Origin of the sequence: Bacillus sp. FSL K6-3459 (assembly GCF_038003305.1) — a bacterium.
GTDB classification, from domain to species: Bacteria; Bacillota; Bacilli; order Bacillales; family Bacillaceae; genus Bacillus; species Bacillus pumilus_O.
On record NZ_JBBOOW010000001.1, the window covers coordinates 1441789 to 1499459 of the forward strand.

55 protein-coding genes, 1 riboswitch and 1 other annotated feature (2 of these 57 only partly in view) are annotated in these 57671 nt (G+C 41.6%); all 55 genes read left to right on the plus strand.

Features of this window, described 5'->3' with window-relative positions:
* A protein-coding gene (locus MHI35_RS07175) for a 2-dehydropantoate 2-reductase (protein ID WP_335349117.1) crosses the window boundary here: on the plus strand, positions 1-466 show its 3' portion. The gene continues 434 nt to the left of window position 1, outside the view; only the last 466 of its 900 coding nucleotides appear in the window; the start codon falls outside the window, past its left edge; its stop codon occupies positions 464-466.
* Between the two features lie 64 nt (positions 467-530).
* Entirely contained in the window at positions 531-2150 is a 1620-nt protein-coding gene (bshC, locus tag MHI35_RS07180; RefSeq protein WP_335349118.1) for a bacillithiol biosynthesis cysteine-adding enzyme BshC, read from the plus strand.
* A 128-nt stretch (positions 2151-2278) separates the two neighbouring features.
* On the plus strand, positions 2279-2710 hold the full coding sequence (mraZ, locus tag MHI35_RS07185; protein ID WP_003211163.1) for a division/cell wall cluster transcriptional repressor MraZ: 432 nt from the start codon (positions 2279-2281) through the stop codon (positions 2708-2710).
* Positions 2711-2776: 66 nt separating this feature from the next.
* Positions 2777-3709 carry a 16S rRNA (cytosine(1402)-N(4))-methyltransferase RsmH gene (gene rsmH / locus MHI35_RS07190; RefSeq protein WP_144523467.1) on the plus strand — a complete coding sequence of 311 codons (933 nt, stop codon included), beginning with the start codon at positions 2777-2779 and terminating at the stop codon, positions 3707-3709.
* Positions 3710-3746: 37 nt separating this feature from the next.
* Complete coding sequence (gene ftsL, locus MHI35_RS07195) at positions 3747-4094, plus strand: cell division protein FtsL (RefSeq protein WP_012009864.1); 348 nt, start codon at positions 3747-3749, stop codon at positions 4092-4094.
* A 7-nt stretch (positions 4095-4101) separates the two neighbouring features.
* Entirely contained in the window at positions 4102-6252 is a 2151-nt protein-coding gene (locus MHI35_RS07200) for a penicillin-binding protein (RefSeq protein WP_211063923.1), read from the plus strand.
* 126 nt (positions 6253-6378) lie between these two features.
* Positions 6379-8301, plus strand: coding sequence for a stage V sporulation protein D (locus MHI35_RS07205; RefSeq protein WP_144523465.1), 1923 nt, complete (start codon positions 6379-6381; stop codon positions 8299-8301).
* Between the two features lie 209 nt (positions 8302-8510).
* Positions 8511-9986 carry a UDP-N-acetylmuramoyl-L-alanyl-D-glutamate--2,6-diaminopimelate ligase gene (locus MHI35_RS07210; protein ID WP_144523472.1) on the plus strand — a complete coding sequence of 492 codons (1476 nt, stop codon included), beginning with the start codon at positions 8511-8513 and terminating at the stop codon, positions 9984-9986.
* Positions 9987-10121: 135 nt separating this feature from the next.
* Positions 10122-11096: a phospho-N-acetylmuramoyl-pentapeptide-transferase gene (mraY, locus tag MHI35_RS07215; protein ID WP_144523464.1), complete on the plus strand. Its 975-nt coding sequence runs from the start codon at positions 10122-10124 to the stop codon at positions 11094-11096.
* 9 nt (positions 11097-11105) lie between these two features.
* The gene (murD, locus tag MHI35_RS07220) at positions 11106-12452 is read left to right on the plus strand and encodes a UDP-N-acetylmuramoyl-L-alanine--D-glutamate ligase (protein WP_392387445.1); all 1347 of its coding nucleotides are present in this window, start codon (positions 11106-11108) and stop codon (positions 12450-12452) included.
* Between the two features lie 59 nt (positions 12453-12511).
* Positions 12512-13612: a stage V sporulation protein E gene (gene spoVE / locus MHI35_RS07225; protein WP_003212197.1), complete on the plus strand. Its 1101-nt coding sequence runs from the start codon at positions 12512-12514 to the stop codon at positions 13610-13612.
* Positions 13613-13809: 197 nt separating this feature from the next.
* A complete protein-coding gene (gene murG, locus MHI35_RS07230; RefSeq protein ID WP_144523462.1) occupies positions 13810-14904 on the plus strand; it encodes an undecaprenyldiphospho-muramoylpentapeptide beta-N-acetylglucosaminyltransferase in 1095 nt (364 codons plus the stop codon).
* A 31-nt stretch (positions 14905-14935) separates the two neighbouring features.
* The gene (murB, locus tag MHI35_RS07235; protein ID WP_003212095.1) at positions 14936-15847 is read left to right on the plus strand and encodes a UDP-N-acetylmuramate dehydrogenase; all 912 of its coding nucleotides are present in this window, start codon (positions 14936-14938) and stop codon (positions 15845-15847) included.
* A gap of 127 nt (positions 15848-15974) precedes the next feature.
* A complete protein-coding gene (locus MHI35_RS07240) occupies positions 15975-16754 on the plus strand; it encodes a cell division protein FtsQ/DivIB (RefSeq protein ID WP_144523461.1) in 780 nt (259 codons plus the stop codon).
* Positions 16751-17440 carry a DUF881 domain-containing protein gene (locus tag MHI35_RS07245; protein WP_003211621.1) on the plus strand — a complete coding sequence of 230 codons (690 nt, stop codon included), beginning with the start codon at positions 16751-16753 and terminating at the stop codon, positions 17438-17440. The genes MHI35_RS07240 and MHI35_RS07245 overlap by 4 nt, the downstream gene beginning before the upstream one ends.
* 20 nt (positions 17441-17460) lie before the next feature.
* Complete coding sequence (locus MHI35_RS07250; RefSeq protein WP_211063874.1) at positions 17461-18186, plus strand: DUF881 domain-containing protein; 726 nt, start codon at positions 17461-17463, stop codon at positions 18184-18186.
* Positions 18186-18554 (plus strand): small basic family protein, encoded by a 369-nt coding sequence (locus MHI35_RS07255; protein ID WP_003210988.1) that lies wholly within the window; start codon positions 18186-18188, stop codon positions 18552-18554. The genes MHI35_RS07250 and MHI35_RS07255 overlap by 1 nt, the downstream gene beginning before the upstream one ends.
* A gap of 159 nt (positions 18555-18713) precedes the next feature.
* Positions 18714-20036, plus strand: coding sequence for a cell division protein FtsA (ftsA, locus tag MHI35_RS07260; protein ID WP_044141988.1), 1323 nt, complete (start codon positions 18714-18716; stop codon positions 20034-20036).
* A 33-nt stretch (positions 20037-20069) separates the two neighbouring features.
* Positions 20070-21215 (plus strand): cell division protein FtsZ, encoded by a 1146-nt coding sequence (gene ftsZ, locus MHI35_RS07265; RefSeq protein WP_335349119.1) that lies wholly within the window; start codon positions 20070-20072, stop codon positions 21213-21215.
* 291 nt (positions 21216-21506) lie between these two features.
* Positions 21507-24995 carry a S8 family serine peptidase gene (locus MHI35_RS07270; protein ID WP_335349120.1) on the plus strand — a complete coding sequence of 1163 codons (3489 nt, stop codon included), beginning with the start codon at positions 21507-21509 and terminating at the stop codon, positions 24993-24995.
* 238 nt (positions 24996-25233) lie between these two features.
* Positions 25234-26163 carry a sigma-E processing peptidase SpoIIGA gene (gene spoIIGA, locus MHI35_RS07275; RefSeq protein WP_151022464.1) on the plus strand — a complete coding sequence of 310 codons (930 nt, stop codon included), beginning with the start codon at positions 25234-25236 and terminating at the stop codon, positions 26161-26163.
* Between the two features lie 58 nt (positions 26164-26221).
* Positions 26222-26941, plus strand: a complete 720-nt coding sequence (gene sigE, locus MHI35_RS07280) for an RNA polymerase sporulation sigma factor SigE (protein WP_007499746.1) — start codon at positions 26222-26224, stop codon at positions 26939-26941.
* Between the two features lie 143 nt (positions 26942-27084).
* Positions 27085-27864: an RNA polymerase sporulation sigma factor SigG gene (gene sigG / locus MHI35_RS07285; RefSeq protein ID WP_003211879.1), complete on the plus strand. Its 780-nt coding sequence runs from the start codon at positions 27085-27087 to the stop codon at positions 27862-27864.
* Between the two features lie 151 nt (positions 27865-28015).
* On the plus strand, positions 28016-28954 hold the full coding sequence (locus MHI35_RS07290; protein WP_012009879.1) for a sugar-binding transcriptional regulator: 939 nt from the start codon (positions 28016-28018) through the stop codon (positions 28952-28954).
* A 244-nt stretch (positions 28955-29198) separates the two neighbouring features.
* Entirely contained in the window at positions 29199-30443 is a 1245-nt protein-coding gene (locus tag MHI35_RS07295) for an NAD(P)H-dependent oxidoreductase (protein WP_012009880.1), read from the plus strand.
* Positions 30444-30455: 12 nt separating this feature from the next.
* The gene (locus MHI35_RS07300; RefSeq protein WP_003212289.1) at positions 30456-30887 is read left to right on the plus strand and encodes a transcriptional regulator GutM; all 432 of its coding nucleotides are present in this window, start codon (positions 30456-30458) and stop codon (positions 30885-30887) included.
* Between the two features lie 18 nt (positions 30888-30905).
* Positions 30906-31436, plus strand: a complete 531-nt coding sequence (gene srlA, locus MHI35_RS07305; protein WP_003210918.1) for a PTS glucitol/sorbitol transporter subunit IIC — start codon at positions 30906-30908, stop codon at positions 31434-31436.
* Positions 31437-31449: 13 nt separating this feature from the next.
* On the plus strand, positions 31450-32460 hold the full coding sequence (gene srlE / locus MHI35_RS07310) for a PTS glucitol/sorbitol transporter subunit IIB (protein WP_012009881.1): 1011 nt from the start codon (positions 31450-31452) through the stop codon (positions 32458-32460).
* 26 nt (positions 32461-32486) lie between these two features.
* Positions 32487-32843 carry a PTS glucitol/sorbitol transporter subunit IIA gene (locus MHI35_RS07315; RefSeq protein WP_007499733.1) on the plus strand — a complete coding sequence of 119 codons (357 nt, stop codon included), beginning with the start codon at positions 32487-32489 and terminating at the stop codon, positions 32841-32843.
* 129 nt (positions 32844-32972) lie between these two features.
* Complete coding sequence (locus MHI35_RS07320; RefSeq protein WP_211063871.1) at positions 32973-33749, plus strand: ABC transporter ATP-binding protein; 777 nt, start codon at positions 32973-32975, stop codon at positions 33747-33749.
* Positions 33750-33828: 79 nt separating this feature from the next.
* Positions 33829-34065: a YlmC/YmxH family sporulation protein gene (locus MHI35_RS07325; protein WP_008344958.1), complete on the plus strand. Its 237-nt coding sequence runs from the start codon at positions 33829-33831 to the stop codon at positions 34063-34065.
* Positions 34066-34277: 212 nt separating this feature from the next.
* Positions 34278-35141, plus strand: coding sequence for a peptidoglycan editing factor PgeF (gene pgeF, locus MHI35_RS07330; protein ID WP_144521297.1), 864 nt, complete (start codon positions 34278-34280; stop codon positions 35139-35141).
* A 6-nt stretch (positions 35142-35147) separates the two neighbouring features.
* On the plus strand, positions 35148-35837 hold the full coding sequence (locus tag MHI35_RS07335) for a YggS family pyridoxal phosphate-dependent enzyme (protein ID WP_144455967.1): 690 nt from the start codon (positions 35148-35150) through the stop codon (positions 35835-35837).
* Between the two features lies 1 nt (position 35838).
* Complete coding sequence (sepF, locus tag MHI35_RS07340) at positions 35839-36297, plus strand: cell division protein SepF (protein ID WP_211063870.1); 459 nt, start codon at positions 35839-35841, stop codon at positions 36295-36297.
* A 6-nt stretch (positions 36298-36303) separates the two neighbouring features.
* Complete coding sequence (locus tag MHI35_RS07345; protein ID WP_012009885.1) at positions 36304-36585, plus strand: YggT family protein; 282 nt, start codon at positions 36304-36306, stop codon at positions 36583-36585.
* 53 nt (positions 36586-36638) lie between these two features.
* Positions 36639-37415, plus strand: a complete 777-nt coding sequence (locus MHI35_RS07350) for a YlmH family RNA-binding protein (protein WP_211063869.1) — start codon at positions 36639-36641, stop codon at positions 37413-37415.
* Between the two features lie 26 nt (positions 37416-37441).
* Positions 37442-37936, plus strand: coding sequence for a DivIVA domain-containing protein (locus MHI35_RS07355; protein WP_003211323.1), 495 nt, complete (start codon positions 37442-37444; stop codon positions 37934-37936).
* Between the two features lie 59 nt (positions 37937-37995).
* Positions 37996-38234: a binding site (T-box leader), on the plus strand.
* A 59-nt stretch (positions 38235-38293) separates the two neighbouring features.
* On the plus strand, positions 38294-41059 hold the full coding sequence (gene ileS, locus MHI35_RS07360) for an isoleucine--tRNA ligase (RefSeq protein ID WP_144521301.1): 2766 nt from the start codon (positions 38294-38296) through the stop codon (positions 41057-41059).
* Positions 41060-41219: 160 nt separating this feature from the next.
* Entirely contained in the window at positions 41220-41594 is a 375-nt protein-coding gene (locus MHI35_RS07365; RefSeq protein WP_144521303.1) for a TraR/DksA family transcriptional regulator, read from the plus strand.
* Between the two features lie 94 nt (positions 41595-41688).
* Positions 41689-42156 (plus strand): signal peptidase II, encoded by a 468-nt coding sequence (gene lspA / locus MHI35_RS07370; RefSeq protein ID WP_058014041.1) that lies wholly within the window; start codon positions 41689-41691, stop codon positions 42154-42156.
* The gene (locus MHI35_RS07375) at positions 42153-43067 is read left to right on the plus strand and encodes an RluA family pseudouridine synthase (protein WP_144521307.1); all 915 of its coding nucleotides are present in this window, start codon (positions 42153-42155) and stop codon (positions 43065-43067) included. Before lspA ends, MHI35_RS07375 begins: the two co-directional genes overlap by 4 nt.
* Before the next feature lie 170 nt (positions 43068-43237).
* Positions 43238-43780, plus strand: coding sequence for a bifunctional pyr operon transcriptional regulator/uracil phosphoribosyltransferase PyrR (gene pyrR / locus MHI35_RS07380; protein WP_012009892.1), 543 nt, complete (start codon positions 43238-43240; stop codon positions 43778-43780).
* A 154-nt stretch (positions 43781-43934) separates the two neighbouring features.
* Positions 43935-45263, plus strand: coding sequence for a solute carrier family 23 protein (locus MHI35_RS07385; protein ID WP_211063868.1), 1329 nt, complete (start codon positions 43935-43937; stop codon positions 45261-45263).
* Positions 45264-45392: 129 nt separating this feature from the next.
* A complete protein-coding gene (locus tag MHI35_RS07390) occupies positions 45393-46316 on the plus strand; it encodes an aspartate carbamoyltransferase catalytic subunit (RefSeq protein WP_211063867.1) in 924 nt (307 codons plus the stop codon).
* Complete coding sequence (locus MHI35_RS07395; protein ID WP_211063866.1) at positions 46300-47586, plus strand: dihydroorotase; 1287 nt, start codon at positions 46300-46302, stop codon at positions 47584-47586. The genes MHI35_RS07390 and MHI35_RS07395 overlap by 17 nt, the downstream gene beginning before the upstream one ends.
* Positions 47583-48677 carry a carbamoyl phosphate synthase small subunit gene (locus MHI35_RS07400; protein WP_144469887.1) on the plus strand — a complete coding sequence of 365 codons (1095 nt, stop codon included), beginning with the start codon at positions 47583-47585 and terminating at the stop codon, positions 48675-48677. Before MHI35_RS07395 ends, MHI35_RS07400 begins: the two co-directional genes overlap by 4 nt.
* Positions 48662-51877 (plus strand): carbamoyl-phosphate synthase (glutamine-hydrolyzing) large subunit, encoded by a 3216-nt coding sequence (gene carB, locus MHI35_RS07405; protein ID WP_211063865.1) that lies wholly within the window; start codon positions 48662-48664, stop codon positions 51875-51877. Before MHI35_RS07400 ends, carB begins: the two co-directional genes overlap by 16 nt.
* Positions 51874-52650, plus strand: coding sequence for a dihydroorotate dehydrogenase electron transfer subunit (locus MHI35_RS07410; RefSeq protein ID WP_211063864.1), 777 nt, complete (start codon positions 51874-51876; stop codon positions 52648-52650). Before carB ends, MHI35_RS07410 begins: the two co-directional genes overlap by 4 nt.
* Complete coding sequence (locus MHI35_RS07415; RefSeq protein WP_144521321.1) at positions 52644-53576, plus strand: dihydroorotate dehydrogenase; 933 nt, start codon at positions 52644-52646, stop codon at positions 53574-53576. Before MHI35_RS07410 ends, MHI35_RS07415 begins: the two co-directional genes overlap by 7 nt.
* Complete coding sequence (gene pyrF, locus MHI35_RS07420) at positions 53548-54252, plus strand: orotidine-5'-phosphate decarboxylase (RefSeq protein WP_211063862.1); 705 nt, start codon at positions 53548-53550, stop codon at positions 54250-54252. The genes MHI35_RS07415 and pyrF overlap by 29 nt, the downstream gene beginning before the upstream one ends.
* Before the next feature lie 7 nt (positions 54253-54259).
* Entirely contained in the window at positions 54260-54898 is a 639-nt protein-coding gene (gene pyrE / locus MHI35_RS07425; RefSeq protein ID WP_144521325.1) for an orotate phosphoribosyltransferase, read from the plus strand.
* Between the two features lie 139 nt (positions 54899-55037).
* Positions 55038-55140, plus strand: a riboswitch (SAM riboswitch).
* Between the two features lie 118 nt (positions 55141-55258).
* Entirely contained in the window at positions 55259-55339 is an 81-nt protein-coding gene (locus tag MHI35_RS07430; protein WP_249407424.1) for a DUF2292 domain-containing protein, read from the plus strand.
* A 45-nt stretch (positions 55340-55384) separates the two neighbouring features.
* Positions 55385-56086, plus strand: a complete 702-nt coding sequence (locus MHI35_RS07435; RefSeq protein ID WP_144521327.1) for a phosphoadenylyl-sulfate reductase — start codon at positions 55385-55387, stop codon at positions 56084-56086.
* 13 nt (positions 56087-56099) lie between these two features.
* A complete protein-coding gene (locus tag MHI35_RS07440; protein WP_144521329.1) occupies positions 56100-57164 on the plus strand; it encodes an inorganic phosphate transporter in 1065 nt (354 codons plus the stop codon).
* Between the two features lie 57 nt (positions 57165-57221).
* Positions 57222-57671, plus strand: partial view of a sulfate adenylyltransferase gene (gene sat / locus MHI35_RS07445; RefSeq protein ID WP_144521331.1) — the 5' end (the start) only. Its footprint extends 687 nt past the window's final position; only the first 450 of its 1137 coding nucleotides appear in the window; it begins with the start codon at positions 57222-57224; its stop codon lies beyond the right edge, outside the window.

A 57671-nucleotide genomic window follows, 5' to 3' on the forward strand; every position in this document is an offset into this window, starting at 1 on the left:
TCAGCATGAAGCAGCAGCTGATATAAAAAAAGCTTTGAATGAGACATCAGCCCATTTTCAGATGATCTATACGGATGAATGGAAAAAGGTGCTGGAGGAAAAACTGCTTGTCAATGTCTGTATTAATCCGCTCACGGCTTTACTGCATGTGAGAAACGGAGAATTAATCGAAAATCCCTCATATGAATACATGATGAAATGTGCATTTGAAGAAGCAGTTTCTATCTTGGGCTTACCTGAAAAAGAGCGGCTTTTGCCTTATGTCGTCTCTGTTTGCGAGAATACGGCAGAGAATCAATCATCTATGCTTCAAGATATAGTAAAAGGCCGCCAAACCGAAAGAAAAGCCATCCTTGGCTATCTTTTAAAAAAGGCTCAAGCGCAAGGTGTTACGGTGCCACATCTCACTTTCTTTGATCGAAGCTTGGAAGTATTGGAAAAAAAGCAAACAAAATCTTTTGAGTGAGCTCATTTACATGCTATACTTTTTCGGGAAACTAACTATTTATTGAAGAAAGGAAGTTCTAAACATGCAATTAACTGAACTTTCCATCCGAAGTCAGAATTTATTCATACGTGATTATATAGAAGAAAAAAAAGAGATGACGACTTTTTTTGATTATGATATACATTCTGAGCACACATGGAAAAAGAGATACGACGATCTCATGGAAATGAGCTTCCCGCGCGAGGCTTTAGCGGATTATATGAGTGCGTACCACACAAAGTTTGAATCGGCAGCGATGCGTCAGAACATTGAAAAGATCCGTGACAAGCGGAGTGTCATGGTGGTCGGAGGGCAGCAGGCTGGTCTATTAACAGGACCGCTTTATACCATACATAAAATCATATCCATCATTCAGTTTGCAAAAGAAAAAGAAACAGAGCTTGGCGTCCCAGTGATTCCGGTCTTTTGGGTAGCCGGTGAGGATCATGACTTAGATGAAATTAATTTTGTGTACACATCTGGCGAAAAAGGGCCAGTGAAACAAAAGCTGTCATTACATAACGTCAAAAAAGCGGCTGCGAAAAGAATCCCGCTTGATCAAGAAAAAACTGAGACATGGCTCCGTAATGTGTTTTCAACATATGAAGAATCTGCATACACCAATGATTTGCTTGAACAGCTTCTTCGATGTTTACGCAAATCACAAACGTTTACTGATTTCTTTGAATGGATTGTATGTGACCTCTTTGAAGAAGATGGACTGCTTTTATTTAATTCAGGTGACTTAGGTGTCAAACCACTCGAGCGTACGTTATTTAAGCACATTGTCGAGACAAATGATGAGGTTACTGCGCGTTTAAAAGAATCGCAGGCTGCTATGAAACGAGCAGGATATCAACCGATTATTGAAGCCGGTGACAATCAGGCGAATCTGTTTTACGAATATGATGAGGAACGCTTCCTAATTGAAAAAGAGAACGGCCAGTTTTTTATATCAGAAGTGGGGCTTACCTGGACAAAGGAAGAGCTTTTAAGTGAAGTTGAGGAGCATCCAGAACGATTTAGCAACAATGTGGTGACGCGTCCCTTGATGCAGGAAACCCTTCTCCCGACACTTGCTTTTATGGCAGGGCACGGTGAGGTTAACTATTGGGGAGAGCTGAAAGGAATCTTTGAGCATTTTCAATTAAAGATGGCGCCTGTTCTTCCGAGACTGCATGTGACCATTCTTGAAAGACACATCGACAAGAAACTGCCAGTTAGAGAACTGTCGGTAGAAGAAGTGCTGACAAATGGAGTAAAAGAAAAGAAAGACGCGCACTTTCAGCAAAGTCTTCCAGACAGCTTTGTTCAAGCGGTTGAGCATGCCAAACGTGAATTCGCTAATGCTCATGGCGTGATAAGACAAGAAGCACTGGAGATTGAACCAAACTTCGAGCAGCTACTAGATAAAAATGCCAAATTTATTGAAGACCAGCTTCAATTTGTGTATCAAAAGGTTGCGCAACGTGTGGAAGAGAAGGAAGGATATATCCTTCGAGACTTTGAACGAATCGAAAATAGTTTAAAACCACTAGATGCCCCACAAGAAAGAATTTGGAATATCATGTATTTTTTAAACAAATATGGTCCAGAATTCTTCAAAACGTTCAAAAATCTGCCATTTTCATTTCAAAACAAGCAACAAATTGTCAAACTTTGAAATAAAGTTTTAATGAACCCTGACTAGTTCAGGGTTTTTTTTTATGTAGAAACAGTGTAGAATAAGTTTTGTGGAGAGAAGTGGTGGATAGTGGAGAGTATGGGTGAGAAAGTGGGGCTCTGATTATCATGTTCATGGGTGAATACCAACATACGATTGATACAAAAGGGCGCATGATCATCCCTGCTAAATTTAGAGACGGTCTCGGAGAACAGTTTGTGCTGACGAGAGGGCTTGATCAATGTTTATTTGGCTACCCTATGAGTGAGTGGAAACTAATCGAAGAGAAACTCAAAGCACTACCGCTAACGAAAAAAGATGCACGTGCGTTTACCCGGTTCTTCTTCTCTGGCGCAGTCGAATGCGATCTGGACAAGCAGGGGCGTATTAACATCGCATCAAACCTACTCCAATATGCAAAACTCGAAAAAGAATGTGTGGTCATCGGCGTTTCAAATCGAATTGAGTTGTGGAGTAAGTCGATCTGGGAACAATATACAGAAGAGCAAGAAGATTCTTTTGCTGAAATTGCTGAAAACATGATTGGATTTGATATATAATAATCCCTTGTGCAGCAAGCTTTCTACACATTCATTTCTATTTGAAAAAGGTGGGACCATAACATCATGTTTCAACATGAGACAGTATTATTAAAAGAAACAGTTGACGGTTTAAACGTAAAAGAAGACGGTACATATGTGGACTGCACGCTAGGCGGAGCAGGTCATAGCTCATATTTACTATCTCAATTATCAGAAAAAGGTACATTGGTTGGTTTTGACCAAGACGATGCTGCACTGGATCATGCACGAGAGAAGCTCGCGGGTTCTAAAGCGAACATTCTTTTCATAAAAAGCAACTTCCGATATTTAAAAGAACGTCTGAATGAACAAGGTATTACAAGCGTAGACGGTGTGATTTTTGACCTTGGGGTATCATCTCCTCAGCTCGACACACCAGAGAGAGGCTTTAGTTATCACCATGATGCACCTCTTGACATGCGAATGGATCAATCAGCCGCATTGTCGGCAAAAACAGTGGTGAATGAATGGCCATTTGAAGATCTAGTTCGGATTTTCTACAAATATGGGGAAGAAAAGTTCAGCAAGCAAATCGCACGCAAAATTGAAGAAGCAAGAAAAAAAGCGCCAATTGAAACAACGGGTGAGCTTGTCGACATTATCAAAGAAGGAATTCCGGCACCTGCAAGACGAACTGGCGGACATCCAGCGAAAAGAGTGTTTCAAGCGATCCGAATTGCCGTAAATGATGAATTGAAAGTATTTGAAGAAGCACTAGAACAAGCAATCGAGTTACTCAATCCGAAGGGGAGAATTTCTGTCATTACATTCCATTCACTTGAAGACCGGATTTGTAAAAGTACATTTAGAGAAATGTCTTCTCTTCCAGAACTTCCGCACGGATTACCAGTGATTCCAGAAGGACTTGAACCAAAGCTGAAGCTGATCACGAGAAAACCGATCGTTGCATCAGAACAAGAGCTGGAACATAACAACCGTGCCCGTTCAGCGAAGCTCCGAATTGCAGAAAAAAAGTAAAACGACACCATAGATGATGATAAAAAGGAGGTTTCTTATGAGTAATTTGGCTTATCAAAGAGAAGTGAAGCAACATCAAACAGAGCAGCAAGGCCAATCAGTTGTCATTAAAAGAAGAGGTTCTATCACACTTGGTGAAAAAATCTTACTTGTCATGTTTGTCATGGCTCTTATGTGCAGCTCGATTCTCATCATTTCTAAAGCTTTTGCTGTCTATCACGCCAATATCGAAGTGCAGAAGCTAGAACAGCAAGTATCTTTAGAATCGAAGAAGATCACTGAGTTACAAAAGGAAAAAGACTTGCTGAGTGAACCAGAAAGAATCATCGAAGCTGCGAAAAAAGCAGGCTTAAGCATATCGAAAGATGTTAAGAAGGTCGATTAACATGGCGATGCCTAAAAAGAATAAAATGATGAACAGAGGCGCGGCAATTGCAAGTATTTGCTTCGCCCTGTTTTTCTTTATCATCCTAGCACGTTTTATCTATATTCAAATTACTGGAACGGTTGATGGACAAGTATTAGCTGCTAAGGCAAATGAACAATATCAATCGAAGAAAACACTTGAAGCCAAAAGAGGATCTATTTTAGACCGGAATGGAAATGTGATCGCTGAGGATACATCTGTGTATAAGCTCATTGCGGTTATGAGCAAGAAAATGACAGTGGACCCTAAGCATCCAATGCATGTCGTCGATAAAGAAAAGACGGCAAAAGAGCTTTCAAAAGTCATCGATATGAGTGAAAGCGAAATTTTAAAGCGTCTCAATACAAAAGACGCATTCCAAGTGGAGTTTGGTAAAGCGGGGAAGGATATTAGTTTTTCAACGAAGGAAAAAATTGAAAAGCTAAAGCTTCCAGGAGTTGCCTTTGAAAAAGACACGAAGCGCTATTATCCAAACGGCATGTTTGCTTCTAACCTCATCGGCTACGCCAGATTAAATGAGGCGACAAAGGACATGTCAGGTGCAATGGGACTTGAGAAGGCACTGAACAAATTTTTAAAAGAAAAAGACGGCTATGTGACATATAACAGTGACAGAAGCGGATGGGCCTTGCCGAATAGTAAAGAAGACATTGTCGCCCCGAAAGATGGGAAAAATGTCACGCTGACCATCGATCAGAAAATTCAAGCGTTTCTTGAAGAAAGTATGACGCAGGTTGCTAAAAAGTATAAGCCGAAGAAAATCATTGCTACAGTCGTTGATCCGAAAACTGGAAAGGTTCTCGCGATGGGGCAGCGACCAAGCTTTAATTTAAATGAACTAGACATTACCAATTATAACAATGATGTGATTTCATATGCGTTTGAACCAGGTTCGACGATGAAGATCTTTACCCTAGCAGCGGCGATCCAAGAAGGGGTCTACCAAGGCAATGACAAATACCAATCTGGTACTTATAAAGTAGGCGGCGGCCTTGTGCGAGACCATAACAACGGAAATGGCTGGGGGAAAATTGACTTTCATCAAGGGGTTCTTCGCTCATCAAACGTGGCCTTTGCAAAGCTAGCAAAAGAAAAACTAGGCTTCACACGCTACGAACAATATTTGCAGAAGTTCCATTTCTATGACAAAACGGGGATTGATTTACCGAACGAGGCGTCTAGCAAAATCAATTATAGATATGAATATGACAAAGCATCGACAGCTTATGGTCAAGCATCAGCTATCACACCGATTCAACAAATTGAAGCAGCCACAGCGATAGCAAACGGTGGAACAATGATGAAGCCATATGTCATTGACCATATTACAGACCCGAACACTAACAAAACGATTTTGCAGCACGAACCAACAGCAGCAGGCAAACCGATTTCATCTGATACAGCGAAGCAAGTCCGTGACATTTTAGGTGAGGTGGTTTCTTCGAAAATTGGAACAGGTCAGCCTTATCAAATCAAAGGCTTCGACGTGGCTGGGAAAACAGGAACGGGGCAAATTGGCGGTGCCGGCGGTTACCTCCAAGGACGAAACGATTATGTCTTTTCATTTATGGGAATGGCGCCAAAAGATGATCCGAAGCTACTTGTGTATGTGGCTGTCCAGCAGCCGCAGCTGTCTGAAACAGAAACAGGGTCAGCTCCGGTTTCTCAAATCTTTAACCCTGTCATGAAAAATAGTTTGCTATATTTAAATATTGCACCAACAAAAACAGACGATAAAAAATCAGGCGAAGATAAAGTGAAACAAGAAACGATGCCTTCATACCTAGATTTAGAAGTGAAGCAGGCAGAAACAGAAGCCAAAAATAAACACTTAACGCCTGTTGTCATCGGCGACGGTCTCTCGATTAAACGCCAGTGGCCGAGTGCGGGCTCTGAATTCTCTGAAAGCCAGAAAGTCTTTTTGAAAACAGCAGGGAAAACCATTAAGATGCCTGATATGACAGGCTGGTCCAGAAGGGAAGTCCTTCAATATGCTTCGATTGCCGGTGTGCATATAGAAACAAATGGACAAGGATATGCTGTGAAACAAAGTGTCAAAAGTGGAGCAGAGATTTCAGACAAAGTCGTCACAGTGACATTTAAAAGCCCAAATTAACTTGAAACCTAGCAAATCACTTGCTAGGTTTTTTTCTGTTGCTCCAGCAGAATATCACGGTGCGTTCTACAAAAGGACGGGCCTGCATATGATGAAAATAAGCCATATGTAAGGAGTGAACCGGGCGTGCGAGTATCAAGTGTAACAGTGAGAAAACGATTGCTTTTCGTGCTGCTGTTTGGGGTGATCATTTTTTTCATCATAGATACTAGATTAGGATATGTGCAGTTTATTATGGGGGAGAAGCTGACAAGCTTAGCAAAAGATTCATGGAGTAGAAACCTTCCATTCGAACCGGAACGAGGAGATATTTTGGACCGGAATGGTGTAGAGCTTGCGACGAACAAAAGTGCTCCATCTATTTTGGTTGTCCCTCGGCAAATTAAAGATCCTGCAGAAACAAGTAAGAAATTGGCAGCAGTGCTGAATATGTCTGAAGAGAAAGCGTACAAGCACGTCACGAAGAAAACTTCGATTGAACGAATTTCTCCTGAGGGCAGAAAGGTATCACATGAAAAAGCAAAAGAAGTAAGAGAGCTTGATTTAGAAGGTGTGTATGTAGCAGAAGACAGCATCAGACATTATCCGTTTGGTAGCTTTCTTTCACATGTACTCGGCTTTGCTGGAATTGATAATCAAGGATTGCTTGGACTTGAAGCCTACTATGATGACGACCTAAAAGGCGAAAAAGGCTCTGTGAAATTTTATTCTGATGCAAAAGGGCAGAAAATGCCAGATGAAGCAGATGATTATACACCCCCTAAAGATGGTCTTGATATGAAATTGACAGTCGATGCAAAAGTACAAACTATTATAGAACGGGAATTAGACAACGCGCAGGCAAAGTATAATCCGGATGGTATGATTGCGATTGCGATGAATCCGAAAAATGGTGAAGTGCTCGGAATGTCGAGCAGACCAGATTTTGATCCAGCTGATTATCAATCAGTTGATTCGAAAGTGTTCAACCGAAATCTACCGGTGTGGAGCACATATGAGCCGGGTTCGACATTTAAAATTATTACACTTGCAGCAGCATTAGAAGAGAAGAAAGTTAATTTAAAACGCGATTCATTTTTTGACAGCGGATCTGTGACGGTTGATGGTGCAAGACTCAGGTGCTGGAAAAAAGGCGGACACGGATCGCAGTCATTCTTAGAAGTCGTTCAAAATTCCTGTAACCCCGGTTTTGTAGAGCTGGGAGACCGTCTGGGTAAAGAAAAATTATTTTCTTATATCAAAAATTTCGGATTTGGCCAGAAAACCGGAATTGACCTTCAAGGAGAAGGGCGGGGAATTTTGTTCCCGCTTGATCGTGTAGGTCCTGTAGAGCAGGCGACCACGGCCTTTGGTCAAGGTGTTTCAGTTACACCGATTCAACAAGTGGCTGCAGTAGCAGCCGCAGTAAATGGTGGGACACTTTACACGCCATATATTGCAAAAGAATGGATAGATCCAATCACAAAAGAGGTCGTGAAAAAGCAATCGCCTATTGCCAAAAAGAAAGTGATTTCAGCAGAAACATCTAAAGAAATCAGGTATGCACTTGAAAGTGTAGTCGCCCAAGGAACTGGCCGAAATGCATTTGTTGAAGGGTATCGAGTCGGCGGAAAAACAGGAACAGCCCAGAAAGTAAAGGACGGAAAGTATATGGAGAATAACCATATTGTGTCGTTTATCGGTTTTGCGCCTGCCGATGACCCAAGTATCGTAGTCTATGTGGCTGTGGATAACCCAAAAGGCACCATTCAATTTGGTGGTACCGTTGCCGCACCAATTGTTGGTCATATTATGCGGGATAGCCTGCCTGAGATGGGTGTGAAAAAAAGAAAAGGCCAAATTGAAAAGAAGTATCAGTGGCTGGACACAAAAACCATTGAAGTACCGAATCTTGTAGGAGGATCTGTTTCAGATCTTGAATCCCTCTTGATCAACCTAAAGATCGATGCCTCAGGAACTGGTAGTAAAGTAGTGAAGCAATCACCTGCTGCGGGGACAAAGGTCAAAGAAGGCTCCACGATCAGATTATACTTAAACGATGAATCATAAAGAATAAACAGAGGGTAGCCGCACTCATTTGGCTGCCTCTTTTTGTTGAAAGAGAAGGACAGTTTGAAAAAAAGAGTCCAAAGTGTGTTTTTTCCAACAGAAACTTAAGGAATACGCTGGATGTATCCTTTTTTTTACGATAAAATATAGACTGTGTGTTTTTTTCACAAGACATGCACGTGAACGAATTTGAGAGGTTTGATATGAAAATGAAATTACAAGAACTGCTTACATACTTTAAAAGTGAAAACAATGAATTGATAAACGAAAATCCTGATATCACTTCCATTGAAATGGATTCAAGAGAGGTGAAAGAGGGAAGCCTTTTTGTCTGTATAAAAGGCTATACAGTAGATGGACACGATTATGCTGAAAAAGCGGTAAAAAGCGGGGCTGCAGCCATTGTAGCAGAACACCCTCTTAACATAACAGATGTACCAGTCATTATTGTGAAACACTCTCAAAGAGCACTTGCAAGAATAGCTGATGCGTTTTATGAACAGCCCACTCATAAGCTTAATCTCATTGGGATCACTGGCACAAACGGAAAAACCTCAACAACACACATGATTGAACAAATGATGAGAAAAGCCGAAAAGAAAACAGGCTTAATCGGTACGATGTATATGAAAGTGAATGATGACATTCTCGATGTGAAAAACACCACACCTGAAAGTGTCACACTTCAGAAAACGTTTAAACAGATGCTTGATCAAGATGTAGACACAGCCATCATGGAAGTATCATCACATGCCCTCCATCTTGGCAGAGTACATGGATGTGATTATGATATTGCGGTTTTCACAAACCTTACACAGGACCATCTTGACTATCACAACACAATGGAAGAATATAAACATGCGAAAAGCTTGCTGTTTTCTCAGCTTGGAAGTGCCTTTCATCACAATAAACCGAAGCATGCGATTTTAAATGCAGATGATGAGGCTTCGAGTTATTTTGAAAAAGTCACAGCTGCTGAAGTCATGACGTATGCCTTAGAGCAAAAAGCAGATGTCATGGCAAAAAATATTCAAATCATGCCGAAGGGAACTCAATTTGATTTGGTCACTCCAATTGGCACCAAGAAAGTGACGGTTGCCTTCGTCGGGAAGTTCAATGTGTATAATATCCTTGCAGCTGTATCAGTTGGGATCGTATCTGGCTTAACATTTGAGACGATCGTGAGTGCGATTGAAGAGCTTGAAGGAGTCAAAGGCAGATTTGAACTTGTAAACTGCGATCAAGATTTCCCCGTCATCGTCGATTACGCGCATACACCTGACAGTTTAGAAAATGTCCTCACAACGTGTAGAGAATTAACAGAGGGCAAAATTTTCTGTGTGATTGGCTGCGGTGGCGATCGTGATAAAACAAAGCGTCCTCAAATGGCTCAAATTGCTGTGAAATATGCAGATGAACCTGTATTTACGTCAGACAACCCAAGAAGCGAAGATCCTTCAGTCATCTTGAAAGATATGGAAAATGGGGTGCCAGACGCATATTATCATAGCTTTGTGAATCGGAAACAAGCGATCTTCTTTGCCATTGCCAATGCAAAAAAAGGCGATACAGTCCTAATAGCGGGTAAAGGCCATGAGACCTATCAAATTATTGGGGATCAAGTCTATGACTTCGATGATGCAAAAATTGCTGTTGACGCTATTTTAGACCTAAACAAATCTTAAAATGATGAAAAGAGTGTAATGAAATGAAGCATTTTGTACAAAAACAACATACGAAGAACAAGAATGAATACCATAATAATGAATGCAATTTTCTGATGGAAAACGGCTTTGGAAATTCGGAAGGAGTAAAGAACAATGCTTGAACAGGTGATATTGTTTACAATCATAATGGGATTTTTAATCAGTGTTCTTTTATCCCCGATTTTTATACCGTTTTTAAGAAGACTAAAATTTGGTCAAAGTATTAGAGAAGAGGGCCCGCAGTCGCACCAAAAGAAATCTGGCACGCCGACAATGGGCGGCATCATGATTATCTTTTCTATCACTATTACAACAATTGTGATGATCAACAAATTTTCTGAGATTAGTCCAGAAATGTTTTTACTGTTATTTGTCACACTTGGTTACGGCCTATTAGGATTTTTAGATGATTATATTAAAGTAGCGATGAAACGAAATCTTGGATTAACATCGAAACAGAAATTAATCGGTCAAATTGTGATCGCTGTGATCTTTTATGGAGTTTTCCATTATTATCAGTTTGCAACGACAATTCGCATTCCAGGAACAGACGTCAGCTTTGATTTAGGATGGGCTTACTTTATCCTTGTTGTCTTCATGCTTGTCGGAGGTTCTAATGCCGTCAACTTAACAGATGGACTGGATGGTCTCTTATCTGGAACCGCTGCTATTGCTTTTGGAGCATTTGCTATACTGGCTTGGAATCAATCGCAATATGATGTAGCGATCTTTTCAGTAGCTGTTGCAGGAGCCGTCCTTGGCTTCCTAGTGTTTAACGCACATCCTGCAAAAGTATTTATGGGTGATACAGGTTCTCTAGCATTAGGCGGAGCCATTGTAGCAATTGCGATTTTAACGAAGCTTGAAATTTTACTTGTCATTATTGGTGGAGTATTTGTTGTAGAGACGTTATCCGTTATTCTTCAAGTCATCTCCTTTAAAACAACTGGCAAAAGAATATTTAAGATGAGTCCGCTTCACCACCACTATGAGTTAGTTGGCTGGTCAGAGTGGAGAGTAGTTGTCACCTTCTGGACAGCTGGTTTATTACTTGCTGTTTTAGGAATTTACATCGAGGTGTGGTTATAATTGAATAAGATGCAAATGTTAAAAAACGAACATGTACTAGTATTAGGTCTTGCTAAAAGCGGATATGCGGCAGCTACAATTCTTCATGAACATGGAGTAAATGTGACGGTAAATGATCAAAAACCATTTGAAGAGAATGAACCTGCTCAGCTACTTTCTGAAAAGGGGATTGATGTCGTTTGTGGCAGTCATCCTCTTCGTATATTTGAAGATAAAGACATTACAATTTTAATTAAAAATCCAGGAATTCCATATGAAAATGTGATGGTTCAAGAAGCGCTTCGCCGCCAAATTCCAGTTTGGACGGAAATAGAATTAGCGTATCATTTAACCTCATCTCCTTTTATTGGGATTACTGGATCGAATGGAAAAACCACTACCACGACATTAATTTATGAAATGCTGAAAAAAGACAGCCAAAAAACATTAGTGGCAGGTAATATTGGAACAGTTGCCAGTGAAGTCGCTGCAAATGCAGATGGCGATGAGTGGATCGTAACGGAACTCTCTTCTTTTCAGTTAATGGGAACAGTTGAATTTAGACCTAAGATCAGCTTAATATTAAATATTTTTGATGCACATTTAGACTATCACCACACTCGTGAAGAATATGAAAAAGCAAAGCAGAAAGTATTTGCACATCAACATGAAGATGACATTGCTGTCATTAACTTAGATGATCCTTCGGTAGTAAAACTAGCAGAAGGTTCAAAAGCAAAAAAAGTGTTTTTCTCAGTGAAAGAACCAGTAGAACATGGTGCGTTTATTCAACATGGTGCAATTTACTACATGAATGAACATATTATTGATGTAAAGGATGTTGTCCTTCCTGGTGAGCATAACCAAGAAAACATTCTGGCAGCTATTTGTGTTGTGAAAAATGCAGGCTGCTCAAATGAGGCAATCGTTCACGTTCTCACGACATTTGGTGGAGTGAAGCATCGACTGCAATTTGTAGATACAATTCAGAGTCGTAAGTTTTATAACGATAGTAAAGCAACCAATATTTTGGCAACAAGTAAAGCATTGTCAGCCTTCGAACAACCGATTATTTTGTTAGCAGGTGGACTTGATAGAGGCAATGAATTTGATGAGTTGAAACCTTTTATGAAACATGTAAAAGGAATTATCACATTTGGTGAGACTGCACCTAAGTTTGTGAAACTTGGTGAAGAGCTTGGAATACATCATGTAAAACATGTCGATAATGTTGAACAAGCAGTACCTGCGGCGTTTAACATATCTGAAGAAGAAGACGTGATTTTATTATCTCCGGCTTGTGCAAGTTGGGATCAACATAAAACATTTGAAGAACGTGGAGACATGTTTGTAAACGCCGTGCATATGCTTAAATAAGGGCTTGTCTCTCGTATGACTGACAGCCCAAATGAAATTATGCTTGGGGTGTCGGTCTCTTGACGAATAAGAAAACTTCTCCGGATTTTTTGCTTGTTGTCATTACGTTACTTTTATTGACGATTGGTTTAATTATGGTGTACAGCGCTAGTGCTGTGTGGGCATCATATAAATTTGATGATTCGTTTTATTTTGCAAAAAGACAGCTGTTGTTTGCCGGAATCGGAGTTATCGCAATGTTTTTCATTATGCGAGTCGATTATTGGACGTGGCGCACTTGGTCAAAGATATTGATTGCTGTTTGTTTTCTCCTTTTGCTACTTGTACTTATTCCTGGCATCGGGATGGAGAGAAATGGATCAAGAAGCTGGATCGGTGTCGGTGCGTTCAGTATTCAGCCCTCTGAATTTATGAAGCTTGCGATGATTGCGTTTCTTGCAAAATTCTTATCTGAAAAACAAAAAAATATCACATCCTTTCGCAAAGGTTTTGCCCCAGCTTTAGGCATTGTATTTTCTGCATTTGCCATCATTATGCTTCAACCGGATCTGGGAACAGGAACGGTGATGGTTGGAACCTGTATTATTATGATATTTGTTTCAGGTGCGAGAATTGCTCACTTTATATTTCTCGGTCTTATAGGGCTCAGCGGGTTTGCTGCACTTGTCTTATCAGCACCCTACCGAATCAAACGAATTACATCTTATTTAAATCCTTGGGAAGATCCACTAGGCAGTGGATTTCAAATTATTCAATCCTTATATGCTGTTGGTCCAGGTGGTCTGTTCGGAATGGGACTTGGTCAAAGTAGACAAAAATTCTTCTATTTACCTGAGCCTCAAACGGACTTCATCTTTGCGATATTGTCTGAAGAGCTTGGCTTTATAGGGGGATCACTCATTTTACTCCTCTTTAGTGTTCTATTATGGAGAGGCATACGAATAGCACTTGGAGCTCCGGACTTATATGGGAGTTTCCTAGCAGTTGGAATTATTTCAATGGTTGCTATTCAAGTAATGATTAACATCGCAGTTGTAACTGGACTTATTCCTGTGACAGGTATCACGCTCCCATTCCTTAGTTATGGCGGCTCATCGTTGACATTAATGCTGATGGCCATTGGCGTACTTCTGAATGTCAGCAGGTACGCAAGATATTAGCTCGATGAAGCTAATGAAACCATGCTGACGTTTATTTTGCAAAAGTATAAAAAAATGATTTGAAGATCGAAAATGACAGTTTTTGTTTTGAAAACGTGTATTTTGACTCTTCTTTACAGGTTTTAAGGGAGCCCTGTTGTTTAAAACAGGGTTTATACTTTGTTCAGAGCAGAAAAAAATTGAGGGGAAATGGTATAATGCGTATAGTAATCAGTGGAGGTGGAACAGGCGGACATATTTATCCGGCCTTAGCCTTTATTAAAGAAGTGAAAAGACTACATCCTGATGTGGAATTTTTATATATCGGTACTGAAAATGGACTTGAAAAGAAAATTGTAGAAAGAGAAAATATTCCTTTCAAGGCGATAGAAATTTCAGGTTTTAAACGAAAACTTTCCTTTGATAACGTCAAAACGGTGATGAGATTTTTAAAAGGCGTTCAAAAAAGCAAATCTTACTTAAAAGAATTCAAGCCTGATGCGGTTATTGGAACAGGCGGTTATGTGTGTGGTCCTGTGGTTTATGCGGCTTCTAAGCTGAAGATCCCAACTATTATACACGAACAAAACAGCCTGCCTGGTATTACAAATAAGTTCCTAGCAAGATATGTTAATAAGGTAGCCATATGCTTTGATGAAGCAAAGGCGCATTTTCCTTCTGAAAAGGTTGTATTTACGGGAAACCCTAGAGCCTCTGAAGTCGTCTCTATAAAAGAGGGGAAATCTCTTAAAGAATTTGGGCTCGATGAAAAGAAAAAAACGATTCTTATTTTCGGCGGGAGCCGAGGTGCTGCTCCTATCAATAGAGCAGTGATTGAAATGCAAGATGATTTAAAGTCTAAAAACTACCAGCTTTTATATATCACAGGCGAGATTCATTATGAAAAAGTGTTGAATGAACTAAAGGAAAAAGGTTCAGCATCTAACATGATCACAAAACCTTTCTTGCATCAAATGCCGGAGTATCTGAAATCGATCGATGTGATTGTTGCAAGAGCAGGAGCTACAACAATTGCTGAAGTAACGGCTCTTGGAATCCCAACCATTTTTATTCCGAGCCCATACGTGACGGCAAATCATCAGGAAGTCAATGCAAGATCACTTGAAAAACATGATGCTGCGATTGTTTTAAGAGAATCAGAGCTTTCAGGGGATCGTCTGCTTCATGCCATTGATGAAATTGCTGGTAATGAAGAAAAGCTCACCCAAATGAGCCGTTTAACGAAAGAACTCGGAGTACCAGATGCGGCTACACGTTTATATAATGTGTTAAAAGAAATAACGACTACATGATGGAATGATATTAGGTAAGGCGGAGGGTAATATGGAGAACTTGAAGAATGAATTATTAGAAGCGCAAGTTGGTAAAGTACTTGAAAATGAGCCGCTTGCGAATCATACAACAATGAAAATAGGCGGACCAGCAGATCTTTTGATCATCCCAAAAGATATCGATGCAGTGAAAACGATCATGGATCATGTGAAAAAACATCATACCAATTGGACGGTCATTGGAAGAGGATCAAATTTACTTGTCCTTGATAAAGGTATTCGGGGAGTTGTCCTAAAGCTGGGTGCTGGACTCGATCACCTAACTGTAAATGATGAAGAAATTACAGTCGGCGGCGGCTACTCTGTCGTAAGACTCGCGACATCACTTAGTAAACAGGGTCTTTCAGGACTGGAATTCGCAGCTGGTATTCCGGGATCTATTGGCGGCGCTGTTTATATGAACGCAGGTGCACATGGATCTGATATCAGTAAGATCCTTGTGAAAGCCAGAATCTTATTTGAAGATGGTAGCATCGAGTGGCTCACAAATGAACAAATGAATTTTAGCTATCGAACGTCAGTCCTACAAAAGGAACGACCTGGTATTGTTCTAGAAGCTGTGTTTAAGCTCAAGCAGGATGACCGCGAGAAAATCACAAAGAAAATGCAGCAAAATAAAGATTATCGTAAAGAAACCCAGCCTTATAATCGGCCATGTGCTGGCAGTATTTTTAGAAATCCGCTGCCTGAATATGCAGGACAGCTTGTAGAAAAAGCGAATTTAAAAGGATACCAAATCGGCGGAGCTAGAATTTCTGATATGCACGGCAACTTTATTGTCAACGCTGGTGGAGCCACTGCTCAAGACGTACTGGACTTAATTCAGTTCATCCAAAAGAAAATTAAAGAAGACTACAACGTAGAGATGCATACAGAAGTAGAAATTATCGGTGAAGAAAATTAACAGGTAGTTTTTATGAATGATGACATCAGAAGAAAACAAACGGCATGAAAGAATGCCGTTTGTTTTCTCATCAAAATGATGATCCAAAGGTGTGGACAAGCAGCTTTGAATGAGGTGAAGAGTATATATGCGGCCTGATCATGAAAATGAAAAGATCGTCAATATAGAAGAGCGAATTCCTAAAATTAAAGAACAAAGGAAGCAAAAAGCGAATCGGAGACTGATCTCTTTTATACTACTGTTTTTTATCATGGTTTTAATTATTATTTATTTGCAGACACCTATCAGCAAAATTTCTTCTTTAACCATCACAGGTAACGAGCATGTCTCAACAAAACAGCTTGTTAAACTTTCACAAATTAAAGAAGGCGAAACAGAGTTTTGGAATTTAAATAAAGATGTAACAGCAGATCATATTAAACAAAATAAACTGATTAAAAGTGTCAGTATTAAAAAGCATTTCCCAAATAAAGTGAGTATTGCTGTCAAAGAATATGCAAATATTGCGTATCTTCAAAAGGGAAATCTATATTATGAGCTTCTTGAAAACGGGACCACTTTACCAGAAGAAGTGACACCGAGTCATGCAGGACCTCTATTTGTCGATTGGGACAATAAGGAGAAGTTGAAGCAAACTGTTAAATCTTTAAATCAACTGCCAGCCTCTATTCAGGAACTCATCTCAGAAGTATATTATGTGCCGACCAATTCAAATAAGTGGCTAGTTAAATTTTATATGAATGACGGAAACACTGTGATTGCATCAATTAAAACATTCGGTGATAAAATGCAAACCTATCCAGCCATTGTAAAAGAACTTTCTTCATCTGAAAAAGGCACAATCCATATGGAAGTCGCTACGTATTTCGAAGCGTTTAAATCTAAGAAAAAGGAAGATGAGCGTTGAGAGGCAAAACAGTAATATTCTCAATTGTCATGCTTGTTCTTGGTTTTCTGATTTCTTTTTCATACCAATATACAAAGCAGCATCAGGCAGATGTCATTCGGACAGAGCAATGGAAAAAAGAATACTCTCTGAAAAGTCAGCTCACAACGCAAGAAAAGGCGAATCAGAAACTCGAAAAAGAATTATATAGTCTTCAATCAAAGGTACAAGCAACAGAGTCCAATTTGAAAAATGAAAAAGAGCAGTATTTTAATGTACTGGAAGATGTTGAGAAATACAGAATGTTTACAGGAGAGATCGGTGTAAAAGGAAAAGGGGTAAAAGTGTCTCTTGAAGATGCATCTTATATCCCGAGTGGACAAAATGTCAATAATTACATTGTGCATGAGAGCCACATTTTTCATGTGATAAACGAACTATTTATATCAGGTGCTTCTGCTGTATCTATTAATGGACAAAGAATCACACACCAATCATACATACATTGTAACGGACCAGTTGTCACAGTAGATGGTGTTCAGCATCCAGCACCATTTGTCATATCTGCTATTGGTGATCCAGCTGTATTAATACCTGCTTTAAATATTGCAGGGGGAGTGGTCGATCAGCTGACAAGTGATCACATTTCAATGACGATTGAGAAAACGGATATTCGTATGAACCCTCTTTTAAGAAACAAAGATTAAAAGTGAAAAGGTGAGTGGTGTTGAGGAAAAAGAAGCCTTTACTTAGTTTAACAGTTTTAATGATCATATTTGGCATCATGGTCTCCATCCAATTCAATTCCTTACAAAAGCCCGAAGTTCGAGATACTCGTGATGTGTGGGAACTGAGAGAGGATTTATCTGCATCTAAAAGTAAGGAATTGGATTTATTAAAAGAAATTGATAAATACGAGGAGATGCTCAAAAAATATGGTCATCAAGGAGATCGATCAAAAGAAGCACAATTAACAAAAACGTTAAAAGATTTAAAAGAAAAGGCTGGTTTTACAGAAGTGGAAGGGGAGGGGATCGAAGTTGAAATTTCTCAGCTTTTTTCCAAGGATCTGACCGGAGAAGAAGTGAAAAATATCCCACCTGATCTTCTGAAAAAGTTAATTAATGAAGCCAATATGTTTGGGGCAAAACATATTTCCATCAATGATCGCCGTGTCATTAATACAAGTGTGATTCGAGATATTAATGGCACGACAAAAATGGATGGCTACAGCTTAGATAGTGATGAAGTCACCATTAAAATGATTGGTGAGCAGGCCGACAAATTATACAGCCGTTTAAATGTATCAGATATTGGTGACTTGTTTGCTCAGGAAAACTTCAGCTTGAGTATAAGCCAGCCGAAGAAAAAAATTCACTTAAAAGCATATGACGGTGCAATTCAAGTAAACGAATTGAAGCCTCTTGACGATGTAAAGGAGGGAAAATCTTAATGTGGCTTCCTGTACTGGGCTTAATCATAGGAGTTGCGATCGGTTTCTTAACTAATTTTACGATACCGAATGAGTATTCCAATTATCTTTCCCTCGCTGTACTTGCTGCGCTTGATACATTGATTGGTGGAATCCGGGCACATCTGCAAGGGGCATACGATGAACTAGTGTTTGTATCAGGCTTCTTCTTTAATATTATACTGGCAATAAGTTTAGCTTTTCTGGGCGTCCATCTTGGTGTAGACTTGTACTTAGTCGGAATGTTTGCATTCGGCGTTAGATTGTTTCAAAATATAGCAGTTATTAGAAGAATTCTACTAACAAAATGGACAATTTCTAGAGAAAAAAAGAAAAAAAGTGAGTCATAAAAAAGGATATACATATGATGTAACGAATATTTTCAGTAATCCTAATAAAAAATGTTGATTTTTTAAGTTTTGTTACACACTTGTAAAACCACATTCATTGTATTGTTGTTCAGCAAATAATAGAATAGAAAGTATTGATATGTGAGGAGGTGCCATAGAATGAACAACAATGAAATTTACGTCAGCCTTGACATCGGTACATCCAATATAAAAGTCATCGTCGGAGAAATGGCGGATGATTCGCTTAACATTATAGGTGTTGGAAATGTCCCTTCAGAGGGGTTAAAAAAAGGATCGATTGTTGATATAGATGAGACAGTTCATTCTATTAGACAAGCATTTGAACAGGCTGAGAGAATGGTAGGTTTTCCTTTACAAAAGGCGATTGTCGGAATTAACGGAAACCACATTCATATTCAGAATACGAGCGGCGTAGTCGCAGTATCTAGTGAAAACAAAGAAATACATGCTGAAGATGTGAGACGTGTCTTAGATGCTGCACAAGTAGTATCTATTCCTCAAGAACATCTCGTCGTAGACGTGATTCCGAGACAATTTATCGTCGACGGAAGAGATGAGATCACAGATCCGAAAAAAATGCTTGGTGTTCGGCTAGAGGTGGAAGGATCGTTAATTACAGGTTCTAAAACGATTCTACATAACTGGCTCCGATGTGTAGAAAGAGCTGGAATTGAAATTATGGATATATGCTTGCAGCCACTCGCATCGGGCTCAGCAGCATTATCGAAAGATGAAAAAAATCTTGGGGTAGCTCTTGTCGATATTGGCGGCGGATCTACAACGATTTCCGTATTTGAAAACGGGCATCTCTATTCTACTCACAGTATCCCTTTGGGCGGAGAGAACATAACAAAAGATTTGTCTATAGGACTTAGAACCTCCACAGAAGAAGCTGAACGAATCAAAAAACAATTTGGACATGCGTTTTATGATGAGGCATCCACTGAGGAGACATTTGAAGTGTCTGTGATTGGTACCGATCAAAAACAAACGTATACACAGCTTGATGCAGCCAACATTATTGAAGCGCGGCTGGAAGAAATCTTGCTCTTTGTTGCAGAGGAATTAAGAAATATGGATGTGCATGATTTGCCTGGTGGATTCGTTCTAACAGGTGGACAAGCAGCCATACCAGGTATTCTTTCTCTTGCACAAACGGTTTTGCAAAACAATGTTAGGATTGCAAGTCCGAATTATATCGGGGTGAGAGAGCCTCAATATATGACAGGAGTGGGTCTGATCCACTTTGCTTATCGCAATGCAAAGATTCAGGGCAGACAGGTTGGATTCCAAATGCCAGATGAGGCGTTTCATGAAGTAGGCGCATCCATGGAGCCGGTTTCTTCTGCACCACAAGTGAAAGAAGCGCAGCCAAGACCGAAAGTAAAACAAAAAGCACAACAAGAGACAAATAAAAAACCGGGCAAAATGAAAAAACTATTTAATATGTTCTGGGAATAGAATTAGATTTTCGACGGATTAGGAGGATTCAGCATGTTGGAGTTTGAAACAAATATAGACGGCCTAGCATCAATTAAAGTAATCGGAGTAGGTGGCGGCGGGAATAACGCTGTTAACCGAATGATCGAAAATGACGTACAAGGTGTCGATTTTATTGCAGTCAATACTGATGCACAGGCATTAAATCTATCAAAAGCAGAAACTAAAATGCAAATCGGTGCTAAGCTGACAAGAGGGCTTGGAGCAGGTGCTAATCCTGAGGTCGGTAAAAAAGCTGCTGAGGAAAGCAAAGAGCAGATTGAAGAAGTATTAAAAGGCGCAGACATGGTCTTCGTTACAGCTGGTATGGGCGGTGGAACTGGTACGGGTGCTGCACCTGTCATTGCAAAAATCGCAAAAGATTCTGGTGCATTGACAGTTGGAGTTGTGACTCGTCCTTTCACATTTGAAGGAAGAAAACGTCAGCTTCAAGCAGTAGAAGGAATTGCTTCTATGAAAGAAGCAGTTGACACATTAATTGTGATTCCAAACGATCGCTTGCTTGAAATTGTTGATAAAAACACGCCAATGCTGGAAGCGTTCCGCGCGGCAGATAACGTGCTTAGACAAGGTGTTCAAGGGATTTCCGATTTGATTGCAACACCAGGTCTGATTAACCTTGACTTTGCTGACGTGAAAACAATCATGTCTAATAAAGGATCGGCTCTGATGGGGATTGGCGTCGCTACAGGCGAAAATCGTGCTGCTGAAGCTGCGAAGAAAGCCATTTCTTCACCACTTCTAGAAACAGCGATTGATGGTGCTCAAGGCGTCATCATGAACATTACGGGTGGTACGAACCTAAGTCTTTATGAAGTGCAAGAAGCAGCAGATATTGTGGCTTCTGCATCTGACGAAGATGTAAACATGATTTTTGGATCTGTCATCAATGATAACTTGAAGGATGAAATTGTGGTGACTGTGATCGCTACTGGATTCATTGAGCAAGAACCAGAAGTGACAAAATCACAAAGAAACCCATTAGGACAAGGATTAAAGCAAAATCAATCCATTCCTCAAAAACGTGAAGTAAAACGCGAGGAACATCAACAGCCATCACCTCAGTCTAGACAAAATACACAATCAAGTGATGATACGCTAGACATTCCAACGTTCTTACGCAACCGCAATAAACGCTAATCAAGTATAGCTTAACCCCTTCCATTGGAAGGGGTTTTTTCATGTCTAAGGCGTATAAAGAATTTAATTAAAAAGTCTTAAATGAGAGAAAGTCATTTCAACTTCCATGTGTAATTTGACTTATGGTGTTTAAGAAAAAAGAATCATTTTTACTCCCTCTTACAAAAAACGACAAAATGATGAACTTTATTTGACTACATTAAATAGAACAACATGAATCTTGTCACGAATAATAGAAGGAAAGGAGTGAGACCTATACTCTGTTTGGCCATTTGAGGAGGAGGGATTTGATTGAAATTGAAGTTTCGCAAGACCGCCGGCTATCGTTTGATGAGTCTTTTGGTGATTGGTACTTTAACGATGACAAGCTTTGGGATGGTTCAAGCAAAATCGACTTCTACCTCATATCAGGAGGAAGCTGTCTCCTCTAAGACAACAAAAGCAAAGATCTCATCTAGATTAATGAAACAATTTCAGCAGGATGATCAGGTGACTTTTTTAATCAAAATGAAAGAGCAAACAAATACACAAAAAGTGGCGAAGGAAGCGGTGTCCAAAGCCAAAAAACAGAAATTAACAGCGGCTAAAACACAATACACAAAAAGATCAGCTGTTGTATCCGAATTAAGAGCAACATCTGAGGAGACGCAGCAAGCGCTGCTTACGTATTTACAAAAAGAGAAAAAGAAAAAGCAAGTGAAGGAGATTCATTCGTACTATATTGTGAATGGTCTAGCGGTGACGGGAACGAAAGAAGTCATGGAAAAGGTGGCTGCCTTCCCAGAAGTAGATCAAGTGCTGCCAAATGAAACCCGTCAAATTCACCGCCCCGTTGATTTGAAGACGAAGCAAAAAAAACAAATGAAAGCAGTAGATGGAGTCGAGTGGAACATTTCTCAAATTCATGCTCCAGACGCATGGGCTTTAGGTTATGACGGTACTGGTACAGTTGTGGCAAGTATTGATACAGGAGTGGAATGGGATCATCCTGCTTTAAAGGAAAAATACCGCGGGTTTGATCCAGCACACCCGAATGAACCAACGCATGAATTCAATTGGTACGATGCTACGACAGGATCTGAAGCACCATATGATGATTTAGAGCATGGTACCCATGTAACAGGAACGATGGTTGGCTCTGAGCCAGATGGAAAGAATCAAATCGGAGTTGCACCGGGCGCAAAATGGATTGCGGTGAAAGCTTTCTCAGAAGATGGTGGTACAGATGCTGATCTGCTTGATGCAGGTGAGTGGATTTTAGCACCAAAAGATGACGCGGGAAACCCACATCCAGAAAAGGCACCAGATGTCGTCAATAATTCTTGGGGCGGTGGGCCTGGCCTTGATGATTGGTATAAGGATGTCGTCAATGCTTGGAGAGCCGCAGACATCTTCCCAGAATTTTCAGCTGGCAATACCGATTTATTCAACCCTGGTGGTGAAGGCTCCATTGCGAATCCTGCGAACTATCAAGAGGCCTTTGCAACGGGCGCTACGGATCAAAATAATAAATTGGGGTCTTTCTCACTGCAAGGTCCGTCTCCATATGGCGTCATGAAACCAGACATTTCGGCTCCGGGGGTAAACATTCGTTCATCCATTCCTGGGAAAGGATATGAAGATGGCTGGAACGGGACGTCGATGGCTGGTCCACATGTGTCAGCTGTTGTGGCTCTTCTTCGCCAAGTACAGTCAGATCTTTCTGTTGAAGAGATTGAACAAATACTGATTGATACTGCGAAGCCGTTAACTGATCAGCAATTCCCGGAATCCCCTAACAATGGCTATGGGGCAGGTTTAGTTGATGCAAGAGAGGCAATTACGGCATTAACAGATGGAATTGGCATGATTGAAGGACAGGTGACAAACGAAGATGTTCATTTAGATGAGATGAAAATACCAGATCAAGCCATGCCTAAAAAAAATAAGGCTGTACATCCACATAAAAAAGAAATGAAAAAAGAAAAAAATCTAGCTACTCCGTCCATCAAAACTCTTCCTATGAAAGCGGAAATCAGTGTTCTTGAAAGCGGCAAGTCAACGTACACAGATGAAGCGACAGGGAGATATCAGCTTCCTCATAGTGCAGGAGAATTCACAGTGAAAGCGGAAGCTTACGGATTTGAATCACGCACACAAACCGTCCATATTTCTTCAAATGAAACGGTTGAGGCGAATTTTGCCTTACAGCCACTAAAGAAACGAACGATATCTGGCACAATTGCCAACGAAACAACGGGTGAAAAAGTAAAGGATGCAACGGTTTATCTTGTAGAGGATGCGAAAATTAAGCCGGTGAAAACAAATGAATCTGGCGAATTTTCTCTAGAGGCATTGAGCGGTGTCTATACCGTCAAAGTATTTGCCAAAGGGTTTAAAGGATATTCTTTTACAGCAGATGTGACAGAAAAGCCGGTGGAAAAAGCCATTCAGCTAGAGCCATTCATCGGATTTGCTGGTGAAATTGGCTATGATGACGGTACAGCTGAAAATGCGAGAGCCTTCTATGATCCAGGCAATGGCTGGGCTGTGAAGTTTTCACTAGAAAAGGGGAAGAAACAAGCGCAACTGACAGGAGGGCTTTTCCGATTCTGGTCATCAGAGTGGCCAGCTCCTGGAGGGAATGAATTTGCGGTTGAAGTGTATGACGCTTCTGGGAAGAACGGAGCTCCAGGGGAAAAAATAGCAGGACCTCTCAAAGCAAATGCGCTACGTAATGGTGAATGGACAAAAATAGATTTAGAAGACCAAGCCATTACGGTGGATGGAGATTTCTATCTTGTCTATATTCAAACGAAAAAGAATACCGAATCTCCAGGCCTTGCAACTGATGAGGATGGACCAAATGCTGAAAGAAGCTGGCAGCTGACAAGCGGTGCTTTTTCTCCTTCTCCAAAAGAAGAGGGGAATTATATGATTCGTGCGCTTGTTGACTATGAAGCAGATGTGCCAGAGATTACATCACCAAAGGCAGGAATCATTACGAACAAAGATGAACTAGAAATTGAAGGCAAAGCCTCTCCTGGGCTTGATGTAGCGATCTATCAAAACGATGAAGAGATTGCCAAAGTGAAAGCAGATCAGTCAGGCGTTTTCAAAGAAAAGGTTACAGTTTCAAGTGGAGAGCATGTATTCACGGCTGCAACTGTTACGGATAAAGGCGCAACAAAACGATCCAAACCAGTAAAGGTGATCATTGATCAAACAGCTCCAGTGCTCACCATTGATACACCGAAAAAAGGGAAAAAGACGAATAAAGAATCGCTCACTGTAGAAGGAAAGGTCACAGATGATCATCTTGCTCAAGTCACCGTAAATGGAAAAAAGGCAACCACAAAAGATGGGACATATTCCGCAAGAATACTGCTTGAGAACGGAGAAAATACGATCAAGGTCACAGCGAAAGATGCAGCAGGAAACAAAACGACTAAAAAAATCAATATCGATGTTCAATATGAGGCACCTGAAATTTCTGAGCTGACTCCAGCAGAGAATGTCCATCTTGCATCAGGGGAGTCTGTTAAAATTTCATTCCACAGCAGAGAAAAGCTAGACGCAACGTTTGTCATTCACATGCCGCTGACAAACGCGAGATCAAAGCTTCAAAATACCACAGAGCTGCCGCTTCGCGAAGTATCGAGCGGTACGTATGAAGGGTACTGGACTGCTACTTCTACCGCTAAAGCAAAAGGTGCGGTCATTGAGGTGATTGTGCGAGATGATTATGGAAATGTCACAAGACAAAAAGCTTCGGGCACATTAAATATCAATGAAAAGTAACTTAAACAAAAGACACGACTTCTAGGAGCGTGTCTTTTTTCTTTCAAACAATGGTTTGAAGGCTCGTCCAGAAAAATACTCTCCCTCAATCCTCGACAAAAACAATAACAATCCACCAAAAGTTCTCTATCATCCCCAACAAGAATTGACAGACTTCCATCTCATGACTGTTTTATACTGGTACAAACAAGTGCAAGTACTGCTTTTGATTCTTTGTTTCAGATGAAAGGAGCAGAAGGTGGTCATTTATTTAGATGTCATTTGGCTGTTAAACTTTTGTTTTGATCTATTGCTTCTCTTACTCACTGCATTTATTCTCAAACGACAAGTAAAAAAAAGGCGATATATGTTAGGAGCTCTCATTGGATCGAGCATTGTTCTCTTGCTCTTTACACCATTTGCAATGGTTGTGTCACACCCTTTAGGCAAACTACTTTTTTCTGTTTTGATCGTTCTTGCAACCTTTGGTTTTCAAAGATTTCGTTCCTTTTTTCAAAATCTGTTTGCTTTTTACTTTGTAACATTTTTGATGGGAGGAGGCATGATCGGAGTTCATTCATTTTTGCAAACCAATACAGTGATTCAAAATGGTCTGCTGATTTCACAAAATGGTGGCTTTGGTGATCCGATTAGCTGGCTTTTTGTTTTAACTGGGTTTCCTGCAATTTGGCTGTTTTCAAAGAAAAGATTAGGAGAGGTTGGTACGAAAAAAAGACAGTATGATGAACAAGTGCTTGTGGAACTACACATTCACGGAGAGACCATTCGTTTAAAGGGACTCGTCGATTCTGGCAACCAGCTGTATGATCCTATGACCAAAACACCGGTCATGATCGTCCAGGCCGACCATCTAACGGCCATTTGCGGAGAATCGTTTATAGACCTCATGAAACAGTCTCATCCTGTTGAAGTCATGCAAAAGATCGATGATCAATTTCCTCTTCTTGATCGATTAAGACTTGTTCCATATCGAGCAGTCGGTCATGATCACGGTTTTCTACTATGCCTAAAACCAGATACAGTTGTCATTTATTCAAAGACGCATATGATTCAGCCAGCTAAGTGTTTTGTAGGGTTGAGTCTGAGCGGCTTATCGGCAGATCAGGAATTTCAATCCATCATTCATCCAGATATGTTAGACGGGAAAATCATCCAGGGGGTGTCGTAGTTTTTGGTGATGTCTTTTATCTTACGAGGTCAACTTGACATTTAGAAGGGAGAAGAAGATGAAAAAATTAAAATTTAAACTCACTTACTACTGGTATAAACTCCTTATGAAGCTAGGTCTAAAGAGTGATGAAATATATTATATTGGTGGAAGTGAAGCGCTACCGCCTCCTTTATCAAAGGATGAAGAGCAGGAGCTGCTTGTCAAATTACCAAAGGGTGATCAAACCGCAAGGGCGATTTTAATTGAAAGAAATTTACGTTTAGTCGTTTACATCGCAAGAAAATTTGAGAACACAGGTATTAATATTGAGGATTTGATTAGTATCGGAACCATTGGTCTGATCAAAGCAGTCAATACATTTAACCCAGAAAAAAAGATCAAGCTTGCAACTTATGCGTCGAGATGTATTGAAAATGAGATTTTGATGTACTTGCGTCGAAATAATAAAATCAGATCAGAAGTTTCGTTTGATGAGCCGCTCAACATTGATTGGGACGGAAATGAACTGCTTTTATCAGACGTACTTGGAACAGATGATGATATTATCACACGTGATATTGAAGCAAATGTAGATAAAAAATTGTTGAAAAAAGCGCTCGAGCAATTAAATGATCGCGAAAAGCAGATCATGGAACTAAGATTTGGCTTAGTTGGCGGTGAGGAAAAAACCCAAAAGGATGTCGCTGACATGCTTGGGATTTCCCAGTCTTATATTTCGAGGCTTGAAAAAAGAATCATTAAACGATTACAAAAAGAATTTAATAAAATGGTCTAAAAAATTTTTTTGAAAAGCTCTGTCCCTGTACTGTCAAAGGAAACAACCTTTTTTCTCATGATTCTCGTCATCGCTCGTGCATATTTTTCCAACCCAAGGAGATACTGAACTTTGTACAACAGCTCCTGTAGGGAGGGAAAAAAGTGTCCAGAAATAAAGTGGAAATCTGCGGAGTCGACACCTCCAAGCTGCCTGTTCTGAAAAACGACGAGATGAGAAAATTGTTCAGACAGCTGCAAGATGAGGGTGACGATACAGCAAGAGAAAAGCTAGTCAATGGAAATTTACGGTTGGTTTTAAGTGTGATTCAGCGTTTCAACAACAGAGGCGAGTATGTCGATGATCTCTTTCAAGTAGGCTGTATCGGATTAATGAAATCAATTGATAATTTTGATTTAAGCCACAATGTCAGATTTTCAACTTATGCGGTTCCTATGATCATAGGAGAAATCCGTCGATACTTGCGTGATAACAACCCGATTCGGGTGTCTCGCTCACTAAGAGATATTGCCTATAAGGCACTTCAGGTCCGAGAGAGGCTGATTAGTGAGACAAGCAAGGAGCCAACTGCAGAAGACATTGCCAAAGTGCTGGAAGTGCCTCATGAGGAAATTGTCTTTGCCCTAGATGCGATTCAAGATCCTGTCTCTTTGTTTGAACCGATCTATAATGACGGAGGAGATCCGATTTATGTGATGGATCAAATTAGTGATGAACGGAACAAAGATACACAATGGGTGGAAGAATTGGCCTTAAAAGAGGGCATGCGCAGGTTGAACGACAGGGAAAAAATGATTCTTCGCAAACGCTTCTTCCAAGGCAAAACGCAAATGGAAGTCGCTGAGGAAATCGGAATTTCTCAAGCACAAGTCTCGAGGCTTGAAAAAGCAGCCATTAAACAAATGAATAAAAACATCTTTTAAAGCCGCCGCTTCATGTGCGGCTTTTTTCATTCTTATGAGAGAACACGCTTCTAGTATTGACTCTGTTATTTTTTTCATTTAATCTGTTTTTAACAAATGTTATTTTAAATAGCATTTGTTAGGGAACACTTAAGCGGAAAGAAGGGTTATTATGACATTCCATGATGAAAGAAGGCTGCTCATTAAGGTTGCGCATATGTATTATGAAGAAGGCGCCACTCAATCTAACATCGCAGAAGCGGTTGGGGTTAGTCGTTCGCTCATATCGAAATATTTGGCAAAAGCACGTGAAGCAGGAATCGTGGAAATCATTATTCATGATGAAGTCAACCAACAGTATGGATCGTTAGAAAGAAAAATAGAACGCAAATATGGACTGAGAGAAGTTGTCTGTGTGGAAACACTCAGCAAAGACACAACCAAAAGCCGAATCGGAGCCGCGGCGGCAAATTTTTTATTAAAAGTGATGAAAGATGGTCAAGTCATTGGATTTTCCTCAGGGACCACGCTGCATGAAATGGCGAAAGCGCTTACGTCTGTTCAGCACTATCCATCCGTGACATTTGTTCCGCTTGTCGGAGGTGTTGGAAATGAAGACGTTGATATCCACGCCAACTATATTATTGCGAGATGCACAGAAGCACTCAAATCTAAATGTGAGTTTTTACATGTACCCGTCATGCTTGATACGAAAGAAGCGAAAGATGTCCTGATCCGGCAGCCGTCAATTAAAAAAGTCATTGAACTAGGAGAATCATCAAATATCGCGGTTGTCGGAATTGGTGGTGTCCCGCAGCATTCAACAATGGTGAAATCGTATATGACAAGCGGCGAAGAGGACATCCTTCAAGCAAAAGATGTAGCAGGTGACATTTGCTATAACTTTATTGATCATCAAGGGGAAGTATATCCCCACCCATGGAACGACCGGGTGATGGGCATAAGCCCGCAAAAGCTAAAAGAAATTCCGCTTGTCATAGGTGTCGCTGGCGGTGAAGAGAAAATTGAAGCCATTCGGGCGGCATTAGCAGGTGGATTAATTCATGTATTAATTACCGATGAACGAACTGGAGATGCCTTATTAAAGTAACTACCTAATGATATTAGGTAGTTTTTTTGAGTCTTTAGACTCAAAAAGATTGAAAATTTTATCGATTTTAGCTTGACACAAAGTTGACACATCATATAAACTAAGTTCATAACAAATGATAAATAAAATAACAAATGTTACAAGAAACAGATTTTTGTTAATTTTTATAACATTTGTTAAAAGTTTCAGATTATATTTCTAGCAATCTACCCGAGAAGCAAGAAAACCTGAAAGGATGATTTAGATGTCAATCTATCAACAATTGTTAGCTCGAGAACGCAGTGGAGATCCAATCAAAGTAGGGATTATTGGGGCAGGCCAAATGGGCTTTGGACTCATTTCACAAATTTCTAAAATTCCAGGCATGATTGTTGCTGGTGTTTGTGATATCCACCTTAGTGCAGCAGAGAAGGCAGCGAATTTTTACAAGCAGCATGCAAAACCGCATCAAATGGTTGTCACAAATGATTACAGAGAAGTGATTCAATCAGATTCCGTGGAAGTTGTCGTAGACGCAACAGGTGTCCCAGAGGTTGGAGCAAACATTTCTTTGGAAGCGCTTAATTCGAAAAAACATCTCGTTCTTTTAAATGTAGAAGTTGATATTACCATCGGATTGGTCATGCATAAGTTGTTCACAAATGCAGGACTTGTTTACTCAGGATCAGCTGGAGACGAACCAGCAGCAACCCTAGAATTATATGAATTTGCGAAAACAATGGGGCTTGAGGTGCTCGTTGCTGGGAAAGGAAAGAACAACCCATTCTTCCCAGAAGCAAATCCAGATACGTGTAAAGCAGAAGCAGATAGTAAACATATGAGTGCTCATATGCTAGCTGCATTCCAGGACGGAACAAAAACAATGGCGGAAATGAACTTATTAAGTAACGCGACAGGGCTTCTGCCTGATAAAGTCGGTATGCATGGAGTCGAAGCAAATTTAGAAAATGTAGCAGATAAATTGAATCAAAAACAACAAGGCGGAGTGCTCGATAACTTCGGAGTTGTTGAATATGTCAATGGACTTGCACCAGGTGTATTTGTCATCGTGAAGAGTGATCTTGAGCCAGTAGATGAAGAGCTGCGTTACTTAAAAGTTGGAAAAGGCCCACACTACACACTTTACCGTCCTTTCCACTTAGCGAGTCTTGAAACACCTGTTACCATCGCAAAAGCGGTCTTACAGCATGATTCATCTATTCACCCAATTGGTGTACCAGTATCAGAAACAGTCGCTGTGGCGAAAAGAGATATTAAAGCTGGAGAATCACTTGACGGAATTGGCGGATACTCCGTAAGAGGTGTTCTTGAAACACATCAAGACATGAAAACGAACGGCCACATTCCAATTGGCTTAATTAGCGGAAAAGTCGTAGCCAAAAAAGACATCAAATTAGGACAATTCCTCACTCACGATGATGTAGAGCTTGATTCAAACACAACGGTCTGGAAGCTGCGTTCATTACAAGATCATTTATTTCAATCATAAGGGCGTGAAGCTGTGGAAAAATTAGCGATCGTACTTTGTATCATTCTCATTGTGCAGTATGGGTTATCTTTTATTCAAATCAAGTACTACCGCAAGAGCATGGATTCACTTATTGATGATTACAGAGGGAAGCAAGGCTACCACTTATTTTCAGGAATGGAGCGGCGCAAAGTTGGCCCTGGGGCCATTGCGCTCATCATTGTGGATGAATCGTATATCATTCAAAAATGCCATGTGCTTGGCGGTGTGTCGATCTTATCTAAATTTAAAGAAGTCCCTTCATATGAAGGGAAGCATGTAGGGGCTGTGTTAGACGAGCACCATATGATGAAGCAGACGTTGAAAAAACGCAAAAAGGGGCCAGCTGTCATGCACGCACTTTCCATGGCAGCTGAACAGGCACTTGTCTCGATTTCGAAAAAAAATATAACAAATGTGAACTAAAGAAAGGGGAGATGAAACATGGAATGGATTCAATGGTTTGGAGAGCACTTTATCGGAATGTTTGAAGCCGGCGGAAAGCAATTCATGGGTCTTGTTACTGGTATCGTTCCAACGCTTGTTGTGTTACTTACTTTCACTTATGCTGTCATGAAGTTTATTGGAGAAGAGCGAGTGAATAGAGCAATTCAGTTTGCTGCGAAATATACCATTTTGCGCTACACGTTAATGCCGATCTTATCCGTTCTTATTTTGACAAACCCAATGGCTTATACGTTTGGCCGATTCTTACCCGAAAAACAAAAACCAGCATTCTATGATTCAGCTGTTTCATTTGTTCATCCGGTGACATCACTGTTTCCATATGCCAACGCAGGAGAACTGTTTGTCTACTTAGGGATTGCGAACGGGATTAAAGAAGCAGGGTACTCAATGTCAGAGCTTGCTGTTCGGTACTTCTTAGTCGGGATCGTCGTCATTTTACTTCGCGGTATTATTACTGAATGGATTACAAAGTACTTAGCAGGAAAAATGAAAGCGAATTCACAATAGGGGAGGGTTAGACATGACAAACCACAAAGTATTTGTAGCAAAAGGTGCTGGCGGATGGGGCCAAGGCTTGGAGCTTGAACCAACCGGTAAAAGAAGAAAGGTTGTTTCCATTACAGGGGGAGGCATTCACCCAGTTGCACGTAAAATTGCAGAAATGACAGGGACAGAAGCATGTGATGGCTTTAAAAATTCGATACCAGAAGATGAAATGATGTGTGTTGTCATTGACTGCGGAGGAACCGCGCGAATCGGACTTTATCCAATGAAGCGCATTCCAACTGTAGACGTTTTGGCATCCTCTCCTTCTGGACCGCTTGCAAAACATATTACAGAGGATATCTTCGTATCAGGCGTCACAGAAAAAGATATTTCCTTTGCGGATGCATCAAGTGGTGAGGCAAAAGTAGAAGGTCAGGATAACAGTGAGCCGATTGACAAAGAGAATTTCAAAGAAACCTATTCAAAACTAAAAGAGGAAAATCTCGAGCGTCAGGAAAAAGGGAATTTCCTAATGAGGTTCTCAAGAGGAATTGGGAAAGTTACCGGTACGTTCTATCAGGCTGGTCGTGATTCTGTTGATATGCTTTTGAAAAACATTATTCCATTCATGGCATTTGTCAGTATGTTAATTGGAATTATCAATTATACAAAAATTGGTGACTTGATTGCCCATTTTCTATCACCACTGGCAGGATCTATTTGGGGACTGTTACTGCTCGTGGTGGTCTGTACATTGCCATTCCTATCACCTGTCTTAGGACCTGGTGCAGTCATTGCACAAGTAATCGGTGTTCTCATTGGTAGTCAAATTGCACTAGGAAATATCCCGCCCCAATTTGCACTTCCTGCACTATTTGCCATCAACGGTCAAGTAGGGTGTGATTTCATTCCAGTTGGGCTATCACTTGGTGAAGCGAAGCCGGAAACGGTACAATATGGAGTACCAGCTGTTTTGTATAGCCGTCTCATTACAGGGGTTCTATCTGTTGTGATCGCATACGCTGCCAGCTTCGGTATGTATTAAACGTATTAAAGGAGGAATCGAGATACATGGTCACACAATCTGTCGTAAAAGAAATCGGGATCTTAGTCCCGCAATTTAAAGAAGATAAGCTAATTGTTTTATTTGGACCCGCAGCGCCGCAGGAATTAAGAGATATGTCCGTCATTCATGAGTTCGAACACTTAGAAGAAGAGCCGTTGAAACTGGGCGGTACCATTCAAGTGGGTGATCAAACGTACACGATCACAGCCCTCGGCAATAAAGCAAATGACAACTTTAAAGAACTCGGCCATATTTCGATCTACTTCCAAGAGCCGTTTGATGATGTATTACCGGGAGCTGTCTTTGCATCTCCGCACACGTTTCCTGATATAAAAGAAGGCGTACGAATTGAAATTTCGTAACGGTAAAGAAAAGCTGTTTCTCAAAAGGAGCAGCTTTTTTATATGAGGTTTACCAGAAGGAGCAATTGCGATATGCTGTAAACATTCATTATTTGTTTATTCAGAATTTTTAATCAGGAGGAAATGATGGTGTCACTTGAATTAAAGAATGTTTCTTTAAAACGAAATGGAAAATGGTTGCTTCAGTCTGTTGACTGGCAGGTGAACAAAGAGGAGCACTGGGTGCTTTACGGTTTAAATGGTGCGGGGAAAACCGCTTTATTAAATATGCTCTGCTCATATTATTTCCCTACATCAGGTGAGATGACCGTGCTGGGACATGTCTTTGGCAAGGAGGCTCTTGGCGAAAAGCTCAGAAAGAAAATTGGACTCATTTCTGCGGGACTTGAAAAGAAACTACACAGAGACGACAATGCATTTGAAATTGTGCTCAGCGGGGCATTTGCCTCCATCGGGCTTTACGAAACCCCGACAGATGAGATAAGAGAAAAAGCCATTGATCTATTAAAAGCATTTGGTTCGTTCAAATATGCGAACCGGACATATGAAACACTCTCACAAGGAGAAAAGCAAAAAGTCCTGATTGCGAGGGCTTTAATGAATGATCCGAAGCTCCTGATTTTAGATGAGCCTGTGACGGGTCTTGATTTTTTAGCAAGAGAACAGGTGCTAGAGACCATCTCATTCATTGCATCAAAGCCTGATGCGCCTACGTTGCTTTACACGACCCATCATGCAGAAGAGATTTTGCCTGTTTTTCAGCACACTTTATTATTAAAAGATGGGTCTGTTTTTGATCAAGGGAAAACAAAAGAGATGATGACAAGCGACTTGCTTTCTTCCTTCTTTGAATGTTCTGTAGATGTGATGTGGAGAAATGGCCGTCCTCACTTAAGTAAATTGTAGATAAAAGAAACTATTGGTCTGCGTCCCTGCTTTTCCATCATACATATTATAGTAGAAAACGAAAGGCGGGGAAGGACAGATGATCAGTATTTCTGAATTCCAAATCAAGGATGTTGTCGATGTGTCAAGCGGAAAAAAACTAGGCACCATTGGGGACATTGATATCAATGTGACAAGCGGTAAAATACAAGCAATCATTATCGGCGGCACAGGTAAAATGATGGGATTTTTCGGAAAAGAAGAGGAAATGATTGTGCCGTGGCGAAATATAGTAAAAATTGGCGAAGATGTGATACTTGTCCGATTATCTTCTTAAAATTCGTATAACTCCTCAATGAATCATTCAATAATCCTGAACATAAGCTCTCCATTCTCAGCAAGCAATGTCTTTTTCGGGTAAAAAGATTACGTTTTCATATCAATTTGCAAAAAAACCTGTAGAAAGGGCACATTTGAGTGTAATATTTAATGAATCCCACTAACTGTCTATGCATGTCTTGTGGTAAAATAGGAGCGATATAAAGAGAGATGAATGAAAGGTGGGAGGCAGCTTTGACACACAATTATGACCCCTTTCAGCAGAAATCACCTTATGCAATGATGATTCACGATTGGACGAACATGACATGTTCTGGTAAAGAGGTATTGGCCGGATTTACGACAAAAAATGGCGGCTACAGCCTTTCTCCATATCAATCATTGAACACTGGACTCCATGTAGGAGATGATGCTTCTAGTGTCCAAATGAATCGTCAAGTCATAGCAGATGCTACTGCTGTGCCGCTCTCTGATTGGGTGTTTGCAGACCAAACACACGAGGACCGCATCAAGAAAGTCACCAAGGAGCAAAGAGGAAGAGGAAGTCTTCATTATCATGAGGCACTGCCTGGAACAGACGGATTGTATACGTCTGAACCGAATATCATGCTCGCTCTTTGTTTCGCCGATTGTGTTCCGCTTTATTTTCTAGCTCCGCAACATGGCCTCATCGGAACAGCCCATGCCGGATGGAAAGGAACCGTCAAGCAAATTGGTGCAAAGATGGTAGATCTATGGGTCAACCAAGAAGGTGCTAAGACCGATCAAATACAAGTCGTCATTGGACCATCCATTGGCAATTGCTGCTACATAGTGGATGATGTGGTCTTGAATCAAGTGAAACAGCTTCCCTTTTCTACAGAGGATGTGTATTCCGAGGTATCACAAGGACAATATAAATTAGACTTAAAAACATTAAACAAAAACGTATTGCTTCATGCAGGGATGAAAGAAGAAAACATACATGTCAGTTCGATGTGCACAAGCTGTAATGAGCAGCTATTCTTCTCACACCGGCGTGATCAAGGAAAAACAGGACGTATGATGTCTTTTGTCGGGTTTAAGGAGGCATAAGAGCCATTGAATGTACGAGAGAATCTCAGACAAATAAATGAACAAATAAACGAAGCATGTAAAAGAGCCGGTCGAAACCCAGACGATGTATCCGTCGTCGCTGTCACAAAATATGTCTCAATTGAACGAGCACAAGAAGCCAAAGAAGCAGGAATTTTGCATTTTGGTGAAAATCGTGACCAAGGGTTACTTGAAAAACAAGCGTCTATAACCGATGAAAGCATTAGCTGGCACTTCATCGGCAGTCTACAAACACGAAAAGTAAAATCTGTCATTCAGACCATTGACTACTTACATTCGCTCGATAGGATCTCACTTGCGAATGAAATTGAAAAAAGAGCGGATCACACGGTTCGCTGTTTTGTACAAGTGAATACATCGCTGGAGGAGTCAAAGCACGGCTTGCAAAGTGAAGACGTGATTCCATTTGTGAAGCAGCTCGCTGATTTCAAAAAGATTGAAATTGCTGGACTGATGACGATGGCTCCATTTACAGATGATCACACTGTGATACGAAACTGCTTTAAAACATTAAAAAACCTTCAAGAAGAAGTAAAACATCTTAACCAAGTAAATGCACCTTGTCAGCATTTATCGATGGGCATGTCAAATGATTTTGAAATCGCAATTGAAGAAGGTGCGACATTCGTTCGGATTGGCTCTTCACTTGTTGGAAATGAAACAGGAGGTGCGTGACATGAGCATAAAAAATAAGTTTAAAAGCTTTTTCACTCTCGACGATGAAGAGTATGAGTACGAATATATTGATGAAGAAAGAGAACCCGTTCAAGAAGAAAAAGGAACGAAGGACAAAGCAGCCTTTCAAGAGCGTCAGCAGACAGGAAAACAAAATGTCGTCAGCTTGCAAAGCGTGCAGAAATCCTCTAAAGTGGTGTTAAGTGAGCCGCGTGTTTATGCAGAAGCGCAGGAGATTGCCGACCATATTAAAAACAGACGTGCAGTCGTCGTCAATTTGCAGCGTATTCAGCATGATCAAGCAAAGCGAATCATCGACTTCTTAAGCGGAACTGTTTATGCAATCGGTGGAGACATCCAGCGCATTGGCTCGAATATATTCCTCTGCACACCTGATAATGTGGATGTATCTGGCACAATATCAGAACTTTTGACAGAGGAAGAACCTCAGAGGTGGTAAATCATAGTGATTCTAAACTTTATTTTTAACATTTTAGGAACGGTATTAACGATTTACTCATTCGCGATTATTATTTACATCTTTATGTCATGGGTGCCATCTGCAAGAGAAACATCAATTGGCCGTTTTTTGACAAATATTTGCGAACCGTATTTAGAACCATTTCGTAAAATTATTCCGCCAATTGGCATGATTGACATCTCGCCAATTGTGGCATTGCTTGTGATTCGTTTTGCATCAACGTATGGACTACCTGGTCTTTACAATATGATTGTACGCTTCATGTAGACAGGCTGCCGGGCTTGGCGCTGCCAGGCTCTTTTACATAAAAGGGGAACAAAATGAGCGATATTTATCAACATTTTAGAAAAGATGAACAGCCATTTGTCGACCAAGTGTTAGGCTGGAAAAAAATCGCACTCGACCAGTATCGATTGAAATTAACAGACTTTCTTGATCCGCGTGAGCAGTTTATTACCCAGTCCGTCATCCAGCATGCTGATGAGCTTGGAATCATGTTTTTTGGCGGGTATGAAGGAGCGGAGCGGAAAAGAGCGCTCATTTATCCTGAATATTTAGAACCGGCTACTCAGGATGCTGAGCTGTCTTATTTTCAGGTGAACTATGCGAAAAAGTTTATTTCGTTAGAACACCCGAAGCTCCTTGGTTCACTCATTGGGACAGGCTTGAAGCGTCAAAAATTTGGAGATCTGTTATTTTCAGAGGAAGATGTGCAGTTTATTTGTACGAGTGATGTTGCCGATTTTGTTCGGGCGCAGCTGACGCATGTCGGCAGAGCCTCCGTTTCATTAGAGGAAATCACGCAGGCAGACTTAAAGCCGGTTATCAGTAAGACTGACATCAAAGAAGATACGATTTCTTCACTGCGGCTTGATGCGGTATGTGCTGCAATCAGCCGTCAGTCTCGGCAAAAGGCACAACTTTTGATCAAAAATGGGCTTGTTAAAGTTAACTGGAAAGTCACTGAGGACCCTTCCTTTACAATCGGTGAAGGCGATCAGCTCTCTGTCAGGGGATTTGGCCGCTTTAGCCTCAAAACGATTGATGGGAAGACCAAAAAAGATAAATTTAAAGTAACATTTGAGCTTCTGACATAACGAACTTGAATCTGGAGGTGGCGAGGTTGCCATTAACACCTAATGATATTCATAATAAAACGTTCACAAAAAGCTTTCGCGGATATGATGAAGATGAAGTAAACGAGTTTTTAAGCCAAGTACGTAAAGATTACGAAATCGTGCTTCGCAAAAAGAATGAACTCGAAGAAAAAGTAAACGAGCTTGACGAAAGACTAGGTCATTTTGCGACAATTGAAGAAACGTTAAACAAATCAATTCTTGTAGCGCAGGAAGCAGCAGAAGACGTCAAACGTCATTCTGATAAAGAAGCAAAACTGATCATTCGTGAAGCAGAGAAAAATGCAGATCGTATTATCAACGAAGCGCTATCTAAATCAAGAAAGATTGCGATGGAAATCGAAGAGCTGAAGAAGCAGTCGAAAGTCTTTAGAACTCGCTTCCAAATGCTCATCGAAGCTCAGCTTGATCTTCTAAAAAATGACGATTGGGATCATTTACTGGAATATGAAGTTGACGCTGTCTTTGACGAAAAAGAATAAGCGCATCATCTTGACATGACACGCTCATGTTGCATATAATACCATCATAAATTAACAAGAGATAAACGTTTGAAAGGGACACTCGCAGTTGTCATATCCGTAATAAAGCGAATCAGGGATGGTGGAAGCCTGACATTACGAGACTCTGCAATGAGATCACCCCTTTAGTTCCTTTTCTGAAATGACCAGTAAGAAAAGGCGTCTGATCACGTTACGATTTTAGAGTGGATAAGCGGCTGCCTTAAATAGCGCTTGTCTAAAAGGGTGGTACCGCGAGACAAGCCTTCTCGTCCCTTATGGGATGAGAGGGCTTTTTTTATTGTTTTTTAATCAGAATTTGCATATGGAGGAATGGGTATGAACTACAAAGACACCTTATTAATGCCGAAAACAGAATTCCCAATGAGAGGGAACTTGCCGAACAAAGAGCCTGAAATCCAAGAGGAGTGGGCAGAAAAAGACATCTATCAAATGGTTTTAGAGCGGACAAAAGGACGCCCGACCTTTATTTTGCATGATGGACCTCCATATGCGAATGGTGACATTCATATGGGGCACGCTCTCAATAAAATCCTTAAAGATTTTATTGTCCGTTTTAAATCAATGAATGGATTCCATGCACCGTACGTACCGGGCTGGGATACACATGGCTTACCAATTGAAACAGCACTCACTAAAAATAAAAAAGTTAAACGTAAAGAAATGTCGACAGCTGAATTCCGCAAACTATGCGAAGAGTATGCTTGGAAGCAAATCGAAGGTCAGCGCAATCAGTTTAAGCGATTAGGCGTCAGAGCAGACTGGGACAATCCGTATGTCACGCTAAAGCCTGAGTACGAAGCGCAGCAAATTCTTGTCTTCGGTGAAATGGCGAAGAGAGGCTATATCTACAAAGGACTAAAGCCAGTTAACTGGTCTCCTTCAAGTGAGTCAGCTCTTGCTGAAGCGGAAATTGAATATAAAGACAAACGTTCACCATCCATTTACGTTTCATTTAAAGTGAAAGATGGAAAAGGCGTACTTGAAAACGGCGAACAATTCATCATCTGGACAACAACACCTTGGACACTTCCTGCAAACCTCGGCATCTGTGTTCATCCAAACCTAGAGTACAGCGTTCTTCAAGTGAATGCTGAGCGATATGTTGTTGCATCTGAGCTCGTTGAACAAGTGGCAAAAACGCTTGGCTTTGAAGAGTATGAAGTCGTGAAAACATTAAAAGGAAAAGAATTAGATAACGTCGTTGCAGAGCATCCGATTTATGGTAGAGATTCACTTGTGATGCTTGGTGATCACGTGACAACAGATGCAGGTACAGGCTGTGTTCATACAGCGCCAGGTCACGGGGAAGATGACTTTATTGTCAGCATGAAGTACGGTCTTGACGTACTATGTCCAGTAGACGAAAAAGGTGTCATGACAGAAGAAGCGCCTGGTTTTGAAGGACTATTCTACGAAGATGCCAATAAAGCCATCACAGAACAGCTTGAAGCAAAAGGCGCGCTGAAAAAGCTTGACTTTATCACACACTCTTACCCGCATGACTGGAGAACGAAAAAACCAACGATTTATCGTGCAACCGCTCAGTGGTTTGCATCGATTAAAGACTTCAGAGAAGCGCTTCTAGACAATATTAAAGAAACGAAATGGGTGCCAGCATGGGGCGAGACACGCCTTTTCAATATGGTGCGTGACAGAGGCGACTGGTGTATTTCAAGACAGCGAGTCTGGGGCGTTCCAATTCCGGTCTTTTATGCTGAAAATGGTGAGCCAATCATCACGGACGAAACCATTCAGCATGTCTCTCAATTATTTAGAGAACATGGCTCGAATATTTGGTTTGAAAAAGAAGCGAAAGAACTATTGCCAGAAGGCTTTACCCATCCAGGCAGTCCGAACGGTGAATTCACAAAAGAGCAGGACATCATGGATGTATGGTTTGATTCCGGTTCTTCTCACCAAGCCGTTTTAGAAGAAAGAGATGACCTTGTTCGTCCGGCAGACCTTTACCTTGAAGGCTCTGACCAATATCGCGGCTGGTTTAACTCTTCCTTATCAACAGCAGTTGCGGTCACTGGAAAAGCACCGTATAAAGGTGTTCTGAGCCACGGCTTTACGCTTGATAAAGAAGGACGCAAGATGAGTAAATCATTAGGCAATACAATTGACCCAACAAAGGTAGCGAAGCAGCTTGGGGCGGAGATTCTAAGACTTTGGGTATCTTCTGTCAACTATCAAGCCGATCACCCGGTGTCTGATGATATCTTAAAACAAGTAGCAGAAGTCTATCGTAAAATCCGTAACACGTTCCGCTTCCTGCACGGTAACCTATTTGACTTTGATCCAGCAGTCAATGCGGTGCCTGTAGAAGAGCTTCGCGAAGTGGATCAATATATCTTGATCAAATTAAACAAATTGATTGAGAAAGTGAAAAAGGCATATGATGATTACGAATTTGCGGTCGTGTATCATGCGATTCACAATTTCTGTACAATTGAGCTAAGTTCTTTCTATCTCGACTTTGCAAAGGATGTCGTGTACATTGAGCATGCGGATCATCCAGACCGCCGCAGCATGCAGACGGTCTTCTACGAAACATTGATGGCGTTAGTGAAACTGACAGCACCAATTCTTCCGCATACAGCAGATGAATTATGGAGCCACTTAAGCTTTGTTGAAGAGCCAAGCGTTCAATTAACAGATATGCCAGAAGGTGTTTCGGTTTCTCAAGCGGATGCGACAGAAGCGAAGTTTGACCGCTTTATGGAAGTGCGTGACGATGTGCTAAAAGCGCTCGAAATTGCACGTAATGAGAAAGTGATCGGACGTTCTCTTGAAGCAAGTGTGACCCTTTATGCGACAGAAGAAGTGAAAAATCTTCTTGCATCCATTAAAGAAGATGTGAAGCAGCTCTTTATCATCTCTGAATTAACGGTAGAAGATGCGCAAAATGCTGACACATCCGCACCTGAATACACTTCAGGACGAATTGTGGTTCAAAAAGCAGAAGGAGAACTATGCGAACGTTCTCGTATTATTTCTAAAGATGTTGGTGCAAATCCGAAATACCCAACATTGTCACTGAAAAATGCTGAAATCGTGGAAAAATATTACCAGAATTAACAGTGTGATAAGATCAACTAGCGCCCCGCCATATGCGGGGCGTTTTCTTTTTTGCGAAAATGACAGCCTTTAGAACGAAAGGAAAAATCTTATGGCTTTAAAGTGGACAGCCGGGGCAACAATATGATTATCACGACAGGGCAGGAGTTGAAGTAGCGACATGATTGGCGATCTAGAGACGATTTACACGGAACTCCTTCAAATGAAAGAAGAGCTGCAAGCTAAACTGTTTGAATACGCATCATTTCGTTCATCCGCTGAGCATGTCTCAATGAACGAGGTCCAAACGGCCACGCTTCTTTATCACATCAAAGAAGAACTTCAAGATGTGTCTCTCGCTATTGCAAAAATTGAGCAAGGAACCTATGGTATATGTGAGGCAACAGGTGATGTCATTCCGCTTGAACAAATGAGTATTCTTCCTACCGCCCGCACGGTTGATGACTTTTTATATCATAGGCAATACGAGAAAAAAGCATTCACTCCTTATCCTCATGAATCAGATGATTCTCATTTTGAAGCCTTCCACATGTAGGGAGGTTTTTGTCTGTCAACTAAAGTTTCTTTACTCCTCCCTGTTTTCTTGATAAAATGCTTAAAGATCAAAGTATGAAAGTGGAGGAACGTGTGTGTTCTATTACATAATCGCATTCGTGATGATTTGTTTAGATCAATTAACAAAATGGCTCATTGTCAAAAATATGATGCTCGGAGATTCTTATCCAGTGATTGATGGCTTCTTTTATATCACGTCTCACCGAAATTCAGGCGCCGCATGGGGAATTCTCCAAGGACAAATGTGGTTTTTCTATGTGATCACACTCGTTGTTATTGCGGGAATTGTTTATTATTTGCAAAAGCATGGACAAAAAGACAAGCTGCTTGGAGTTGCACTTGCCTTAATGCTTGGCGGAGCGATTGGGAACTTTATCGACCGCATTTTCCGTCAGGAAGTGGTAGATTTTGCTCATTTCGTCTTTGGGAATTATCACTACCCAATCTTTAATATTGCAGACTCTTCCCTATGTGTAGGGGTTATTCTGCTCTTCATTCAAATGCTGTTAGATGGAAAGAAAACGAAGGAGTCAACTACATGAATCAAGTAAATATTGCCGTTTCAGAAGAACAAGCGAGTGAACGGCTTGATAAATTTCTAAGCACGACAGAACCAGAATGGTCAAGAACCCAGGTCCAGCAGTGGGTAAAAGATGGGCTGATCGAAGTAAATGGGAAGCAAGTGAAAGCCAATTACAAAGTACAAGTTGGAGATCAAATTAAAGTCGAGATTCCAGAACCAGAAGCACTAGATGTTGAAGCAGAAGCAATGGATCTTGATATTTATTATGAAGATGCAGATGTACTAGTAGTGAATAAACCAAGAGGAATGGTCGTTCATCCAGCGCCAGGTCATGTGTCAGGAACGCTTGTAAATGGTCTAATGGCCCATTGTACAGATTTATCAGGGATTAATGGAGTGATGCGCCCTGGCATTGTCCACCGCATTGATAAAGATACCTCTGGGCTGTTAATGGTCGCAAAAAACGATATGGCGCATGAATCACTCGTCAATCAACTTGTGGCTAAGACTGTCACAAGAAAATATACAGCCGTTGTTCATGGTGTTATCCAGCATGATACCGGCACAATTGATGCGCCAATCGGCAGAGACAAAAAAGACCGCCAAAGCATGACCGTGACAAAAGAAAGTTCAAAACAAGCCGTCACTCACTTTGATGTGATTGAACGCTTTGAGGATTTCACGGTGGTAGAGTGCCGACTTGAAACAGGAAGAACACACCAGATTCGTGTTCATATGAAATATATCGGCTATCCGCTTGCAGGAGATCCGAAATATGGACCGAGAAAGACAGTCGATTTCAATGGTCAGCTGCTGCATGCAGGTGTTTTAGGATTTGATCATCCAAGAACAGGCGAATATATCGAGTTCACAGCACCAGTTCCTGCTGATATGCGGGGCTTTATCGATTCATTAAGAAATAACGATTGACAGGCCGTTCTTTTTTTGAAATAATGAACGAAGAAATCAAGATTCTTTAAAACAGTCCAGAGAGGCTGAGAAGGATAACGAATCAATTTGTGCACGTGTATGCACAAATGAGCGCCCCTCTCTGCCCTTTGCAGAAGGGGCTTTTTATTTGTCAAAAAGAGGTGTAAAAGATGGAACAAAAAGCAGTCATTCTTGATGAACAAGCGATCAGACGAGCGCTGACCCGAATTGCACATGAAATGATTGAGCGCAACAAAGGGATGAAAGATGTCATCCTTGCGGGGATCAAGACAAGAGGCATTCATCTTGCAAAGCGCCTTGCAGAGCGCATTGAGCAAATTGAAGGAAATCCAGTCATAGTGGGTGAACTTGATATTACGTTATACCGTGATGACCTGACAAAAAAGACAGACAACCAAGACCCGCTTGTGAAGGGTGCAGACATTCCAGCTGACATTAATGACAAAACATTAATCGTCGTTGACGATGTTCTGTTTACAGGCAGAACTGTCAGAGCGGCCATGGATGCCCTAGTGGATGTAGGAAGACCATCTTCCATTCAGCTTGCTGTACTCGTCGACCGAGGACACCGGGAGCTGCCGATTCGAGCGGATTATATCGGGAAGAACATTCCGACATCAAAAGCAGAGACAGTGATGGTTCAACTGAATGAAGTAGATCAAAACGACCTTGTCGCTATATATGAAAAATAACCTTTTTAAATGCATTCCAGAGAGTTTGCAAAGAGGGCAATAACAGAGACACTGAGCACGGTTAACAAGACGTGTACGGTTTTTCTAGGCCTCTTTGCGCATACTTGCAAAGAGGCTTTTTTATTGAAAAAGGACACATCTAGGAGGAAAAATCATGAGTCAGCAAAAAGCCAATTTAGGCATTCGAGATATCCCAAAACCGTTCACATGGCTGTCACTTAGCCTTCAGCATTTGTTTGCCATGTTTGGTGCGACCATTCTAGTACCAAAAATCATCGATATGAGTCCAGCCGTCGCGCTCATCTCAAGTGGTGTTGGAACCATAGTTTACTTAATCATCACAAGAGGCCAAATTCCGGCGTATCTTGGTTCGTCCTTTGCCTTTATCGCCCCCATACTGAATGTCAAAGCAACAGGCGGCCCTGGAGCCGCAATGGTTGGTGCCTTCATGGCGGGTGTCGCGTATGCACTCATTGCACTATTTATAAAATGGCTCGGCACAGGCTGGCTGATGAAACTTCTACCACCAGTCGTCGTAGGGCCGGTCATTATGGTCATCGGACTTGGACTCGCTGGAACAGCTGTTAACATGGCGATGTATGTTGATCCGAATGCCACTGAGCTTGTTTACAGCCTGAAGCACTTAACGGTCGCCGGCTTCACATTGGCTGTCACGATTATCAGCATGATTTTCCTAAGAGGCTTCCTAAGCTTGATTCCCGTATTAATCGGCATTATTAGCGGCTATCTCTTTGCCTTAACACAAGGCATTGTGAATTTTCAGCCGGTCATTGATGCAAAATGGTTTGCTGTACCAGACTTCGTCGTACCATTTGTCGACTATACACCTGCTGTGACATTAAGCATTCTCACTGTGATGGTGCCGGTTGCCTTTGTGACAATGTCTGAGCATATTGGCCACCAAGTGGTGTTAAGTAAAGTTGTAGGGCAAGATTTTATTAAAAAACCTGGTCTTCACCGCTCCATTTTAGGAGACAGTGCGGCGACAATCTTCGCTTCACTCATTGGCGGACCACCGACAACAACGTATGGAGAGAACATTGGTGTCCTTGCCATTACAAGAGTGTTCAGTATCTTCGTCATCGGAGGAGCAGCAGTCTTTGCTATCTGCTTCGGCTTTGTCGGAAAAATCTCAGCATTAATCAGTACAGTGCCGTCCGCGGTCATGGGAGGCGTTTCGTTCCTGCTCTTTGGGATCATTGCCTCAAGCGGTCTGAGAATCCTGATTGATCATAAAGTGAATTTTGAAGAAAAACGTAATCTCATTATCGCATCAGTCATTTTAGTCATCGGAATTGGCGGGGCATTCATTGAGGTGAAACAAATCAACCTCACGCTATCTGGAATGGCACTTGCTGCCATCACGGGTGTCCTGTTAAACCTGATCTTGCCGCAGCAAAAAGCGGAGGATGACGAGTCAAATGAATCGAATACAGAAAACCTTTTAAAAGAAGTCCAGTGAGGCTGACAAGGGTTCTAAAATGAGCAGAATGCACGAACGTGCCGCTGCTTCTTTTGGAGAACCCTAAGCTGCCGAGGCTTAGGGTTTTTTTGAACCTGAAAGTGATGAAAAACTAGAGGGGGAAGAAAAATGAATGATCTATCGACAATGAGTAGCTTAACTAAAGAAGAGATTTTACAGCTGATTGAAGAAGCAACAGCTCTCAAAAAGGGTAAGCAAGAACTTGGTTTAGCAGGAGAATTTGTAGCAAACCTCTTCTTTGAACCAAGCACAAGAACACGATTTAGCTTCGAAGTCGCTGAAAAGAAACTGGGGATGAATGTACTAAGCTTAGATGCGGCAAGCACCTCCGTCCAAAAAGGCGAAACACTATACGATACGGTAAAAACGCTCGAATCCATCGGCGTGAAAGCTTGTGTGATTAGAGACAGTACAGATGAATATTACAACGAACTGATTGGGAAGGTTGGGATTCCCATCATCAATGCTGGAGATGGCTGCGGGCAGCACCCGACCCAATCACTGCTTGACCTAATGACCATCTATGAAGAGTTTGGCGGCTTTGAGGGCTTAACGATTTCAATTCATGGAGACATCAAGCACAGCAGGGTGGCAAGGTCGAATGCTGAAGTGCTCTCAAGGCTGGGGGCGACCGTCCTTTTCTCAGGGCCTGCTTCCTTCCAAGATGAGCAAAATCCTCACGGAACATATGTCCAAGTAGACGAAGCCATTAAACAATCTGATGTGGTGATGCTACTTAGAATCCAGCATGAACGGCACACTGAAAAAATGGGCAATGAAGATTACTTATCGACTTATGGATTAACAGTAAACAGGGCAAACAACATGAAAGAACGAGCCATTATTATGCATCCAGCACCAGTAAACAGAGGTGTGGAGATAGATGATTCTCTCGTAGAATCAAAGCAGTCACGAATTTTCAAGCAAATGGAAAATGGTGTTTATGTCCGAATGGCAGTATTAAAAAGAGCTTTTCAAAATAGCAGACTACATCAAAAAGGGAGAGATTCTGTCTATGTCGTATCTCATTAAAAACGGTTTTATCTTATCAAGCACAGGCGAAAAAGTGCAGCAGGATATTAGGGTAGAAGGAGAAGTGATTCAAGCGATTGGTCACTTAGAAAGAGAAGACGGAGAAGAGGTCATTGATGCTAAAGGGCTATTTGTTTCACCAGGATTAATTGATCTGCATGTGCATTTAAGAGAGCCAGGCGGAGAGAAAAAGGAAACGATTGAAACAGGCTCTAAAGCGGCAGCAAGAGGCGGCTATACAACAATTGCAGCCATGCCGAATACGCGCCCAGTTCCAGATACAAAAGAGCAAATGGAATGGCTCATGAATCGAATCGAAGAGACTTCTTCTGTCAGAGTGCTGCCATACGCCTCCATCACAACTAGACAAATTGGGGAAGAGATGACAGACTTTGCAGCACTAAAAGAAGCAGGGGCTTTCGCTTTCACAGATGACGGGGTTGGCATCCAAACAGCAGGCATGATGTATGAAGCGATGAAAAAGGCAGCAAGTCTTGATCAAGCGATTGTGGCACACTGTGAAGATAACTCGCTCATTTACGGAGGATGCGTCCATGAAGGAGAATTTTCAAAAGCAAATGAATTAAACGGAATACCGTCCATTTGTGAATCGGTGCATATTGCAAGAGATGTTCTTTTAGCAGAAGCAGCGAACTGTCATTATCATGTATGTCATATCAGTACGAAAGAATCTGTGCGAGTCGTTCGCGATGCAAAAAAAGCAGGCATCCGCGTGACAGCAGAGGTGTCACCGCATCACCTGCTCTTATGTGATGCCGACATCCCAGGTCTTGACACAAACTATAAAATGAATCCACCGCTCAGAGGAAAAGAGGATCGCGAGGCACTAATTGAGGGACTGTTAGATGGAACGATTGATTTCATCGCAACAGACCATGCACCGCATACAGAAGAAGAAAAGAACGAAACGATGCAGCGCGCACCTTTTGGAATAGTCGGGCTTGAAACAGCGTTCCCGCTTCTGTACACACGATTTGTCAAAACGGGCGAATGGACATTAAAAGAACTCGTTGATTATATGACGATCAAGCCAGCAGAAGCCTTCTCCCTTCCTTTTGGAAAGCTGGAAGAAGGTCAAATCGCTGATATCACACTCATTGATTTAAACAAAGAAATGGCAATTGATAAAAAAAGCTTCTTATCAAAAGGACAAAATACACCGTTTGACAAATTGACTGTATCAGGATGGCCGGTCATGACACTTGCATCTGGGAAAGTCGTGTATGAAGAGGGGAGACTAGTAAAATGAAGAGACGCTTAGTGCTAGAAAACGGAACAGTATTCGAAGGAACAGGCTTTGGCAGCTTAGAATCATCAGTCGGAGAAGTCGTCTTTAATACAGGAATGACAGGTTATCAAGAAATTTTGTCTGATCCATCATACTGCGGACAAATTGTCACACTCACTTACCCGCTTATCGGCAACTACGGCATTAACCGTGATGATTTTGAATCGATCACACCGTTTGTAAAAGGGCTGATTGTGAAGGAACTTTGTGAAAAGCCCTCAAACTGGCGCTCTGCATACTCGCTCGATGAGTATTTAAAAATGAAAAACATTCCAGGGCTGAGCGGAATCGATACACGAAAGCTGACGAGAATGATTCGAAGTGCAGGCACATTAAGAGGTGCTTTTGCAGGACCGGATGAACAAGTAGAAGACGTTGTGAGCCGCCTTCAAACGATGCAGCTGCCAACAGATCAAGTAAGCCAAGTATCTGTGAAAAATGCGTATCCAAGCCCAGGAAGAGGAAAAAGAATTGTCCTTGTCGATTTCGGCATGAAGCATGGTATTTTGCGCGAGCTCAATAAACGGGACTGTGACGTCATTGTGGTGCCGTACAATATCACAGCAGATGAAGTACTGCAGCTCAAGCCAGATGGAATCATGCTTTCAAACGGCCCTGGGGATCCTGTGGATGTACCAGAAGCAGTCGAGATGATTCAGCAATTGATTGGAAAGGTTCCACTCTTTGGCATTTGCCTAGGACATCAATTATTCGCGCTTGCATGCGGCGCAAGTACTGAAAAAATGAAATTCGGTCACAGGGGCTCAAATCACCCAGTCAAGGAACTAGCAACCGGCAAGGTAACATTGACATCTCAAAACCATGGCTACACAGTTAGTGCCATTAATGAGGACGTGCTCGAAGTCACACATATCGCCCTAAATGACAATACAATTGAAGGTTTAAAACATAAAGAAGCACCAGCATTCACTGTCCAGTACCATCCAGAAGCATCACCAGGTCCAGAAGATGCGAACTACTTATTCGACCAGTTCATGGATATGATTCATACAACTGAGAAAGAAGGGGAAGAAGTATGCCAAAACGCGTAGATATCAAAAAGATTTTAGTGATCGGATCAGGTCCAATCATCATTGGTCAGGCAGCGGAGTTTGACTATGCAGGCACACAGGCTTGCTTAGCGCTAAAAGAAGAGGGCTATGAAGTCGTTCTTGTGAACTCGAACCCTGCGACGATCATGACAGATACAGAAATGGCCGATAAGGTATACATCGAACCACTGACACCAGAATTCTTAACACGAATCATTCGAAAGGAACGTCCTGATGCGATTTTGCCAACACTTGGTGGACAAACTGGATTGAACCTTGCTGTTGAATTATCAGACCTTGGCGTATTAGCTGAATGCGGTGTTGAAGTATTAGGGACAAAGCTGTCAGCAATCCAAAAAGCAGAAGACAGAGATCTATTCCGTAATTTAATGAATGAACTGAATGAGCCTGTACCAGAAAGTGAAATCATCCATAACCTAGAAGAAGCGATGGCGTTTACGAACCAAATCGGTTTCCCTGTCATTGTGAGACCCGCTTATACATTAGGCGGAACTGGCGGCGGAATTTGTACAAACGAGCAAGAATTGAAGGAAATCGTCGAAAACGGTTTGAAGCTAAGCCCAGTCACACAATGCTTACTTGAAAAAAGTATTGCAGGCTTTAAAGAAATTGAATATGAAGTCATGCGTGATAGCGGTGATCATGCGATCGTTGTTTGTAACATGGAAAACTTTGACCCAGTCGGTATCCACACAGGTGACAGTATTGTTGTGGCGCCAAGCCAAACGTTAAGTGACCGTGAATATCAGCTGCTTCGCAATGTGTCGCTCAAGCTGATCCGGGCACTTGGGATTGAAGGCGGATGTAACGTACAGCTGGCAATTGATCCAGACAGCTTTCAATACTATATCATTGAAGTAAATCCGCGTGTGAGTCGTTCTTCTGCACTTGCGTCGAAAGCAACGGGTTATCCAATTGCGAAACTTGCAGCGAAAATTGCTGTCGGCTTAACGCTTGATGAAATGATGAACCCAGTCACAGGTAAAACCTATGCCGCCTTCGAACCGGCACTTGACTATATTGTGTCTAAAATTCCGCGCTGGCCGTTTGATAAATTCGAATCTGCCAACAGACGTCTTGGCACACAAATGAAAGCAACGGGTGAAGTAATGGCGATCGGCCGTACGTTAGAAGAGTCGCTTCTAAAGGCTGTCCGTTCACTTGAAGCTGATGTGCATCACATTGAATTAAAAGATGAAGCAGATATCACAAACGAAGTGCTTGAAAAGCGGATTATCAAGGCGGGAGACGAACGGTTATTCTATATCGCCGAGGCGCTTAGAAGAGGGTATACGGTTGAACAAATACATGTATTCTCAAAAATTGATTACTTCTTCCTTCATAAGCTAGAAGGCATCATCGCTTTTGAAAAGACATTAAAAGAAAACAAAGGCAATCTAGACGTATTAAAAGAAGCGAAAGAAAAAGGCTTCTCAGACATCTATATTAGCCGCGAGTGGAATATGAATGAAGCGGACGTCTACACGCTAAGACAAGAAACAGGCATCGTACCTGTTTACAAAATGGTAGATACTTGTGCGGCTGAATTTGAATCAGAGACGCCATATTTCTACAGCACATATGAAGATGAAAATGAATCAGAACGTACAGACAAGAAAAGCGTCATCGTATTAGGCTCAGGTCCTATCAGAATCGGTCAAGGAGTAGAATTTGATTATGCGACCGTTCATTCTGTGTGGGCAATTAAACAAGCAGGCTATGAAGCAATCATTATTAACAACAACCCTGAAACGGTCTCAACAGACTTTAGTATTTCGGACAAGCTCTACTTTGAACCACTCACTGTAGAAGATGTGATGCACATTATCGATCTAGAGCAGCCTGAAGGAGTCGTTGTCCAGTTCGGCGGACAAACAGCCATCAACCTAGCAGATGAACTATCAAATAGAGGAGTGAAGATTCTCGGCACTTCCCTTGAAGACCTAGACCGAGCTGAAAACCGAGACAAGTTTGAACAAACATTAGAAACACTCGGCGTGCCGCAGCCTAAAGGAAAAACAGCTACGTCTGTGCCAGAAGCTGTAGCGATTGCTAATCAGATCGGCTACCCAGTTCTTGTCCGCCCTTCCTATGTATTAGGCGGTCGCGCAATGGAAATCGTTTATCAAGAAGCCGAGCTTCTTCACTACATGGAGAATGCAGTGAAAGTTAATCCGCAGCACCCAGTCTTAATTGACAAGTATTTGACAGGAAAAGAAATCGAAGTAGACGCTGTGTCTGATGGCGAAACTGTCGTGATCCCAGGCATTATGGAACACATTGAAAGAGCTGGGGTTCACTCTGGTGACTCGATTGCGGTTTACCCGCCACAAACATTGTCTGAAGAGATCAAAGCGAAGATCGCAGAATACACGATCAAGCTTGCAAAAGGACTCAACATTATTGGGCTGCTAAACATTCAATTTGTTCTCTCAAAAGGTGAAGTGTTCGTACTTGAAGTAAACCCGCGTTCAAGCCGGACTGTACCTTTCTTAAGTAAAATCACAGGCATCCCGATGGCGAACCTGGCGACAAAAGTCATTTTAGGAGACAAACTTAAAAACTATGGCTACGAAGAAGGACTTCACACAGAGCAAGAAGGCGTGTACGTCAAAGTTCCAGTCTTCTCTTTTGCAAAACTAAGAAGAGTTGATATTACACTCGGACCTGAAATGAAATCAACGGGTGAAGTCATGGGGAAAGATGTCACAATCGAAAAAGCTCTTTACAAAGGATTAATTGCATCAGGCATTCAAATTCCTAAAGACGGGACAGTTCTTCTGACAGTTGCTGATAAGGATAAAGAAGAAGGACTTGAGATTGCGAGAAGATTCCATTCAATCGGCTATCATATTTTAGCGACAGAGGGAACGGCGAATTACTTAAAACAAGCCTCCATCCCATCAAGTGTTGTCGGCAAAATTGGAGAAGAAGGCAAAAACCTTCTCGACGTCATTCGAAACGGAGAAGCCCAATTTGTCATCAACACTCTGACAAAAGGAAAACAGCCGGCAAGAGACGGCTTTAGAATCAGACGTGAAGCTGTTGAAAATGGTGTAGCTTGCTTAACATCGCTAGATACAGCAGAAGCCATTTTAAGAGTACTAGAAAGCATGACATTTAGAGCAGACGAAATGCCAGAAGTGAAAACGAATGCTGAGGTGACAGTAACGATATGAAAAAAGCATACTTGACGGTCGTCTCAAATCGAGAGATCGCTGATCATATTTACGAAATGACATTAAAAGGTGACCTTGTGGACTCCTTTCAAACGGCTGGACAATTTCTTCATATCAAGGTCAGCGAGTCCATGACACCGCTGCTGAGAAGACCGATCAGTATTGCCAATATTCATGCCGAGAAACAAGAAGCAACCATCATTTATCGCGCAGAGGGAGAGGGCACAAAGCTCCTTTCCCAAAAGCGAGATGGGGAATCCATCGATGTATTAGGGCCGCTTGGCAACGGATATGATCCTTCAGTTGTTCAACCAGGTCAGACAGCGTTACTAGTCGGTGGCGGGATTGGAGTACCGCCTTTATATGAGCTGTCCAAGCGTTTAACGAAAAAAGGCGTCATCGTCAAGCATGTTCTTGGTTTTCAATCGAAAAAGGATGTATTTTACGAGGAGAAATTCCAAGCACTCGGAGATACATTTATTGCAACAGTTGATGGGACATATGGCGCAAAGGGATTCGTGACAAATGTCATTGAAGAGATTGATTTGAGTTTTGATGTCATGCTTTCTTGCGGGCCGACTCCTATGTTAAAAGCACTAAAAGACTCTTACCCCGATAAGCCTGTCTACATTTCAATGGAAGAACGAATGGGCTGCGGAATTGGTGCTTGCTTTGCATGTGTCTGTCATACAGACCAGCACGAAAAAGCGTACGTCAAAGTCTGTCTGGACGGACCTGTATTTAAAGCAGAGGAGGTGGCATTGTCATGCTAAACGTTGAGTTACCGGGATTATCTTTAAAAAACCCGATTATCCCTGCATCAGGCTGCTTTGGATTCGGGAGAGAATTTGCTTCATTATATGACTTATCCGTGCTTGGCAGTATCATGATCAAAGCCACAACCTTAGAACCGAGATTTGGCAACCCGACACCAAGGGTAGCGGAAACAGGAGCCGGGATGCTCAATGCCATCGGTCTTCAAAATCCTGGCCTAAAAGGCGTGCTCGAAAATGAATTGCCTTGGCTTGAGCAGTTTGATACGCCTATTATTGCAAACGTGGCTGGCTCACAGGTCGATGATTATGTAGAAGTAGCGAAGCAGATCAGCCAAGCAAAAAATGTCCATGCCCTTGAACTGAATATCTCGTGTCCGAATGTCAAAACAGGCGGAATAGCCTTTGGAACAGATCCTCAAATGGCAGCAGCATTGACAAAAGCGGTGAAGGACGTATCCTCCGTTCCTGTCTATGTCAAATTGTCTCCTAACGTAGCCAATATTGTGGAGATTGCGAAAGCGATTGAATCTGCTGGAGCGGATGGACTCACGATGATTAATACGTTAATCGGTATGCGTCTAGATCTAAAAACAGGGAAACCGATTCTTGCCAATAAAACAGGCGGATTATCAGGTCCTGCGATCAAACCTGTCGCTGTGCGCATGGTACATGAGGTCAGTCAAGCAGTATCTATCCCGATTATCGGAATGGGCGGGGTGCAAAATGCTGAAGACGTACTTGAATTTTTACTAGCAGGTGCGAGTGCAGTAGCTGTTGGCACAGCCAATTTTGTGAACCCATTTATTTGCCCAGAAATCATTGAAGAACTGCCAAAAGTATTAGCAGCCTATGGGTATTCATCTGTAGAGGAATGTATCGGAAGGAGCTGGAAACATGAAGCACTTGCCCATCATCGCGCTTGATTTTCCATCAGGACAGGAGGCGCTCGCCTTTTTAGAACCCTTTGAAGGGACACCATTATTTGTAAAGGTCGGCATGGAGCTGTTTTATCAAGAAGGACCTGTCATCCTTGAGGCGCTGAAAGAAAAAAATTGCCGCATTTTCCTTGATCTCAAATTACATGACATTCCAACAACGGTGAAAAAAGCAATGAACCGGCTTGCCGCACTTGGCGTTGATCTAGTCAATGTACATGCTGCTGGCGGGAAACAGATGATGCAAGCTGCTTTAGAAGGGCTAGAAAGCGGGACACCTGCTGGACAAAAACGTCCAGGCATTATTGCAGTGACTCAGCTGACGAGTACGTCAGAAGACATGATGAGAAACGAATTACTTATAGACCGTTCGCTGCAAGAGACTGTCATCCGGTACGGGCAATTGGCATATGACAGTGGACTAGACGGTGTTGTTTGCTCTGTTCATGAATCCAAAGCCCTTCATGAGCATATCTCACCTGACTTCCTCACTGTTACGCCAGGGATTCGTTTACTAAATGATCAAACCGATGATCAAAAGCGCGTGGCGACCCCTGCTTATGCAAAAGAGCAAGGAGTTTCACAAATTGTTGTCGGAAGGTCAATCACAAAAGCTGATAAACCATTGGAAGCCTATCATCAAATTTTGAAAGAGTGGGAGTGACTGCCAGATGAAAACGAAAATCGCTAAACACCTATTACAAATCAAAGCGGTCTCATTGAAACCAGACGAACCGTTTACATGGGCAAGCGGTATCAAATCACCGATCTATTGTGACAACCGTCTTACCTTGTCCTATCCAGACGTCAGACACGACATTGCTGAAGGTCTGAAAGAGTTGATTCTCACTCATTTTGAGGGGGCAGAGGTAATTGCTGGTACTGCAACAGCAGGCATCCCGCATGCGGCATTAGCGGCAGACCGTCTAAACGCCCCGATGTGTTATGTCAGAAGCAAGCCAAAAGCACATGGAAAAGGGAATCAAATTGAAGGTGCCGTATCAAAAGGCCAAAAGGTAGTCGTCGTAGAAGATCTAATTTCAACAGGGGGCAGTGTGCTTGAAGTAGTCGCTGCTCTTCAAGAAGCGGGCTGTGATGTATTAGGCGTTGCCGCGATCTTCACATACGGTCTGCCAAAAGCTACGGCAGCATTCCAAGAGAAAAACATTCCATATGTCACTCTAACAGACTATGACACACTGACAGACGTGGCTCTTGAGCTGAAAGCAATCGAGCCTTCTGCTATGAATAAATTGAAACGCTGGAGACAAGATCCTTCCTCTGAATCTTGGATGGAAGAAACCGTTTAAAAAGCTGTGCGCAACCGCACAGCTTTTTCATTTGGTTAAAAATAGTAAAATAGACTCAAATCTAAATAAAAACTAATCCTATCAATAAAGTCGGGTTGACTTTTGTTTGAATTGTGTTAATATTTAAGACAAATTAAAACACTTATCCAGAGAGGTGGAGGGACTGGCCCGATGAAGCCCGGCAACCTGCGATTTGCAAGGTGCTACTTCCTGCAAAATGATTCTATTTTGAAAGATAAGGAAATCGTGAGCTTCCTCATCTTTCTTTCGGACTGAAAGGAAGTTTTTTTATTTTAACGGTGAGGGGGAAGTGAAGTAAAAGCAGGATGAAGACTTAATTGAAGCCTATACAGAAACTGATTGGGATATGAATTCAGTTTAGTTGCACTGATTGTTCAGGACGGTCAAGTGATTCAAGTGGAAGAAAACAGAAAAATGTAGTTGACGTAGTGCGGAGAGTAGTGATACTCCGGAAGGGGAGAAACAATGTTAACTTATGAAAATTGGCAGGAGCCGTCCATTACATTTCAAGAAGATGATTTGTATAAAGGGGCCTTATCTGTTCTGAAATGGGCATACGGTCATTATGGTGATCAGCTCGTTTATGCATGTAGCTTTGGTATTGAAGGCATCGTCCTCATTGATCTGATTGCGAAAGTAAAAAAAGATGCAAGAATAGTCTTTTTAGATACAGGTCTGCATTTTAAGGAAACGTACGACACAATTGATGCGGTAAAGGAAAGATACCCAGGTTTAGATATTGTGCTGAAAACTCCTGAGCTGACGGTGGAGGAGCAAAACGATCAGCATGGTGATCAACTATGGAAAACAGATCCTCAAAGCTGCTGCCATATGCGTAAGGTCATTCCTTTGCAAGAAGCGTTATCAGGCTACCCGGCATGGCTTTCTGGCTTAAGAAGAGAGCAGTCACCTAAGCGAGCAGGAACGAACTTTTTAAATAAGGATGAAAAATTCAAATCAGTGAAAGTATGTCCGCTTATCCACTGGACGTGGAAGGACATATGGAGATATGCATCTAGAGAGGAGCTTACTTATAATCCGCTTCATGATCAGGGATATCCAAGTATCGGCTGTGCCCCGTGTACACAGCCAGCATTTACTGCCGAGGATTTGCGGTCTGGCAGATGGTCAGGCACAGCTAAGACTGAGTGCGGATTACATGAGTAAGGGAGCATAGTGTATGGAAATTGCTGCAATTTTATTTAGTTTATTTTTCGCTCTAAACATTGGCGCGAGTGGTGCAGCTGCTTCAATGGGCATCGCGTACGGATCAGGTGCGATTCGAAAACCGATCTATGCACTCAGTGTATGTGCAGTTGGAATTTTAGCAGGTTCAGTTATTGGCGGTGGTGAGGTTGTCAAAACGATTAGCTCTGGAATTATGCCTGAATCCGTCATTACACTTGAAATTGTCTGTATTATCATAGGTTCTGCTGCATTATCACTTTTTATAGCGAATGTGATGGCCATCCCTTTATCAACGAGTGAGGTGACAGTAGGAGCTGTAGTCGGTGTCGCGGTCGCATATAAAGTATTGTATGTGAAATCCATTTTAGTCATTGTGGCATTTTGGGTTATCATTCCGCTTGTCGCCTTTCTTTTTACCTTTGTTGTAGTCAAAATCATCAGAATGTTCCCTAAACGGAAGCTGTCTAAAAAAGGAACAGTTATTTTATCCATTGTTTTAATCCTTAGTGGATTTTTAGAAGCATTTTCAGCAGGCATGAACAATGTGGCAAATGCAGTCGGCCCGCTTGTTGCCGCAGGCGTTTTGTCAGTTGGGCAAGGAACACTTTACGGCGGAATCTTTGTCGCCATTGGTGCCCTCTTGCTTGGCAGAAGGGTGCTTGAAACAAACGGAAAGAAAATTACCCGCTATCAAACGGGCGAGGGGATATTGCTTTCTGGTACCGGTGCTGGACTTGTCATCGTCAGCTCTATTTTTGGGCTACCAGTCCCGCTTACCCAAATCACCTCTTCGTCTATCATTGGGCTTGGCATGGCAAAAGGCGGACCTAATATTTTTCATAAACATGTGGTGAAAAAAATGCTGAAAGTGTGGGTAGTATCTCCCTTTTTATCACTTAGTCTATCGTATTTGCTGGTGAGTCTTTTCTTAAAAGGAGACTATTACACTATCTTTATTATGATGAGTGTACTGCTTGCTTCACTTGGTGCGCTAAGTCTGATGAAGGCAGTAAAAAATGAAAGTAGCTCGATTCATGAACAGGGCGGCGGGATTTAATTTTAAATCCGACTATTAATATCTACTAAATATGAACATTGAGAGGAAGATGAACAAATGAGTTTAACACCACATGGTGGCGTATTAATTAATCGAGTAAATGAAGAGTATGATCTCAGCACGGCTGCGAAGGAAATTGAACTAGATGCTATCTCTTTTGCAGACCTTGAACTCATAGCAATTGGCGGGTATAGTCCAATTGAAGGGTTTTTAACAAAAGCTGATTATGAAGCGGTTGTGAGCAGTATGCGGCTAGCAAGTGGTGTCGTTTGGTCTCTTCCTATTACATTGCCAGTGACGAAGGAAAAAGCAGCAGAAATCCATCAAGGCGATATTGTGCGTCTATCATATAAAGGAACTGTATATGGCGTGATTGAAGTAGAGGATCAATACACACCAAATAAGGAAAAAGAAGCGGTGAATGTGTATAAAACGGATGACCGCAATCATCCAGGCGTGAAAAAATTATTTGAACGCGGTGACACGTACATTGGTGGTAAAATTACA

Coding starts and splice junctions, on each gene's coding strand:
- bshC (WP_335349118.1), top strand. CDS start 531: ATGCAATTAACTGAACTTTCCATCCGAAGTCAGAATTTATTCATACGT.
- mraZ (WP_003211163.1), top strand. CDS start 2,279: ATGTTCATGGGTGAATACCAACATACGATTGATACAAAAGGGCGCATG.
- rsmH (WP_144523467.1), top strand. CDS start 2,777: ATGTTTCAACATGAGACAGTATTATTAAAAGAAACAGTTGACGGTTTA.
- ftsL (WP_012009864.1), top strand. CDS start 3,747: ATGAGTAATTTGGCTTATCAAAGAGAAGTGAAGCAACATCAAACAGAG.
- MHI35_RS07200 (WP_211063923.1), top strand. CDS start 4,102: ATGCCTAAAAAGAATAAAATGATGAACAGAGGCGCGGCAATTGCAAGT.
- MHI35_RS07210 (WP_144523472.1), top strand. CDS start 8,511: ATGAAATTACAAGAACTGCTTACATACTTTAAAAGTGAAAACAATGAA.
- mraY (WP_144523464.1), top strand. CDS start 10,122: ATGCTTGAACAGGTGATATTGTTTACAATCATAATGGGATTTTTAATC.
- murD (WP_392387445.1), top strand. CDS start 11,106: ATGCAAATGTTAAAAAACGAACATGTACTAGTATTAGGTCTTGCTAAA.
- murG (WP_144523462.1), top strand. CDS start 13,810: ATGCGTATAGTAATCAGTGGAGGTGGAACAGGCGGACATATTTATCCG.
- murB (WP_003212095.1), top strand. CDS start 14,936: ATGGAGAACTTGAAGAATGAATTATTAGAAGCGCAAGTTGGTAAAGTA.
- MHI35_RS07240 (WP_144523461.1), top strand. CDS start 15,975: ATGCGGCCTGATCATGAAAATGAAAAGATCGTCAATATAGAAGAGCGA.
- MHI35_RS07255 (WP_003210988.1), top strand. CDS start 18,186: ATGTGGCTTCCTGTACTGGGCTTAATCATAGGAGTTGCGATCGGTTTC.
- ftsA (WP_044141988.1), top strand. CDS start 18,714: ATGAACAACAATGAAATTTACGTCAGCCTTGACATCGGTACATCCAAT.
- ftsZ (WP_335349119.1), top strand. CDS start 20,070: ATGTTGGAGTTTGAAACAAATATAGACGGCCTAGCATCAATTAAAGTA.
- sigE (WP_007499746.1), top strand. CDS start 26,222: ATGAAAAAATTAAAATTTAAACTCACTTACTACTGGTATAAACTCCTT.
- MHI35_RS07290 (WP_012009879.1), top strand. CDS start 28,016: ATGACATTCCATGATGAAAGAAGGCTGCTCATTAAGGTTGCGCATATG.
- MHI35_RS07295 (WP_012009880.1), top strand. CDS start 29,199: ATGTCAATCTATCAACAATTGTTAGCTCGAGAACGCAGTGGAGATCCA.
- srlA (WP_003210918.1), top strand. CDS start 30,906: ATGGAATGGATTCAATGGTTTGGAGAGCACTTTATCGGAATGTTTGAA.
- srlE (WP_012009881.1), top strand. CDS start 31,450: ATGACAAACCACAAAGTATTTGTAGCAAAAGGTGCTGGCGGATGGGGC.
- MHI35_RS07315 (WP_007499733.1), top strand. CDS start 32,487: ATGGTCACACAATCTGTCGTAAAAGAAATCGGGATCTTAGTCCCGCAA.
- MHI35_RS07325 (WP_008344958.1), top strand. CDS start 33,829: ATGATCAGTATTTCTGAATTCCAAATCAAGGATGTTGTCGATGTGTCA.
- pgeF (WP_144521297.1), top strand. CDS start 34,278: ATGAATGAAAGGTGGGAGGCAGCTTTGACACACAATTATGACCCCTTT.
- sepF (WP_211063870.1), top strand. CDS start 35,839: ATGAGCATAAAAAATAAGTTTAAAAGCTTTTTCACTCTCGACGATGAA.
- MHI35_RS07350 (WP_211063869.1), top strand. CDS start 36,639: ATGAGCGATATTTATCAACATTTTAGAAAAGATGAACAGCCATTTGTC.
- ileS (WP_144521301.1), top strand. CDS start 38,294: ATGAACTACAAAGACACCTTATTAATGCCGAAAACAGAATTCCCAATG.
- MHI35_RS07365 (WP_144521303.1), top strand. CDS start 41,220: ATGATTGGCGATCTAGAGACGATTTACACGGAACTCCTTCAAATGAAA.
- MHI35_RS07375 (WP_144521307.1), top strand. CDS start 42,153: ATGAATCAAGTAAATATTGCCGTTTCAGAAGAACAAGCGAGTGAACGG.
- pyrR (WP_012009892.1), top strand. CDS start 43,238: ATGGAACAAAAAGCAGTCATTCTTGATGAACAAGCGATCAGACGAGCG.
- MHI35_RS07385 (WP_211063868.1), top strand. CDS start 43,935: ATGAGTCAGCAAAAAGCCAATTTAGGCATTCGAGATATCCCAAAACCG.
- MHI35_RS07390 (WP_211063867.1), top strand. CDS start 45,393: ATGAATGATCTATCGACAATGAGTAGCTTAACTAAAGAAGAGATTTTA.
- MHI35_RS07395 (WP_211063866.1), top strand. CDS start 46,300: ATGTCGTATCTCATTAAAAACGGTTTTATCTTATCAAGCACAGGCGAA.
- MHI35_RS07400 (WP_144469887.1), top strand. CDS start 47,583: ATGAAGAGACGCTTAGTGCTAGAAAACGGAACAGTATTCGAAGGAACA.
- carB (WP_211063865.1), top strand. CDS start 48,662: ATGCCAAAACGCGTAGATATCAAAAAGATTTTAGTGATCGGATCAGGT.
- MHI35_RS07410 (WP_211063864.1), top strand. CDS start 51,874: ATGAAAAAAGCATACTTGACGGTCGTCTCAAATCGAGAGATCGCTGAT.
- MHI35_RS07415 (WP_144521321.1), top strand. CDS start 52,644: ATGCTAAACGTTGAGTTACCGGGATTATCTTTAAAAAACCCGATTATC.
- pyrF (WP_211063862.1), top strand. CDS start 53,548: ATGAAGCACTTGCCCATCATCGCGCTTGATTTTCCATCAGGACAGGAG.
- pyrE (WP_144521325.1), top strand. CDS start 54,260: ATGAAAACGAAAATCGCTAAACACCTATTACAAATCAAAGCGGTCTCA.
- MHI35_RS07435 (WP_144521327.1), top strand. CDS start 55,385: ATGTTAACTTATGAAAATTGGCAGGAGCCGTCCATTACATTTCAAGAA.
- MHI35_RS07440 (WP_144521329.1), top strand. CDS start 56,100: ATGGAAATTGCTGCAATTTTATTTAGTTTATTTTTCGCTCTAAACATT.